This is a genomic window from Mariniflexile sp. HNIBRBA6329, from assembly GCF_043558645.1.
Taxonomy (GTDB): Bacteria; Bacteroidota; Bacteroidia; order Flavobacteriales; family Flavobacteriaceae; genus Mariniflexile.
Genome location: NZ_JBIFXS010000005.1, coordinates 173,014 through 217,379 on the forward strand (window position 1 = coordinate 173,014; position 44,366 = coordinate 217,379).

General features: G+C 34.4%; 42 protein-coding genes and 2 tRNA genes (1 of these 44 running past the window's edge). 30 read left to right on the forward strand and 14 right to left on the reverse strand.

Annotation, left to right across the window (positions count from 1 at the left end; all coding sequences use genetic code 11):
• From ACGK9U_RS08785 to lspA, 6 genes are all read left to right on the forward strand, one after another.
• On the forward strand, positions 1-1,053 hold the 3' portion of the coding sequence (locus ACGK9U_RS08785; protein WP_394465997.1) for an alpha/beta hydrolase. It extends 933 nt beyond the left edge of the window; 1,053 of the gene's 1,986 nt are visible here — the last part of the coding sequence; its start codon lies beyond the left edge, outside the window; the stop codon is at positions 1,051-1,053.
• 39 nt (positions 1,054-1,092) lie between these two features.
• Positions 1,093-3,333: a DUF6807 family protein gene (locus ACGK9U_RS08790; RefSeq protein WP_394465998.1), complete on the forward strand. Its 2,241-nt coding sequence runs from the start codon at positions 1,093-1,095 to the stop codon at positions 3,331-3,333.
• Positions 3,334-3,394: 61 nt separating this feature from the next.
• On the forward strand, positions 3,395-4,951 hold the full coding sequence (locus tag ACGK9U_RS08795) for an NAD(P)/FAD-dependent oxidoreductase (RefSeq protein WP_394465999.1): 1,557 nt from the start codon (positions 3,395-3,397) through the stop codon (positions 4,949-4,951).
• Between the two features lie 8 nt (positions 4,952-4,959).
• Entirely contained in the window at positions 4,960-5,520 is a 561-nt protein-coding gene (locus tag ACGK9U_RS08800) for a sugar O-acetyltransferase (protein WP_394466000.1), read from the forward strand.
• Between the two features lie 42 nt (positions 5,521-5,562).
• Positions 5,563-6,444, forward strand: coding sequence for an ACP S-malonyltransferase (gene fabD, locus ACGK9U_RS08805; RefSeq protein WP_394466001.1), 882 nt, complete (start codon positions 5,563-5,565; stop codon positions 6,442-6,444).
• The gene (gene lspA / locus ACGK9U_RS08810; protein WP_394466002.1) at positions 6,444-6,974 is read left to right on the forward strand and encodes a signal peptidase II; all 531 of its coding nucleotides are present in this window, start codon (positions 6,444-6,446) and stop codon (positions 6,972-6,974) included. The genes fabD and lspA overlap by 1 nt, the downstream gene beginning before the upstream one ends.
• Before the next feature lie 93 nt (positions 6,975-7,067).
• Here lspA and galE read toward each other — a convergent pair whose 3' ends face one another.
• Both galE and ACGK9U_RS08820 read right to left on the reverse strand, forming a co-directional pair.
• A complete protein-coding gene (gene galE, locus ACGK9U_RS08815) occupies positions 7,068-8,093 on the reverse strand; it encodes a UDP-glucose 4-epimerase GalE (RefSeq protein WP_394466003.1) in 1,026 nt (341 codons plus the stop codon).
• Positions 8,086-9,240 carry a DegT/DnrJ/EryC1/StrS family aminotransferase gene (locus ACGK9U_RS08820; RefSeq protein ID WP_394466004.1) on the reverse strand — a complete coding sequence of 385 codons (1,155 nt, stop codon included), beginning with the start codon at positions 9,238-9,240 and terminating at the stop codon, positions 8,086-8,088. The genes galE and ACGK9U_RS08820 overlap by 8 nt, the downstream gene beginning before the upstream one ends.
• 128 nt (positions 9,241-9,368) lie before the next feature.
• Between ACGK9U_RS08820 and ACGK9U_RS08825 the strand changes: the two genes are divergently transcribed.
• Positions 9,369-10,604, forward strand: a complete 1,236-nt coding sequence (locus tag ACGK9U_RS08825; protein ID WP_394466005.1) for a 3-deoxy-D-manno-octulosonic acid transferase — start codon at positions 9,369-9,371, stop codon at positions 10,602-10,604.
• 65 nt (positions 10,605-10,669) lie between these two features.
• Here ACGK9U_RS08825 and ACGK9U_RS08830 read toward each other — a convergent pair whose 3' ends face one another.
• The 6 genes from ACGK9U_RS08830 to ACGK9U_RS08855 all read right to left on the reverse strand — a co-directional run bounded on the left by ACGK9U_RS08830 (position 10,670) and on the right by ACGK9U_RS08855 (position 17,725).
• A complete protein-coding gene (locus ACGK9U_RS08830; RefSeq protein WP_394466006.1) occupies positions 10,670-12,340 on the reverse strand; it encodes a sodium:solute symporter in 1,671 nt (556 codons plus the stop codon).
• Positions 12,341-12,372: 32 nt separating this feature from the next.
• Positions 12,373-13,698 carry a xylose isomerase gene (gene xylA, locus ACGK9U_RS08835; protein ID WP_394466007.1) on the reverse strand — a complete coding sequence of 442 codons (1,326 nt, stop codon included), beginning with the start codon at positions 13,696-13,698 and terminating at the stop codon, positions 12,373-12,375.
• Between the two features lie 194 nt (positions 13,699-13,892).
• Entirely contained in the window at positions 13,893-15,380 is a 1,488-nt protein-coding gene (locus ACGK9U_RS08840) for a xylulokinase (RefSeq protein ID WP_394466008.1), read from the reverse strand.
• Between the two features lie 3 nt (positions 15,381-15,383).
• Positions 15,384-16,400, reverse strand: a complete 1,017-nt coding sequence (locus ACGK9U_RS08845) for a GntR family transcriptional regulator (protein WP_394466009.1) — start codon at positions 16,398-16,400, stop codon at positions 15,384-15,386.
• Between the two features lie 144 nt (positions 16,401-16,544).
• On the reverse strand, positions 16,545-16,841 hold the full coding sequence (locus ACGK9U_RS08850) for a chaperone modulator CbpM (protein ID WP_394466010.1): 297 nt from the start codon (positions 16,839-16,841) through the stop codon (positions 16,545-16,547).
• Positions 16,842-16,843: 2 nt separating this feature from the next.
• The gene (locus ACGK9U_RS08855; RefSeq protein WP_394466011.1) at positions 16,844-17,725 is read right to left on the reverse strand and encodes a DnaJ C-terminal domain-containing protein; all 882 of its coding nucleotides are present in this window, start codon (positions 17,723-17,725) and stop codon (positions 16,844-16,846) included.
• 289 nt (positions 17,726-18,014) lie between these two features.
• Between ACGK9U_RS08855 and ACGK9U_RS08860 the strand changes: the two genes are divergently transcribed.
• The 6 genes from ACGK9U_RS08860 (at position 18,015) to ACGK9U_RS08885 (ending at position 22,755) form a co-directional block, all read left to right on the forward strand.
• Complete coding sequence (locus tag ACGK9U_RS08860) at positions 18,015-18,863, forward strand: universal stress protein (protein WP_394466012.1); 849 nt, start codon at positions 18,015-18,017, stop codon at positions 18,861-18,863.
• Positions 18,864-18,889: 26 nt separating this feature from the next.
• A complete protein-coding gene (locus ACGK9U_RS08865) occupies positions 18,890-19,732 on the forward strand; it encodes a universal stress protein (protein WP_394466013.1) in 843 nt (280 codons plus the stop codon).
• Between the two features lie 12 nt (positions 19,733-19,744).
• A complete protein-coding gene (locus tag ACGK9U_RS08870) occupies positions 19,745-19,894 on the forward strand; it encodes a hypothetical protein (RefSeq protein ID WP_394466014.1) in 150 nt (49 codons plus the stop codon).
• A gap of 177 nt (positions 19,895-20,071) precedes the next feature.
• Complete coding sequence (locus ACGK9U_RS08875) at positions 20,072-20,914, forward strand: restriction endonuclease (protein ID WP_394466015.1); 843 nt, start codon at positions 20,072-20,074, stop codon at positions 20,912-20,914.
• A 5-nt stretch (positions 20,915-20,919) separates the two neighbouring features.
• Positions 20,920-22,293, forward strand: a complete 1,374-nt coding sequence (locus tag ACGK9U_RS08880) for an MBL fold metallo-hydrolase RNA specificity domain-containing protein (RefSeq protein WP_394466016.1) — start codon at positions 20,920-20,922, stop codon at positions 22,291-22,293.
• Positions 22,294-22,311: 18 nt separating this feature from the next.
• A complete protein-coding gene (locus ACGK9U_RS08885) occupies positions 22,312-22,755 on the forward strand; it encodes a hypothetical protein (protein ID WP_394466017.1) in 444 nt (147 codons plus the stop codon).
• A 133-nt stretch (positions 22,756-22,888) separates the two neighbouring features.
• Here the strand turns inward: ACGK9U_RS08885 and ACGK9U_RS08890 are convergent.
• The 3 genes from ACGK9U_RS08890 to mutS form a co-directional block, all read right to left on the reverse strand.
• Positions 22,889-22,972: transfer RNA gene (locus ACGK9U_RS08890), tRNA-Leu, on the reverse strand.
• 29 nt (positions 22,973-23,001) lie between these two features.
• Positions 23,002-23,073 (reverse strand) — tRNA-Gly (locus ACGK9U_RS08895).
• 95 nt (positions 23,074-23,168) lie between these two features.
• The gene (gene mutS / locus ACGK9U_RS08900) at positions 23,169-25,781 is read right to left on the reverse strand and encodes a DNA mismatch repair protein MutS (RefSeq protein WP_394466018.1); all 2,613 of its coding nucleotides are present in this window, start codon (positions 25,779-25,781) and stop codon (positions 23,169-23,171) included.
• Between the two features lie 193 nt (positions 25,782-25,974).
• Between mutS and ACGK9U_RS08905 the strand changes: the two genes are divergently transcribed.
• The 4 genes from ACGK9U_RS08905 (at position 25,975) to ACGK9U_RS08920 (ending at position 29,852) form a co-directional block, all read left to right on the forward strand.
• Positions 25,975-26,508, forward strand: coding sequence for an RNA methyltransferase (locus tag ACGK9U_RS08905; protein ID WP_394466019.1), 534 nt, complete (start codon positions 25,975-25,977; stop codon positions 26,506-26,508).
• Positions 26,509-26,510: 2 nt separating this feature from the next.
• Complete coding sequence (locus ACGK9U_RS08910; RefSeq protein ID WP_394466020.1) at positions 26,511-27,170, forward strand: class I SAM-dependent methyltransferase; 660 nt, start codon at positions 26,511-26,513, stop codon at positions 27,168-27,170.
• 114 nt (positions 27,171-27,284) lie between these two features.
• Positions 27,285-28,835, forward strand: a complete 1,551-nt coding sequence (locus ACGK9U_RS08915) for a glycosyl hydrolase family 28 protein (RefSeq protein ID WP_394466021.1) — start codon at positions 27,285-27,287, stop codon at positions 28,833-28,835.
• Positions 28,836-29,147: 312 nt separating this feature from the next.
• Entirely contained in the window at positions 29,148-29,852 is a 705-nt protein-coding gene (locus tag ACGK9U_RS08920; protein WP_394466022.1) for a hypothetical protein, read from the forward strand.
• 164 nt (positions 29,853-30,016) lie between these two features.
• Here ACGK9U_RS08920 and ACGK9U_RS08925 read toward each other — a convergent pair whose 3' ends face one another.
• Positions 30,017-30,187 (reverse strand): hypothetical protein, encoded by a 171-nt coding sequence (locus tag ACGK9U_RS08925; RefSeq protein WP_394466023.1) that lies wholly within the window; start codon positions 30,185-30,187, stop codon positions 30,017-30,019.
• 216 nt (positions 30,188-30,403) lie between these two features.
• On the opposite strand from ACGK9U_RS08925, the gene ACGK9U_RS08930 reads away from it, so the two are divergent.
• From ACGK9U_RS08930 to ACGK9U_RS08960, 7 genes are all read left to right on the forward strand, one after another.
• On the forward strand, positions 30,404-30,937 hold the full coding sequence (locus tag ACGK9U_RS08930) for a hypothetical protein (protein ID WP_394466024.1): 534 nt from the start codon (positions 30,404-30,406) through the stop codon (positions 30,935-30,937).
• Between the two features lie 165 nt (positions 30,938-31,102).
• The gene (locus ACGK9U_RS08935) at positions 31,103-31,633 is read left to right on the forward strand and encodes a hypothetical protein (RefSeq protein ID WP_394466025.1); all 531 of its coding nucleotides are present in this window, start codon (positions 31,103-31,105) and stop codon (positions 31,631-31,633) included.
• Positions 31,634-31,827: 194 nt separating this feature from the next.
• The gene (locus tag ACGK9U_RS08940) at positions 31,828-32,313 is read left to right on the forward strand and encodes a hypothetical protein (RefSeq protein ID WP_394466026.1); all 486 of its coding nucleotides are present in this window, start codon (positions 31,828-31,830) and stop codon (positions 32,311-32,313) included.
• Between the two features lie 249 nt (positions 32,314-32,562).
• A complete protein-coding gene (locus tag ACGK9U_RS08945; protein WP_394466027.1) occupies positions 32,563-33,309 on the forward strand; it encodes an SDR family NAD(P)-dependent oxidoreductase in 747 nt (248 codons plus the stop codon).
• Positions 33,310-33,367: 58 nt separating this feature from the next.
• Complete coding sequence (locus ACGK9U_RS08950; RefSeq protein WP_394466028.1) at positions 33,368-33,850, forward strand: hypothetical protein; 483 nt, start codon at positions 33,368-33,370, stop codon at positions 33,848-33,850.
• 15 nt (positions 33,851-33,865) lie between these two features.
• Entirely contained in the window at positions 33,866-34,660 is a 795-nt protein-coding gene (locus ACGK9U_RS08955) for a helix-turn-helix domain-containing protein (RefSeq protein ID WP_394466029.1), read from the forward strand.
• 158 nt (positions 34,661-34,818) lie between these two features.
• Entirely contained in the window at positions 34,819-35,211 is a 393-nt protein-coding gene (locus tag ACGK9U_RS08960) for a DUF1398 domain-containing protein (RefSeq protein ID WP_394466030.1), read from the forward strand.
• A 13-nt stretch (positions 35,212-35,224) separates the two neighbouring features.
• On the opposite strand, the gene folK is transcribed toward ACGK9U_RS08960, so the two are convergent.
• Positions 35,225-36,367: a 2-amino-4-hydroxy-6-hydroxymethyldihydropteridine diphosphokinase gene (folK, locus tag ACGK9U_RS08965; protein ID WP_394466031.1), complete on the reverse strand. Its 1,143-nt coding sequence runs from the start codon at positions 36,365-36,367 to the stop codon at positions 35,225-35,227.
• A 72-nt stretch (positions 36,368-36,439) separates the two neighbouring features.
• On the opposite strand from folK, the gene ACGK9U_RS08970 reads away from it, so the two are divergent.
• From ACGK9U_RS08970 to rpsU, 4 genes are all read left to right on the forward strand, one after another.
• Positions 36,440-37,144, forward strand: a complete 705-nt coding sequence (locus ACGK9U_RS08970) for a queuosine precursor transporter (protein WP_394466032.1) — start codon at positions 36,440-36,442, stop codon at positions 37,142-37,144.
• Positions 37,145-37,226: 82 nt separating this feature from the next.
• Positions 37,227-39,917 (forward strand): AsmA-like C-terminal region-containing protein, encoded by a 2,691-nt coding sequence (locus ACGK9U_RS08975; RefSeq protein WP_394466033.1) that lies wholly within the window; start codon positions 37,227-37,229, stop codon positions 39,915-39,917.
• 112 nt (positions 39,918-40,029) lie between these two features.
• On the forward strand, positions 40,030-40,893 hold the full coding sequence (locus tag ACGK9U_RS08980) for an RNA polymerase sigma factor RpoD/SigA (protein ID WP_209652167.1): 864 nt from the start codon (positions 40,030-40,032) through the stop codon (positions 40,891-40,893).
• 28 nt (positions 40,894-40,921) lie between these two features.
• Positions 40,922-41,116, forward strand: coding sequence for a 30S ribosomal protein S21 (rpsU, locus tag ACGK9U_RS08985; protein ID WP_209652169.1), 195 nt, complete (start codon positions 40,922-40,924; stop codon positions 41,114-41,116).
• Between the two features lie 236 nt (positions 41,117-41,352).
• Here rpsU and ACGK9U_RS08990 read toward each other — a convergent pair whose 3' ends face one another.
• Complete coding sequence (locus ACGK9U_RS08990) at positions 41,353-42,144, reverse strand: DUF2797 domain-containing protein (protein ID WP_394466034.1); 792 nt, start codon at positions 42,142-42,144, stop codon at positions 41,353-41,355.
• A gap of 42 nt (positions 42,145-42,186) precedes the next feature.
• Between ACGK9U_RS08990 and ACGK9U_RS08995 the strand changes: the two genes are divergently transcribed.
• The gene (locus tag ACGK9U_RS08995) at positions 42,187-43,698 is read left to right on the forward strand and encodes a GH3 auxin-responsive promoter family protein (RefSeq protein ID WP_394466035.1); all 1,512 of its coding nucleotides are present in this window, start codon (positions 42,187-42,189) and stop codon (positions 43,696-43,698) included.
• A gap of 376 nt (positions 43,699-44,074) precedes the next feature.
• Positions 44,075-44,366 (forward strand): transposase (locus tag ACGK9U_RS09000; protein ID WP_394466036.1); only part of this gene is annotated, 292 nt, incomplete at its 3' end.

Sequence of the window (44,366 nt, forward strand, 5' to 3'; positions counted from 1 at the left end):
TTTGTCGATTATTGGGGTGCTACACAAGCATTTAAAGGTCTTAAAAATGCTTATACCACTTTAGAAAGTCCTGAAAAAATAAGTATGTTTTCTGCAGAAAGTGGTCATGGGATGCCAAAACCTAAACGAGAAGCAATGGCTACTTGGTTTAAAAAATGGTTTTACAATGATGACACTCATGTAACTGAAAGCGATCATATCCAAATACCTTTAGATGCTTTACAATGCACCTCAACTGGGCAGGTTATAACTGCTATTCATGATAATGTGTCTATCCCAGAATATCACAAAGAGTTGTATAATAATTATAATAAAGAAAGAATCATATTTTTAAAAAATGAGGAAACTATTATTAAAAGTAAGGTTTTAGAATTGCTAGGAATTGAAATTCCAAAAGACGATATTCACATTCAAAAAACAGGTTCAAGTAGTTTAAGAAAATTTGATTTACACAAATATCAAATAAATAGAAACGGACAAATGCCTTTACCTTGCTTAGTTTTAATACCAGAAAATGTAAGCATAAAAAGCAATATCGTTTTATACTTAAATGAAAGTGGAAAAAACGATGTGTTTTCTAATGAAAGTCTTATTGATGATTATATAAACCAAGGCACAATTTTAATTCTTGCCGATTTACGTGGGTTTGGTGAAACTGCCGACCCATCAAATCTTAACGACTCTAAATATTGGAACTGGGAATACCGAAATGCCATGGCAAGCATGCATATTGGCAAACCTATTATGGGGCAACGGATAATTGATGTGATAACAATTCTCGATTTTATTAATAAAACACCAACTTTAAATAGTAAAGAAATCAAATTAATAGCAAATGGTTTGTATGGCCCAACTGCCATTCATGCTACGTATTTAGATAACCGAATTAACCAAACCGAAGTATCTAGGTCCATAAAATCTTTTTACAATTATCTAGAAAACCCATTACAAAAAGATATTTACACCAATGTTTTATATGGTGTAATAAAATATTATGACTTAAAAGATTTGATGCAACTTTCTGGTAAAAACAGGATTCGCTTTGTTGATTAATCAATAAATTTTAACTACGATTTTAATTAGCTTTGTAGCATGATGAAAATTTGGCATTTACAGTTTGTTTATTTGTTATTGACATTTGCAGTTACTAACTCTTGTGCATTAACAGGTAAATGGGCTAGTACAGTTACAGGTAAAAACATCACTTACAAAATAACTGAAGCAAAAAACCCTGTTAAAGACTACAAAGGCAATTACGCTACTATAGTATATCTTGAAAATTTAGGATTTGACAAACTTGGACAAAATAGCAATAAAGAAGATGTAAATTGGTTACTTTCAAAAGGTTATCGTGTTATCGAATTTGATTATAAAAAAAACAAAAACGCTTCAGCTACAACAATAAACAAAGATATTATAGCTATTAACAATCAATTAGCATCTGGTAATTTCTGTGGATTAAACAACTGCTCAACCAACAATTCATATATTTTATTTGAAGGTTATAGAATAGCTAAAAACATTCCTTATTTTAAAGATAATCCTAATATTTACAATACACCTGAAGCATATACCGAAGGCGACATGTTATACATGGATATCATTTATCCAGCCAATACAACTAAAACTGTCCCCATAGTTTTATCGTTTTCCTACAGCAACAGTTATGCAACTTTTGATAGCAAAACAGGCAAATTAACCAATGCAAATAAAGATTTACGAACGTTTCTACCTTACACATTTGCTGGCTTTAACGATTCCTTTTTAGAAGGTTTACCAGCACATAATATAGCTTGGGCAATTGCCGACCACCCAAAGTATTGTCCTTGGGGTAGTGGAAAACCCATTAATGGCAAAAACGATACTTATAAATCCTATCAAGTCAATCCAGATACAGCACAAAAAGTAAAATCTGCCATTCGTACGTTACGTTCCATGAGTGATGAATTAGGACTTTCAGGAAAAATTGGTATTTACGGATTTTCACGTGGCTCTACAGCTGGGTCTATGGCCATTGGCGATAAAATTGTTCCTGAATTTGAAAATACAGGTTTTAATATTGGTGTTTCTGATGATGTGCAAGCGGCAGCCCTTGGCCCAGGCGTTTTCGATTATACTCAAATTTATAATACATTAAATGATGGTGATGAAAATCTAGAAATCAGATGTCCGTGGGCTTGGGGAAGTTTAGAAGATAATTATAGTTTATGGGAAACTATGGGCGCTAGCTATTTAGTAGAATCTTCAAAAACCGCACCTGTTTTGTTTTTCTATAATACAGATGATGCACCGTATTATCATGATCAAATTTCAAATTTCAAAGCAAAATTAGATGCACATAAAGTACCTAATGCTTCTTTAATTAATTACGGAACTGGTCATGCTGTACCGCAAACTTCTAAAGCATTAAATACACTTTATTCTTTTTTTAAAAAATACTTAAACCCTTCAATAGTTACTGTTAGTATTAAAAAAGATGTTGTTTATTTCACTGAAAACAACGACTCCATTTTAAATTATCAAATTGCTGAAAAATCTTTAAATGGCACTTATAAAAGATCTAATTACATTCACCCACTTTACACATTAGACGGTGAGGTTTTAACCGAAGATTTCCCTGAAGACCACCTACACCATAGAGGCATTTTTTGGGCATGGCATCAATTATACATTGAAAATAAACGTATAGGTGATGGTTGGGAAATTGAAAATTTCAGTTGGGATGTTACTTCAGTTAAGGAAATTAAACAACCTGATAATTCCAAAGCTATACAAGCAAACGTTTTTTGGAAATCGAACCAATGGTTAGATGCTAATGGCAATGAAAAACCCGTAGTTAAAGAAACTACAACTATTCGTGTTTACCCAAAAGAAAAAAATTACCGAGAAATTGATATTGAAATTTCCATACTTGCTTTGGAAGAAAATATGCGAATAGGTGGTTCTGAAGACGCTAAAGGTTACGGTGGGTTTTCCCCAAGAATTAAACTAACAGATGACATTTTTTTTAAAAGTTCAGAAGGAGAAGTAACCCCTACAAATTTACCATTGGAAGCCGATAATTGGATGGATATTTCTGGAGCTTTAGGTAAAGATGGAAAACAAGCCGGACTTACCATATTGTGCCATCCCAATAATCCAGAGCCTTCAAACCAATGGATATTACGTACCAAACGCAGTATGCAAAATGCTGTGTATCCATATCCTGGGGCTATTTCTGTATCACTATCCACTATTCAACCTACCGTTTTACGTTATCGTTTGGTTGTCCACAATGGAGGTATTAACACCTTAGACATGCCTACTATTTATAAAAACTATACGAATCAATAATTATAAATAGCTTTCATTAGATATTGAATAAATCCAATAGTATTTTCACTAATTTTGCCCCATGGTAAAAGAACTTCAGCTTCGTATTTCACTTAAAGAAGAAGAGCGCAACGATATTTTGGCGCAAAAAGCGTCGCATATCCTTGATATTGATAAGGAAGATATTACAGGAATAAAAGTGCTCCGAAAATCTATTGATGCCCGAAAGCCAAAAATCTTTTTCAACTATAAAGTAGCTGTTTATATTCGTGAAGCATTACCTAAAACATCCGAATATCAATTTGATTATAAAGATGTTTCAAAAGAAAAACCCATCCACATCATTGGCTTTGGTCCCGCAGGTATGTATGCTGCATTGCGTTGTATTGAATTGGGTTTCAAGCCCATTGTTTTAGAACGTGGTAAAAACGTAAAAGACCGTCGTCGCGATTTAAGAGCCATCAACCAAGACCATTTTGTGAATGAAGATTCCAATTATTGTTTTGGTGAAGGTGGTGCCGGAACGTATTCAGACGGTAAACTATATACACGAAGTTTAAAACGTGGCGATGTACGCCGTATTTTTGAAAACCTCGTATTTCATGGTGCTACCGACCAAATTTTGGTAGATGCGCATCCACATATAGGCACCAACAAACTGCCTAAAGTAGTGCAGAATATTCGGGAAACGATTTTAAAATTTGGAGGCGAAATTCATTTTGAAACCCGCGTTACCGATTTCATTATAAAAAACAACAAAGTACAGGCTATTCAGTTAAACAATAGCGATGAAATGCCTGCCAACCGTGTTATTTTAGCAACGGGACATTCGGCTAGAGATATTTTCTATTTACTCCATAAAAAAGAAATTGCTTTAGAAGCCAAATCGTTTGCTATGGGCGTTCGGGTTGAACATCCGCAGCATATTATAGATGCAATCCAATACCATTGCAGTGGAGAACGTCATGAATTACTACCTGCTGCTTCCTACAGTTTGGTACAACAAGTAAACGAACGTGGTGTATATTCATTTTGTATGTGTCCGGGTGGATTTATAGTACCTGCAGCCACAGCCAATGGCGAAGTGGTGGTAAATGGTATGTCGCCTTCAAAACGCAATAACTTATTTGCCAATTCGGGCATTGTGGTTGAAATTGATGTACACAGAGATTTACCAAAATACGAGCAATTTGGCGCGTTAAAAGGTTTGGAATATCAAAAAACCCTAGAGCGTATGGCATTTACAGCAGGCGGACGCAGTCAAGTAGCGCCCGCACAACGACTAACCGATTTTGTAGAAGGACGCTTATCGGCAGATTTAAACCCTACCTCCTACCAGCCTGGATTAAATTCAGCACCATTACATTCGCTTTTACCTAAATTAATAGGTAGCAGATTGCGAAAAGGCTTTGAAGCATTCGGACAAAAAATGCGCGGTTATTATACTTCCGAAGCTAATATTGTTGGTGTAGAATCAAGAACCTCTTCGCCTGTTTGTATTCCTAGAAACGAACATTTAGAACATCCGCAAATTGAAGGTTTGTTTCCTTGTGGTGAAGGTGGCGGTTATGCAGGTGGCATCGTGTCGGCTGCTATGGATGGTGAACGTTGTGCCGAAGCTGCAACAAAAAATCTATAATGACTTTAATGACTGAAAAAGAGAAAATGCTGGCAGGGGCCATGTACAGTCCTTCTGACCCTGAATTGGTAAAAGCACGCCATCGGGTTCGCTTGTTGTTTCATAAATTCAATAGTTTAAGTGAAGAACATTTAGAAGAACGTCAAAAAATACTATATCAAATATTTGAAAATGCTGGTGAAAATTTATTTATAGAACCTCCTTTTCATTGCGATTATGGCAGCAATATTAAAGCAGGAAAAAATCTGTTTATGAATTTCAATTGCTGCATTTTAGATGTTGCCGAGGTAACCATTGGCGATAATTGCATGTTTGCGCCTCATGTTCAAATCTATACAGCAACGCACCCTTTAGAATTTAAAGCTAGAAATAGTGGTAAAGAGCTAGCGAAACCAGTAACCATAGGAAATAATGTTTGGATTGGTGGAAACGCTACCATTTGCCCAGGTGTTACTTTAGGGAACAATGTGGTGGTTGCCGCTGGTGCTGTTGTTACTAAAAGTTTTCCTGATGATGTTGTAATTGGCAGTAATCCGGCTAAAATTATTAAAACCATCAATAATCGCTAAAATTATAATTCTTATTTTTGCAGCACTTAAAAATTACCAACTATGAATGCATATATTTTCCCTGGACAAGGAGCACAATTTACAGGAATGGGTTTAGAACTATATAAAAACTCGCCATTAGCTCAAGAATTATTTGAACAAGCAAACGAGATTCTTGGCTTCAATATCACAGATATCATGTTTGAAGGAACTCCTGAAGCCTTAAAGGAAACAAAAGTAACACAACCCGCTATATTTTTACACTCAGTCATTTTAGCAAAAACTTTAGGCGCAAGCTTTAAACCAGATATGGTTGCTGGACATTCCCTTGGAGAATTTTCAGCATTAGTTGCCAATGGCGCATTAAACTTTGAAGACGGTTTAAAATTGGTATCGCAACGTGCTTTGGCTATGCAAAAAGCTTGCGAATTACAACCAAGCACCATGGCTGCCGTTTTAGGTTTAGATGATGCCATTGTAGAAAGCGTATGTGCTGCTACCGAAGGTGTTGTAGTAGCTGCAAATTATAACTGCCCTGGTCAATTAGTGATTTCTGGTGAAATTGATGCTATTAATAGAGCTTGTGAAGCTATGAAAGAAGCAGGTGCAAAACGCGCTTTGGTATTACCTGTTGGTGGCGCATTCCACTCGCCTTTAATGGAACCTGCCCGTGAAGAATTGGCAGCCGCTATTGAAAATACAACTTTTAGCAAACCAAATTGTCCTATTTACCAAAATGTAACCGCTAATGCTGTTATTGATGAAGCGGCCATAAAAGCCAATTTAATTTCACAATTAACAGCACCTGTGCGTTGGACACAATCTGTACAACAAATGGTTACAGATGGCGCTACTTTATTTACTGAAGTTGGTCCTGGTAATGTGTTACAAGGGTTAGTAAAAAAAATAAATAGAGACGCACAAACCGCTTCAGCTAGTTTATAATGAAATCAACCAAACGTACGGCATACATATTACTTGTAATTGTTATAACCATTGCCATAGACCAAATTTCAAAGGTTTTGGTTAGAACACACATTCAGCCTAGAACAGATTTACATCCTGGTGAACGCATATCAATTATTGGCGATGCCTTTATTATGATGAATGTTGAAAACACAGGTGCTTTTTTAGGTATGGGCAGCGATTTAAATCCGACACTAAGAATCATCTTATTACTTATATTACCTATTCTAGTTCTTGGCTTTGTTTTACGTCATATTCTAAAGGATAAAAGTATTGATAATTGGTCGCTTTTTGCATTCGCTAGTATTATTGGAGGTGGTATAGCCAATGTTTACGACCGCATTGTTTATGGCTCAGTTACCGATTTTTTCTTTATCGATTTAGGTGGTGTATTTAAAACAGGTATTTTTAATATGGCAGACCTATCGGTAACCACAGGTATGTTTATCTTATTATTTGTTAGTTTTGGGAAGAAAAAAGAAAGTGACGACATAGAAAAAACTGTTTAAAAGAATCCTTTCTAAACTTCATTTCATAAAAAACAAAAAGGCTGCAAAATTAATTTTGCAGCCTTTTTTTATATGTCCATTTTTCATGAAGAATTAATTGTTCCCTCTTACTTTCTGCTCCCATTTCCAAGCGGAACGCATCGCATCATCTAACGATAATTTTGTTTTCCAACCTAATTCATCATTCGCTTTTGTGGTATCGGCATAAGCTGAAATGATATCACCTTCTCTTCTGCCTACAATTTTATAATTCAACTTTTTACCAGAAACCTTCTCGAAAGATTTTACCACTTCCAATACAGAACTTCCTTTTCCTGTTCCTAAATTAAAGGTTTCGTAATTGGCTTTGTTCTTATTTTCCAAAAGACGTTTTAGTGCTATAACGTGTGCTTTAGCTAAATCGACCACATGAATATAATCACGAATACACGTTCCATCTGGCGTAGGATAATCATCACCAAAAATAGATAGTTGTTCCCTTAATCCAATAGCGGTTTGCGTAATAAAAGGCACCAAGTTTTGCGGTACACCTATGGGCAATTCACCAATATTAACGGACTCGTGTGCCCCAACTGGATTAAAATAACGCAAAGCAATTGCTTTCATATTTGGCGTTACTTTACACGTATCGCTTATAATTTCTTCCCCTATTTGCTTGGTGTTACCATAGGGCGATTCCGCTTGTTTCACTTGTGCATTTTCGGTAATTGGCAATTCGTCTGCTTGCCCATAAACCGTACACGAAGAACTGAATATAAAACTTGCTTCTGGCAGTTTTTTTAATTCTTTCAGAATATAAACCAAGGTACTTATATTGTTTTCATAATACAATAAAGGTTCTTGAACGCTTTCACCAACCGCTTTACTTGCCGCAAAATGAATAACACCTTTTATATCATTGTGTTTTGCAAAAAATGCTTCAACACCTGCTTTCTCTTTTAAATCAAGCTTTTCAAAAAGTGGCTTTTTCCCAGTAATGGCTGCAATACCATCTAATACATTAATTGATGAATTTGACAAATCGTCAATAACAACTACTTCGTAGCCTTCGTTTTGCAATTCTACAACGGTGTGCGAGCCTATAAAACCTAAACCACCGGTAACTAATATTTTATCCATTTATAAATTTTATGATTGTTGATGTAATGAATTCTATTTGTTCATCATCTAATTCTGTGTGCATTGGCAATGAAATAACATCTTTTACCAATTGATTGGTAACTGGAAAATCGGCTTCATTATATCTTGAATCTTCATATGCTTTTTGCTTATGAAGTGGTATTGGGTAATACACGCCACAAGGAATTCCTTTTTCATTCAAATGTTTTACTAAAGCGTCTCTATCAACTCCTAAAACTCGTAAAGTATATTGATGAAATACGTGACAATCACAAGTATCACAAATAGTTTTACACCCATTTGATACTTTGGGCGTTATTATTTTAGTTATACCTTCAAAAGCTTTATTATACTTTTGGGCTGCAATTTGTCTTGCTTTGTTGTATTTATTTAAATGTGGCAATTTCGCATCTAAAACAGCCGCTTGAATACTATCTAAACGAGAATTCACCCCCACTACATCATGGTGGTAACGCTCGTACATACCGTGGTTTACAATCCCTCGAATGGTATGCGCTAACGCATCATCATTTGTAAAAATAGCGCCGCCATCGCCATAACATCCTAAGTTTTTAGATGGAAAAAATGAGGTTGATGCCACATGACCTATCGTTCCTGCCTGTGCCTTTTTTCCGTTTTTAAAGGTGTAATTGGCACCAATAGCTTGGGCATTATCTTCAATTACAAATAAATTATGCGCTTTGGCCAGTTCCATAATAGCTTCCATATTGGCACATTGTCCAAATAAATGCACAGGTACAATGGCTTTGGTTTTTGGCGTAATGGCTTTTTTTATGGCTTCAATGTTAATATTAAAGTCATCTTCATTCACATCAACCAAAACAGGCGTTAACTGTAAAAGTGCTATCACCTCAACAGTGGCAGCAAATGTAAAATCGGCAGTAATAACCTCATCTCCTGGTTTCAAACCCAGACCCATCATCGCAATTTGCAACGCATCGGTGCCGTTAGCACATGGAATGACGTGTTTTACTCCTAAATATTGCTCTAAATTCTTTTGAAATTGGTGAACTTTTGGTCCGTTTATATAAGCGGTTGTTTCTAAAACTTCTTGGATTGAAGAATTAACAAGGTCTTTAATTCCATCATATTGACCTTTAAGATCAACCATTTGAATTTTTTTCATTTGAAAAATATAAGATTATAGATATAGAAAGCTCTATACTTTAATAAGTCACGAAATTACAAAATTAGTACACGGTAACCAATGAAATTATTTTAAAGAAATGTATTTTTACGCCAAACAATTAAGTTTTGGGTTTTATTTACAACATTGGTATGCATCTGGCACATTTTGGTTTAAAATGTGCATCGCCATTTAACGAAAAAATTAAGAGTGGGGTTCTTGGGAGACAAAACACCTTTAAAATCCTAAGAGAAAACTTAATGCCTCAGGACAAAACCCTTTGGTTTCATTGCGCATCCTTAGGCGAATATGAACAAGGGCTTCCTGTTTTTAAAGCATTGAGAGAACAATTTAAAACGCACAAAATTGTGCTTAGTTTTTTTTCACCCTCGGGTTATGAAATTAGAAAAAACTCACCCATTACAGATGTTGTAATTTATCTTCCTCTGGACACTAGAGCGAATGCTAAACGGTTTTTAGACCTGGTTAACCCCGAACTTACCGTTTTTGTTAAATATGATATTTGGCCTAATTTCTTAAATGAAGTAAAAAGAAGAAACCTAAAAGCCATTTTAATTTCGGCAGCGTTTCGGGAAAATCAATCCTTTTTTAAATTTTATGGGAATCAATTACGGAATGCCTTATTTGCTTTTGAACATATTTTCACCCAAAACAACACTTCAAAAAAACTGCTTGAATCTATAAATTACAATAAGGTAACTGTTTCGGGCGATACACGGTTTGATCGAGTTTCCAGTCAGTTAACTATCGATAACACGTTAGATTTTATTGAGACTTTCAAACAAGACAAACTTTGTGTTGTTGCTGGCAGCTCATGGCCAGAAGATGAAAGTTTGCTTATTAATTTTATTAATTCGGAAGCTTCAAAAGACGTGAAGTTTATTATTGCACCGCATAACATCAAACCTACACAAATAAAAAACATTCAAGAAAAACTGACTGTTGAAAGTGTTTTGTTTTCTGAGAAAAGCAACAAAAACCTTGAAACCACCCAAGTTTTTATCATAGATACTATTGGCATCCTTTCAAAAATTTACAGTTATGCCGATATCGCTTATGTTGGTGGTGCGATGGGCACAACGGGACTGCACAATACCTTAGAACCTGCTGTTTTTGGCGTTCCGATTATTATTGGATGCCACCATGAAAAATTTCCAGAGGCACAAGACATGATTGATAGAGGCGGTATGTTTTCTATTTCAAACCAAAAAGAATTTAACCGTATTTTGAGTGAACTGATTCAAAACAACCAAAAACGGTTACTTGCCGGAAAAAACAATTTGGAATACATAGAAACCAACAAAGGTGCCGTAAATAAAATATTGGCACACCTAAATTTATAAATTAAAAAAGGGTTGCTTATTAAATTGGCAACCCTTTTTTATGAAGTTTAAAAATCAATAATCTTCTATGTAAAGTAGGCTAAAACACCAATAACAATAACAACTAGCAACACCGACAGCACTACATCAATTGTGTCGTAACTACCTTTATTAGCTGCCTTTTGTTCCTCTGAAAGTGTTCCAAATGCCAATCCTTTTATAGTTTCATAATTAGGTGCTTGCGACATTATACTAACTGAAATACAAATAAACACCGAGAAAATAAACATGAATATTGCCATGTGTGCAAAATTGATGGTTGCAAAAGCATAGGCTATCCCTTCCACAGTTTCACCTGCAAGTATTTGTGGCTGGTAATATATTTCACTACTTAACCTTAAAACCAACAGCACCAATCCCGTTAACAAGGTAGTTATAGCTGCGGTGGAATTAACACGTTTCCATATAATCCCCAATAAAAATACAGCTGTTACCGGAGGCGCAATGTATGATTGTACATTTTGAAGGTACTGATACATAACACCACCACCTATTTTTTCCATAATGGGAATCCATATAATACCCAACACAACAATAAATCCGGTTGCTATTTTACCTGTATTTACCAAAACTTTCTCCGTTTTTTCTGGATGTAATTTTTTATAAATATCTATGGTGAAAATTGTTGAGCATGAGTTAAAAACCGATGCCAACGAACTCATTAAAGCTGCCATTAACCCTCCAGCTACCAATCCTTTTAAACCAACAGGCAATAAGGTTTTAACTAACATAGGGAATGCTCTATCAGCCTTTTCAACCGAAAACACTTCTGGGTTTTGGATAGATAATGCGAATGCAATAATACCCGGAACCAAGAAAATCAATATAGGAAGCAATTTTAAATAAGCTCCAAAAATAGCACCACGTCTACCAATTTTAATATTGTTTGCAGCTAATGTACGCTGTACAATATATTGGTCTGTACACCAATACCAAATACCAACAATGGTACCTCCTATTAACAGACCTGTCCATGGAAATTGCGGATCGTTCATAGGGCGCCACATATTAAAATGCTCCGGACTTACCGCAGTTACGGTCTCTCTCAATTGCGACCAACCACCTACTTCTTGCAAACCTAAATAGGTTATTACAACCGAACCAAATATCAGTATCACCGTTTGCAAGGTTTCGGTATAAATAACCGCTTTCATGCCTCCCACAACCGTATAAATTCCTGTAAAAACTACAATACCAATAGCACCGTACCAAAACGGGATTCCTAAAAGTTCAGACACCACAATACCACCGGCATAGATAGTTACAGATACTTTTGTAAGCACATAAGCTACCAATGAGAACAAGGACAAGAACCAACGTGAACGACTGTCAAAACGTTTTTCCAAGAACTCTGGCATGGTAAAAGCGCCACTTCTAATATAAAATGGCAAAAACAGCCATCCTAAAAGCAAAACTATCCACGCATGCAGTTCGTAATGAGCCATGGGCGTACCTGATTCAAAACCAGTTCCTGCAAGCCCTACAACATGTTCCGACCCGATATTGGAAGCGAAAATTGACGCTCCAATTACAAACCATCCTACGTTTCTACCTGCTAAAAAATAATCTTCGGTGTTTTTGTTTTTTTGAAGAACAACCCAAACGGCCACCGCAATAAGTGCAAGGAAATAAATTCCTAAAACTACCCAATCTAAGTTTTCTAAAACCGATTGCATAACTAAAAAATGATGTTTCATAAAATATTTAGTTTAGTTGGTAAAAATTAATATTAAATATATTGGTTAATTATATTTTCAAATAACTCTTGTTTCCCACTTGTTAATGGCAACTCGCCATTTTCTTGCGCTATTTTATATAAATCCTGTAAGCTCAACTTACCATTTTCAAAATCTTTTCCTTTACCAGAATCGAATGATGCATAACGTGCTGTTCTTAATTTTTCATAAGGTGAAGATGTGATGATTTTATCTGCAATTAACAACGCTCTAGCAAATGTATCTGCACCGCCAATATGTGCTAAAAACACATCTTCTAAATCGGTAGAATTTCTTCTGATTTTAGCATCAAAATTAACACCACCACCTTGTAAACCACCTGCTTTAAGAAACACCAACATCGCTTCGGTAGTTTCTTGGATGTTGTTAGGAAACTGGTCGGTATCCCATCCGTTTTGGTAATCGCCACGGTTGGCATCCAAACTTCCTAACATACCTGCTTTTGCTGCAGTTTCAATTTCATGCTGAAAAGTGTGTTGTGCTAATGTAGCGTGATTTACTTCAATATTTATTTTAAAGTCTTTATCTAAACCATATTCTTTTAAGAAACCGATTGCTGTAGCTGTATCAAAATCATATTGGTGTTTTGATGGTTCCATAGGTTTTGGTTCGATAAAGAAGTTTCCTTTAAACCCATTTGCACGTGCATAATCTCTACACATAGCTAAAAACTGTCCCATGTGGTCTAACTCACGACCCATATCGGTATTTAAAAGCGTCATATAACCTTCACGGCCACCCCAGAATACATAGTTTTCTCCGTTTAATGCCATTGTAGCATCTAACGCTAATTTTATTTGCCCTCCTGCTCTTGCAACCACATTAAAATCTGGATTGGTTGAAGCACCATTCATGTAGCGTGGGTTTGAAAAACAATTTGCTGTTCCCCAAAGTAATTTTACGCCCGAGTCTGCTTGTTTTTGCTTTAAATAGTCTGTAATGGTTGCTAATCTAGATTCTGATTCAGCAAATGTTGCACCTTCTCTTATCAAATCGAAATCATGGAAGCAGTAGTATCCAAATCCCATTTTTGTAATGAATTCGAACGCGGCATCGGCTTTGTCTTTTGCTGCTTGAACTGCGTCTGAAGATTTATCCCATTCAAAACTTTGAGTTCCTGGCCCAAATGGGTCACTTCCTTGTCCGCAGAACGTATGCCAATACGCTACCGAAAATTTAAACCATTCGCTCATGGTTTTACCTGCAACCACTTGGTCTGGGTTGTAGTATTTAAATGCTAATGGGTTGTCTGATTCTTTGCCTTCAAACTTGATCTCTCCAATACCTTTGTAGTATTCTTTGTTTCCTATTAATGCCATTGTTTTTATTTTTTGTTAATCTGTTTATTTGTTTATTTGGTGTTACTTTTTGCGTTAGGGATTGAGCAATTTGTTTGAGCTCTTTTTTGTTATAAAACGACCTTTCGACTGCGCTCAAGGCGACCTAACAAAAAAAGCGAGTTGCGAAAGCCCGACCCTTGTGGTAACGCCAAAATGTTTCTATTTTTTATTGATTATTTATTATTTAAAATGATTTCTAATTCGGTTTTCCAGTTGTTATAAGCTTCTTGATACGCTGTTTTGTCTTTAAAAGGCATGAAAGTCATCACATGATCGTTATCTATAATTGTCTTTCCAAAGCTTTCGAAATCGCCTTTATGCAAATTGGCGGCACGTGCTGCACCAATGGCTCCTGTGGTGTTGTAAATTTCAATTTCTTGCTCTATAAGGGTTGCCACGGTATTGGCGAATATTTCTGAACGGAACAAATTGTCGTTTCCTGCACGAATAACGGTAGGTTTGATGCCATCGGATTTCAATATTTCCATACCATACACAAACGAAAAAGCAATACCTTCTAAAGCAGCTCGACACATATGCCCTTTGTGGTGGTTGTTTAGATTGAGATTAACTATTCTAGTACCAATTTCTTTGTTGTTAAGCATGCGTTCGGCGCCATTTCCAAACGGAATTAAACAAACACCATCTGATCCAATAGGAATTTCTGAAGCCAATGCATTCATTTCTTCATAGGAACTAACCGCTAAATTATTGAGCAACCAACGGTATTGGATGCCTGCGCCGTTGATACATAACAGTTTTCCTATTCTTGCATCGGCTCCTTTGGTATAATTTACATGGGCAAAATTGTTTACACGCGCACTTTCCTTAGCCGATAAGCTATTGGTTACAGCATAAAACACGCCTGATGTACCACCTGTTGCGGCTACTTCACCTGGGTTAAACACGTTTAACGACAGCGCATTGTTTGGCTGGTCACCTGCTCTATAATAAATAGATGTTCCTGCCGCTACGCCACTTTCTTCTTCACCTTTTGCATCGACTACCGATTGTACGCCGAATGTATCCACAATATCAGGCACTAAGGCTTTATCGATACCGTAATGTTCTAAAAGGAAATCTGCAATATCATCTTTTTTGAAATCCCAAAAAATGCCTTCTGACAGTCCTGAAATGGTGGTGTTTATTTTGTTTGAAAATTTATAAGCAATATAATCGCCGGGGAGCATGAACTTATAAATGTTTTTATAAATATCCGGTTCGTTATCTTTTACCCATTTTAATTTTGAAGCCGTGAAATTGGCGGGAGAATTTAATAAGTTTGAAGCGCATTTGTCTTCTCCTATTTCTTGAAAAGCCTTATTCCCTGTCTCTACGGCTCTACTATCGCACCAAATAATACTTTTACGAAGTGGATTTCCATCTTTATCAACAATAACCAATCCGTGCATTTGGTACGAAATACCTATACCTTTTATTTGGGTTCTTGATATGTTATGCTGTTTTTTCAATTTGGCTATGGCTTTACAGGCATGTTGCCACCAATCGTTTGGCTTTTGTTCCGCCCATCCATTTTTTTGGGCGAACATGCTCATTTCTTGTTCGGGTTCTTGTACAACTCCCAAGCTTTTGCCTGATGCCACCTCAACAAGTGCTGCTTTTATAGAAGAACTTCCTATGTCTAATCCTAAATAGTACATGATTTATAATGATTCTCTTAATATTAATTTAGTTGGTATATATGTTTGTATTGACGTTTCTTGATTAATAAACTCTGCTGCTTTAGCACCCAGTGCTTTAAAATCGGTTGAAACTACCGAAATGCCTTTATAAATGAATTTTTTCATCGGGGTTTCGTTATAAGACAAGAAGCCTACATCGGTACCTGGTTCAAAATTGTTGGCTCTGCATTGTTCTAAAAAAGTTCCGAGTATTCTATCACTTACACTTATGTAGGCTTCTCCTTTTACAACATTAAAATCAGCAGGATCTGTGACGATTTTATATTTAAACTTTTTGGTTTCACAAAATTGTTTAAAGTAAGTAACCGATTCTGTTGGATGCTTGGTGAATGTCGGATATACAAAAACCAGTTTTTTATATTTTTTAAAAGGAACAACAGCTTCCTTTAAAGCATCATGGAATGCATTTCCAAAATCTTGAAAAACGTAATTGTTAGATTTTTTTGAGTGGACGTTCCAATCGATTAACAACAGCTTGTCGTTATCGAAATCAGACAAGACACTTGGCACTTCTTTATGGTCGAAAGTCATCACCACATATTTAAAATATTTCCCTTTGCTATTATTTAAAATAGTTTTGAAATTGTTGATGTTATAGTGGTGAAACTGCACATCTACAATCACTTTTTTAGGCAAATTATTTACAAACTCATGGTACAATACTTCTTTGTAAGCTTTAAAAGTATCTAAAACCAGAAGCACTTTTCGAGTATCATTAGCAACATAATATCCTTTATTTGGAACAGATTCAACTACCCCGTTTTCTTTTAAGATAGAATATGCTTTAAAAACGGTGTCTCTAGACAAATTGTATCCTTTACAAATAACATTCACAGAAGGCAAAGCATCTCCACTAGATAAGGTATTATTAGCCAATGCATCATTAACTGCATTAACTAATTGTTGGTACCTAGGCACTTCACTATTCGTATTAATATTAAAATTAGTCAAACCGTTCTGTTCTGTTCTGGTTTGCAAATATAAATATTATTTTTAATCTACAAATAATTATATTTTGAAATAGGAAGATATTTATTTTACAAACACAAAACCATGGTGTTAATCAGTTTATAAATTTAAAAATATAAGGCTTATGGTATAGTTGCTTTCATTTTAACTTATTTACAAGTCTTCGTAACGCCTTAATCTGTTATTAAGCACATTAATTTCTTGTTTTAACGATTCAACTTTTTTAAGTAGATTATAAATAACATCAACTCCTTCTATATTGATATCCAAATCGTAGTGTAATCGTATCATTTTTTCAACTTTTTTTATATGGTTTGTATGGATATAAAAGTTGTTCTCTTCATCTATAAGTTCCACCAGTTGAAATTCTTGCAATGTATTTATAAAAGAAATTGGAACATTATATTGATTGCAAATTAACTGTACTGATATTAAATTTTGTTTTTCCATTATTAACGTAGTTTTTGTAACTCTTTAATCAAGGTTTTTTCTTTTTCAGAAAGGTTGGTTGGTGTTTTTATTTGATAGGTAATGTATAAATCTCCAAACTGCCCTTCTTTTTTGTACTTAGGAAAACCTTTTCCTTTAAGATTTACTTGAGTTCCGTTTTGTGTTTCTGGTTTTATATTCAGTTTTACTTTCCCGTTAAATGTATCAACCATCAGTTCACCTCCTAATAAAGCTTTATACAAATCCAAATCTACAGTAGTGTAAAGATTGTCTTTATCTCTTTTGAATTTGGTATGATTTAAAATTGAAAACTGAATGTATAAATCACCATGGGGGCCGCCATTTACACCATGGCCTCCATGCCCTTTTACTTTAATTATTTGCCCATTTTCTACACCGGCAGGTATGGTTATCCTAATGCTTTTATTATTAACGGTTAAGGTACGTTTATGTGTTTCATAAACATCTTTCAGTTCTAGTTGTAATTCTGCATTATAATCCTGACCTCTAAATTTTACTTGTCTACCACTTCCAGATGCCCGCCCTCCAAACATACTTCCGAAAAAATCTGAAAAATCTTCTTCAGAATATCCAGCGGAAGCATCTTGATAGGCTTGTTTATGCTGATTTTGCTGCTTCGCTTTTTCATAGGCCTCGGCATGTTGCCAATGTTCGCCGTATTGGTCATATTTTTTTCTGTTCTCCTTGTCGCTTAAAACCTCATTAGCTTCATTAATTTCCTTAAATTTCTTTTCCGAAACTTTATCGTTCGGGTTTAAGTCTGGGTGGTATTTACGGGCCAGTTTTCGATACGCTTTTTTTATATCGGCTTCTGAAGCATTTTTTGAAACACCTAATATTTTATAATAATCTATATAAGCCATTTAGTTGTTTTTATGGGTTTTAAATAAGATGTTTAATACCTAAAATTAAGCTTTTTTAATATACTTTTTAGCTCTTAAGAATTAATATTTGGTCGATTTACATTTAGAATATTCATAGTTGATTGTTTTAAAAAACACTAGATGCATCTACTAAGGTTAAGCTTCAAATTGAATTTTCCATATAAATAATCACGAATTTAAAAATATGAAGAAAACACTACTGTATATATGACAAATATCATTGAATCAACTGGTTATAATTTGTAACTTTAGTGATAATACTTAAGTGATGAGGAAAATATTGATTCCTACCGATTTTTCTGAAAATGCTATGAATGCTATAAAATTTGCTTTAGACTTATTTAAGTTTCAAGTAAGTGAATTTTATATAATGCACGCATATCAAGATGATATTTATGCAGATGAATCTCTACTTGCCACTAGCAAGCTAGATGACATTAAAGAGGTTGTGAGCAAAAACTCAAAGAAACAATTAGAAAAAACACTAGAAAAAATTAAAAACATCGCTCCTAACCCAAAACACACTTTTAATATAATTTCGGCCAATAACTTATTGGTAGATGAGGCCGACCGGTTGGTTGATGAACATAATATAGATATTGTGGTAATGGGTACCAAAGGAAAAACCAACAATAAAAAAATAACTTTTGGCAGCCATACGCTTCAAGTTTTAAAATATGTACAATGCCCAGTGCTAGCAATTCCAGAAAATTATAAATACATGAAGCCTACCCACATTCTTTTTCCCACTAATTATATGATTCCCTACAAAAGAAGAGAACTAAAATTAATTTGTGAAATGGCATCTCCTTACAGAGCTAAAATAGATATGCTTTATATATCAAAAAGCGAACAACTATCTGTTAGGCAAAAAGACAATCAAGCCTTCATTAAAGAAGAATTGTGCAAAAACGAAATTGATTTTAAGGTAATTAAGAGCAAACATATTATAAACAGCATATTTAAATACATTAAAGAAAACCAAATAGACCTGTTGGTTATGGTAAACACAAGGCATTCCTTTTTAGAAAACATTTTATTTCAATCTACCACAATAGATGAATTGAGTTTAAATATTGACATCCCTTTTTTAGCACTGCAAAACATGAAACGTTAATAAGCATAAATTAAATTTTTAATATCATGAAAAACATTCTTTTACCTACCGATTTTTCTGAAAACTCCTGGAATGCCATTAAGTATGCATTACAGCTTTTTAAAAATGAAATTTGCCACTTCTATTTGCTAAATACCTACACTCCAATAATTTACCATGTACAATATGTTCTGGTAGAACCCGCACAATTTGGTATGCTAGATAGTATTAGAGAGACTGCTTTAAAAAATTTAGAGGATTTTAAAATACGCATAAACAAAGAATACAAAAACCCAAAACATACTATAGAAACCATGGGTGCCTTTAATATGCTAATTCCAGAAATAGCAGATGTGGTTGAAAACAAAGCCATAGATTATGTTGTAATGGGTACAAAGGGAGCCACTGGCGCTAAAGAAATTCTATTTGGATCGAACACGGTACATGTTATTAAAAATGTTAAATGCCCCATTCTAGCCATTCCTGATGGTTTTGAATTTGAAACGCCCCAAGAAGTTTTGTTCCCAACAGATTATCAAATTAAATACGAACCGCACCATTTAAAACCTATTACAAATGTTAGCGATCTACATCAAACCAGAATCAACATTTTGTACCTAACGTATGGGTACGATTTGTCTAAACAACAAGAAGAAAACAAAAAAATACTGGAAACTTACTTAAAAAAAACAGCATACCAGTTTCATGAGGTGAGCAACCAAACCGTAGAAGAAGGAATTACAAAATTTCAGTTAAAAAACCATGTTAGTTTGTTGGTTATGATCAATAACAAACATTCGTTTTTTGAAAACTTATTTTTCAAAAACACCATTAATAAAATTGGGTTTCATTTAAAGATTCCCTTTTTAGTTATCCCTGCTAGACCATAAAAACAAAAAATCATGCATCGAAAAATTTTATTGCCAACAGATTTTTCAAAAAACGAATGCCATGTCATTACTTATGCGTTGGAACTATATAAAAAAGACCCCTGTGATTTCTATATTTTAAACGTGTTTTCTACTACAAGCAATATTATTGATAGCCTATAAACATGGACCTAAGCAACGATTTATATGAAACTGCAAAACTCGATTCTGAAAATGGTTTAGCAAAAGTTTTAGATATGCTAGCTTTTAAAGAAAATGACAATCTATAAAAAAGTAAACATACTTTAAATGTTTCTATTTTTTACTGAAACAACCTGATTTAATTATATAATTTAAACTATGAAGACTGATACGATCCATATCATTAAATCATCAGGAAAAAAAACAAAATTTTCTTTGGATAAACTAAAAGCATCCTTAAACCGAAGCGGTGCCGATAAAGAAACCATTAACCAAATTATTGATAAGGTAATTGACGAACTTTATCAAGGTATTTCAACAAAAGAAATATACAATAGGGCCTATGCTTTACTTAAAAAAAAGAAAAGCTATTTAGCATCAAAGTACAAATTAAAAAAAGCCATTTACGAATTGGGACCAACTGGATATCCTTTCGAGCTTTTTGTAGGTGCCATATTAAAATATTCAGGATACAAAACCGAAGTCAACAAAATTCTGCAAGGCCAATGTGTAACACACGAAATTGATGTTCTTGCACATAAAGATGACCAAACTATTGTTGTTGAATGTAAATTCCATAGTGATGAAGGCCTTAATTGCAACGTAAAAATTCCGCTTTATATAAATTCACGCTATAACGATGTAAAAGCACATTGGAATGCCAACCCAAAAAACCAATCTAAACTTACCAAAGGTTGGGTAGTTACAAATACCCGTTTTACCCAAGATGCCATTCAATACGGCAACTGTGTCCATCTGTATTTATTAAGTTGGGATTATCCTAAAAATGATGGTCTAAAAGACAGGATAGACCGCTTGGGTTTGTATCCAATAACCGTATCTACCTTACTTACAAATAGAGAAAAACAGTTTTTATTAAGCAGGAACGTTGTGCTTTGTAGAGAATTAATTGGAGATGTTTTTTATTTGGACCATTTAGGTGTTTCAGAAATAAGAAAAGTGAAAATTTTAAATGAAATCAAAATGCTGTTCAATAACTAAAAGCCATGGAAAATTTTGCGAAAATAAACTTTTTAGGAGCTGCTGGCACCGTAACAGGCTCAAAATTCCTTATTGAAACTTCAGAAAAAAACATATTAATAGATTGCGGTATGTTTCAAGGTTTAAAAGAACTAAGAGAACTTAATTGGAACAATTTACCCATGAATGCGAAAAATATTGATGTGGTTTTGCTTACACATGGACATTTAGACCACGTTGGCTATTTACCCCGATTGGTAAAACAAGGATTTACAGGCAAAATTATGGGGACAGCGCCAACACTGGCCATTGCAGAAATTATTTTAAAAGATAGTGCCAAAATTCAAGAGGAGGAAGCAGAAAAAGCAAATAAAGAGGCGTACACAAAACACCATCCTGCATTACCGTTTTACACCATTTTTGAAGCTGAAAAAACCATAAAACAATTTCAGGTAGAAGTGCCAGATAAATGGATTGTTCTGTCTGAAAACATATCCTTTCGGTTTCAGTATAATGGACACATTATTGGCGCTACTTTTATTGAATTGGATATAAACGGAAAACGATTTGTGTTTTCAGGTGATATTGGCAGAGAAAATGACTATTTACTAAACAGCCCTAAAAAACCAGAATGGGCAGATTATTTATTTATTGAAAGCACCTATGGCGACAAATTACATCCTCAAGAGGATGTTGACACCATTTTATCTGATATCATAAAAGAAACCATTCACAATAAAGGAAATTTAATTATTCCCAGTTTTGCTGTAGAGCGTTTACAAACACTCATGTATTTACTTTACCAGCTTTACATAAAAAACAAAATACCCAACATCCCTATTTTTATAGACAGCCCCATGGGCAATAATGTTTTGGAAGTTTTTAAGCGTTATCCTAAATGGCATAAGTTATCCGACTCTGAATACAATGCCATGTGCAAACACATAAACATTGTACAATCATACAAGGAAACTTGGGAAACCATAGACGACAAGCGCCCTAAAATAATCATAGCAGGTAGTGGCATGGTTACCGGCGGGCGCGTACTTACTTATTTGCAACAATTTATTGATGAGCCTTCAACCACAGTTTTATTGGTAGGATATCAAGCGGAAGGAACAAGAGGAAGATTATTAAAAGAAGGGACGCACGAACTACGGTTTTTTGGAAAATACTATCCGGTTAAAGCAAAGATTAAAGCCATAGAAAGTCTTTCGGCTCATGCAGACCAAAACGATTTAATAAACTGGATGAGCCATATTAAAAATATCCCCGAAAAGGTTTTCTTAATCCATGGTGAACCAACCTCGTTGGATGCATTTCGTTTAAAAATTAAAGAGACATATCATTGGAATGTTACAATTCCAAAATTAACAGATATGGAAAAATTACAGGTATAAATGTTAAAAACAAATAAAATGAAAACAAAAGAAGTTAAAGCTAAACATGAAGCTTGGTTAAATGCAGAAACCATGCACAATAGCTCTCTTAAATGGCTATCTGAACTAAAATTCGCAAAAGACGAACAATTATTTTTTGATGACTTGGTTAAATATTACACAATACAACTTATCGCTTCAAAATATTTTAACAAGAGCAAAAAAATAGTTACCAAATTAAGTGATCTACAAGAAAAAACCGATTCGTTAATTAATACAATTATAGAACATGAAAAAGGTTTAAAAATTATGGTTGATACCATAAACCAACTTGATGAAGAGGAAATTCATAAAAAAGAACATAGAAAATTAATAATTACCGTAAGCTATTTTTTAGAAAAGTACCGAGCATTTAAAGCAGAGTTATTCTCTTTGGTAAAAGGCATTATAAAAGAAGGCAAGCAAAAACGCTTGCTTCAATAGTGCAAAACATATAGAAACAATACGTAGCACCTTAAATACACCAATTAGTACAAAAACTTCGCTAAGAGAATGGGAATACTGATTAAATGAAATAAAAAACCCTTGATAATCAATCGATTATCAAGGGTTTCAGTACTGAGGACGGGACTTGAACCCGTACAGCCTAATGGCCATTGGATTTTAAGTCCAACGTGTCTACCAATTCCACCACCTCAGCGTCTTGGTATATTTTCAAGAAAGTTTCAGAGCGAAAGACGGGATTTGAACCCGCGACCCTCACCTTGGCAAGGTGATGCTCTACCCCTGAGCTACTTTCGCAGTTTTTAAGAACGTGCAATATCGCTATTGCGGATGCAAATTTAAAATATTTCTTCTAAAACCAAAGCCTTTTATTAAAATAAATGAAATTATTTTTAAGCACGCTTTTTCTTTACCAACATACGCTTAATTTCATTCAGTTTCATAAGGGCTTCTACTGGCGTAAGTGTATCAATATCAATATGTAATATTTCGTCTTTTATATTTTCCAACAAAGGGTCGTCTAAATTAAAAAAACTTAATTGCATATCGTCTGCCAATGTTTTTACCTTATCGGTAAGCGCTTCACTCGAATGTGAGGTCTCCAACTTCTTCAAAATAGCGTTAGCGCGATGCAAAACCTGTTGGGGCATGCCCGCCATTTTCGCCACATGAATACCAAAACTATGCGCACTACCTCCTTCAACTAGCTTTCTTATAAAAAGCACATTATCTTTTAACTCCTTTACCGAAACATTGTAGTTTTTAATACGCACAAAGGTTTCAGTCATTTCATTAAGTTCGTGGTAATGGGTTGCAAATAATGTTTTTGGTTTTGCTGGATGCTCGTGTAAATATTCACTAATGGCCCAAGCTATCGAAATACCATCATACGTACTGGTACCACGCCCAATTTCATCTAAAAGCACCAAACTTCTATCGGAAATATTGTTCAAAATAGAAGCGGTTTCATTCATCTCGACCATGAAGGTTGATTCGCCCATTGAAATATTATCACTCGCACCTACCCTGGTGAAAATTTTATCAACCAAACCAATTCTAGCTTCCTTAGCTGGCACAAAACTTCCTATTTGGGCCAGCAACACAATTAAAGCCGTTTGACGCAAAATAGCCGATTTACCAGACATATTAGGTCCTGTAATCATGATGATTTGCTGGTTGGTTCTATCCAAAAACACATCGTTGGCTATATAAGCTTCACCAATAGGCAATTGTTTTTCTATAACGGGGTGGCGACCATCTTTTATTTCCAAATCGTGCGATTCATCAATAACGGGATATATATAGTTATTATCTTTTGCCAACTGAGCAAACCCACACAAACAATCCAATTGCCCAATTAAAAAAGCATTTTGCTGTACAGGTTTTATGTATTGGTTCATCCAACCTACCAACTCTGCAAACAATTGCTGTTCAATGGCCATTATTTTATCTTCAGCGCCTAAAATTTTCGCTTCGTATTCTTTAAGTTCTTCGGTAATGTAACGTTCAGCACTTACCAAAGTTTGTTTGCGTATCCAGGTTTCTGGTACTTTGTCTTTATGCGTGTTGCGTACTTCAATATAATACCCAAACACATTATTGGAATCTATTTTTAAGGATGTGATGCCTGTACGCTCGGTTTCGCGTTGTAGCATCTTATCGAGATAATCTTTCCCTGATTTTGACAACCCTCGCAATTCATCCAATTCTGAAGAAAACCCAGGAGCAATGGTATGCCCTTTTAAGACGTTAACTGGTGCGTCTTCATTGAGCATTTCTTTTATTTTCGCCCTTAACACATCGCAACCTTGAAGCGTATCGCCAATAATTTTAAGCGATTCATTATCACAATTTGTTGCCAATGCTTTTATAGGCACAATAGCTTCCAATGAGTTTTTAAGCTGAATAACCTCGCGCGGATTTACCTTTGCCGTTGCCACCTTGGAAATTAAGCGTTCTAAATCGCCAATATGCTTAATGTGATTTTGTATTTTTTGAAGCGTGCCGTTTTCATTTGATAAATAATGCACCACCTCATGGCGTTGTTTAATTTTATCAAGATTCTTTAAAGGCAATGCCAACCATCGTTTTAATAATCGCCCACCCATAGGCGAAATGGTTCTATCAATAATATTTAAAAGCGTTACCGCATTGTTGTTGGTAGAATTGTAAAGTTCTAAATTCCTGATGGTGAATTTATCCATCCACACATACGCATCTTCAGCAATTCTAGAAATGGAAGTGATATGCTGCAGTTTATTATGCTGCGTTTCACCTAAATAATGAAGAATGGAACCCGACGCAATGATACCTTCATACAAATCTTCAATACCAAAGCCTTTAAGTGTTTTGGTGTCGAAATGTTTGATAAGGGTTTCATAGGCATAATCGGTTTGATACACCCAATCTTCCATATAAAAGGTATGGAAATCTTTTCCAAAGGTTTCATTAAAAAGAGAACGTTTCTGTTTAGAAACCAACACCTCGCTCGGATTGAAATTTTGAAGTAACTTATCTATATATTCCGCATTTCCTTGTGAGGTTAAAAACTCACCCGTAGAAATATCCAAAAACGAAATACCAATATATTTTTTATCGAAATACACCGAACACAAAAAGTTATTGGATTTAGATACCAACACCTCATCATTAAGCGCAACCCCGGGCGTTACCAATTCGGTAACACCACGTTTCACAATATTCTTAGTTAATTTGGGATCTTCCAGTTGGTCGCAAATAGCAACGCGCTCTCCCGCTTTAACCAACTTGGGCAAGTACGTGTTTATGGAATGGTGCGGAAACCCTGCCAACTCAATTTCGCTCTCGCTACCAGCACCACGTTTGGTTAAAATAATCCCTAAAATACCGGCTGCCTTTACAGCATCTTCGCCAAAGGTTTCGTAAAAATCGCCCACACGAAACAGCAACAAAGCATCGGGGTATTTTGCTTTAATAGCGTTATACTGCTTCATTAACGGTGTTTCTTTTTTACTTTTAGCTGCCAAAGGATTTTGTTTTTTAGTAAGTTTGCTAATGTAACTATTTTTCCATTTTCTTTGAAGTGGTTACTTTAGAAGTTATTGATAATTATTCACAATCTATAATCGTCATTACAAAGGAAGCATGACTGAAATAATCTTTAAATTTGGACTAAAAACTAAGAGATTGCTTCGTTCCTCGCCATGACACAATAAAAATATGCGTAAACTAAAAAACAGCGAACTAGACCGATTAAGTGTTGAAGGCTTTAAAGAGGTAAAAAAAACGCCCCTAATCATCATTCTTGATAACATTAGAAGTTTGAATAATATTGGTTCGGTTTTTAGAACCAGTGATGCGTTTTTAGTTGAAAAAATTTACCTCTGCGGCATCACAGCTACACCACCACATAAAGACATACACAAAACCGCTTTGGGAAGTACCGATACCGTTGCTTGGGAATATGTGGAAGACACGCTTACTTTAGTTGAAAACTTGAAAGCTGAAGGTGTAAAAGTGGTTTCTATCGAGCAAGCTGAAAACGCCACCATGCTCAACAACTTTACGCCTAACACACAAACCACCTACGCCTTGGTTTTTGGAAACGAAGTAAAAGGTGTTGCACAAAAGGTTGTTTCGGCTAGTGATTTGGTGGTTGAAATTCCGCAATATGGCACCAAACATTCGTTAAATATTTCGGTGAGCTGCGGTGTTGTGGTTTGGGATTTGTTTAGTAAACTCTCCAAAAACTAGACGTGGACAAAAAACCAAAGCAACCATGGCCCACCAAAAAAGCCATGACCCAAATTTATGATCTGAAACTTTGGGGCGGAAACGACTTCGATTTTTATTCCGGAAGCGGTTCACATGACCTAGAGATAACAAAACCGTATTTAGATGCAATAATTACTTTTTTAGAAACACACAACAACGCTTTAACCATTTGCGATTTAGGTTGTGGTGATTTTAACATTGGAAAACACCTTACCAAATACACCAAAAAATATATGGCGGTTGATATTGTTGAAAGCCTAATTGCCAGAAACAAAAAACTTTTTAAGGAAGCCAACCTAGAATTTCAGTGTTTAGATATAGCAAAAGACGAACTGCCAACTGCCGACTGCATCATATTACGCCAAGTATTACAACATCTTTCTAATTTAGAAGTACAAAGCGTTGTTAAAAAACTAAAAGCTTATAAATACATCATTCTCACCGAGCATGTGCCTTTTGGAAACTTCATACCAAACAAAGATATTATTTCCGGACAAGGCATTCGCTTGAAACAAAATAGTGGCGTTAATTTGCTTGAAGCCCCTTTTCATTTTAAAATTAAAGAAGCAACCATTTTAAATGAGCATGTTTTAGAAAACAATAAAGGGCGCATTACAACAACTTTGTACAAAGTATTTTGATGCTTACTTTCTCTGAAACATTAAAATAAAACTTTTACAGAATAAACCGACGAACAAAACATACAGCCCTTTTTATATCTAAAAACTAGCTTTATAAGCTAAACCAAAAATTAAATGAGACCATTTTTAGCCATCGTATTTCTAGCACTAATCAGTTGTAACAAACAAACCAATTTAGGAGCAGACTACAGCAAGCTCGCAAACATACCTACCAAAGAACAAGTAGGACACTTGGTTTTACCAGACACCATTGCTCCCGTAGTGGCGCCGTTTGATATGCCTAACTTTGAAAAACCAACATTTCCTGATAGAACCATTAACATTCAAGAGCGTACTGAAAATGCTACCATCATAACATCCGTTGTTCAAAATGCTATTGATGAGTTAAGTGCATTAGGTGGCGGCAAAGTAATTATCCCAAAAGGCGAATGGCTTACAGGACGTATTTCATTAAAAAGCAACGTAAATCTTCATATTGCAGAAGGCGCCATTGTTAAGTTCAGTACCGATGTAAAAGAATACCAACCTGCTGTTTTTACCCGTGTTGAAAGCATGGAAGTGATGTCGTTAGCAGCATGTATTTACGCCAACAACCAAGAAAACATAGCTATTACCGGAAAAGGCAAACTCATAGGTCCTTTTGATGGCGAAATTAAAGAACGTTCGTACCACACCCCTATTGAAAGCTTGGTAGATTTAAGTAAACCCGCCAACGAACGTGTTCATGATGGTTCGGTAGAAGACTGGATATTTCCTCCAAAATTCATTTCACCCGTTAATTGCAAAAAAGTTTATATAGAAGGCGTTTCATTAGAAAACACAGCCTTTTGGAACATTGTTCCTGTGTATTGTGATAATGTAATTATTCGTGGTGTTTCAGTAAACTCCGTGGGCATTCCTCGTGGTGATGGTATCGATATTGAGTCGTCTAAAAATGTACTGATTGAATATTGCACCTTAAGTACCGGTGATGATGCCTTTACTATGAAATCTGGACGCGGTGAAGACGGACTTAATGTAAACCGTGCCACTGAAAACGTTGTGGTGCGCCATTGTTTAGCTTTAAAAGGGCATGGAGGCATTACTTGTGGAAGTGAAACTGCTGGTGGTATTAAAAATTTATATGTACACGATTGTGTGTTTGATGGTACAGGCGTAGGCATACGTTTTAAAACACGACGCCCAAGAGGTGGCGGTGGCGAAAATTTATATTACGACCGCATCCGTATGAATCTTGAAGCCACCTGCATAAAATGGGATATGTTAGGCACACGTGCTTATGTAGGCGAATTGGCCGACAGGTTACCTGCAAGGGAAGTTAACGACCTTACACCCTATTATAAAAACATATCTATATCAAACATTATTATTGAAAACGGCACGCACTTTTTAAAAGTTTACGGCATCCCAGAATCGCCACTTAGCAATTTAACTATTGATAATGTAGATGCCCATTGCAGTAATCTTATTTTTATTAACGATGCTAAAAATGTGACCATTAAAAACACAAATATAAAAACACCCGATTCGGTGGTTGATATACTTGGTGGCGAAAACATAAATTATGAAAACCTTGTTTTAAGCACTAAAAAAAGTGCATTAACCATGCCCAACGAACCCATTGAAACTAAAGGCATTCATTTTAGCAATGGTGAAGTAAAATAAGTCCAAAACAACTTTACTCTAAGTCTATTTACATTGACATAAATGGACTTAAATATGGCTTTTTCCCACATTCCTTCGAGGATTCTTCGAGATTCCTTCGTAAAATAAGGGTTTTACCGAAGAATCCTCGAAGGAATGTCGAACAAGACTCGAACAAAACCCTTTAAAAAATTTTATAAAAAATCGACAAACGGTAACTTTTGGCCAAAAAAAACAGTGCTTTTGTAAGTTATTATTTATTATGTTTGTGGATATAATGCGGATATAGACAATTGTCTATATCCACTTGTTGTGTGTAATTTGACCAAAACTATGGAGAAACCTTGGATGACAGGACCAAAAGAATTATTGGTTCACGGAATAAGTCACTTAAATCAATCTACCGATTTTGATATTAGGATGGGAATGATTTGCATTGACAATTCTGTCGAGTTAATGATTAAGACTTACCTGGGACTTCCAAAGCGTGTTACGAATATTAACAATTTAAGCAGAAATAAATACAATGAAATAGTTCAAAGTTTCCCAAAATTACTTGACGCATTAGAAGAATATTGTGCGGAAAAAATAATTGGAATTGATTTGGGAGATATAGAATGGTTTCACAGATTAAGAAATGAACTTTATCATAACGGTAATGGAATTACAGTTGAGAAAACTAAAGTTCTGATTTACGCAGAAATCGCAAAAAATCTATTTAGCAACTTATTTGAAATCCCGATTTTAGAAGAGGATGAAATAACCGATGAAAGTTTAGTTGGTCAATACATAACGAACTGGATAAAATTCGAAAAATTATTAAACTCTGAAAATGGAAGATTTGTTCCACCATTCAAAAAAATAAAAGAATTGTACGATAGTGGAAAAATTAATGAAAAGACTTATCAAGAATTTGCGGAATTAAATAAATTTAGAAACGATTTAGTTCACGGACAAAAAGAGCCTGAAAAGAAAAATTTAAAAATAATGACGGAAATTTTAAATAAATCCGTTGAAATTTTAACACACATTATATAAAAAACTACACACAACAATGTATAAAAATAATTGCGGTTTAGTGCTTAATCAAAGGTCGTTGCGTATTTGCTACGTCTGATTTTCCTGCGGAAAATCCTCGCACGCAAACCCGCAACTATTCTTATACGTAACCGTTAGGCTAGAATAGCCACAAGGGCACGTAACTACGTATTTAAAACCCATTCAATTTGCTCTTTAGCCATTCTAAACATATCTATTTGCATTTCCCAAGCATACACTTCTTTCTGAGGGGCTTTTTCTTGTTTACTTCGCAAATCAGCAATGTTCTTGTCTAATTGTTTTAGTCTTTTTTTAATTTGATGTTCTGTTTTCATCTGTTATGGTTTTAAATCCTACCGTTACTTATTCTAGCCTAACCCGCAAAGCATAGGCTATGCATCGACTAAGGCTATTGTTTATTAATTTAATTCATTTCTTAACTTGTGGCAACTGCTACCTAACATTGCATAAAGCTTATAGATGCACAGCCAACGGGTTTTATGTATATGCTGCGCATCTACAACCCTTATGCTTTGCGGGTTAGCATACATATGAGAACGAAACTTTTAATAATATTGTTCACTTTGTTTTTTATCCAATCTTACTCACAAGATTTTGGAGAAATTAAACTTGACTCAAAACTTCAAATTAAATATTCTGACTCTTTGAGAAATATTGGCGAAAGGTTAACTGGAAAATGGAAATATCTCGGAAAAAAAGAAAACGGATTTTTGAGAGATACATTATTTGTGAGTTTTAACAATAATCAAAAAACGACTGTAATCGTAGAAAACGGAAAAATATTTGAATTAATTAACGGGAAAAAAAAGGAAGCGGATTATTATTCTGAAACGACTTATGATTTTAAAAACGCAAACGGATTTTATTCAAGCGAAAAGAAATACTTAAATTCAGATATAGTCTCAATTACTACTTGCCAACCAATACCTGAATTGGTTTACTACAAAGAAAAATTTGGGATTCTTTTTATTGGAATGGCAGGACAAAATTTTGAGTCAATACGTGAATTAAATTCAAAAAAGCTGATTTTAGAAAACGGAGAGGAATATCAAAAAGTTGAATAAAATACGTATGCTAACACCGTGTAAAAATAATTGCTTGGTTCTTGCCTACTTGGAAAATCCTACGGATTTTCCTCTGGTTCGTTCCATTTTTAGTAAGTTAGTTGCTTAAACGCGCAACTATCCTTACACAAACACGTTACAAATAATACAAACTAAATGCGCAAAATGAAAAAACTCCTTACTTTATTATTAATGTTATGCTTTTTTATAACAAATGCACAATTTGAACAGGGTAAAATTTATTTAAATGATGGAAGTACAAAAACTGGGTTGATTAAAGAACGAGACTTAGGAGGGATAAAATATAAAGAAAAAGAAGAATCGGATGTTGAACTTTATGACCATACTAGTATCGATGGATATGACATAACTGAAAACGGAATTGTAAAATACAGATATAAAAAAACTGAAAACGGTTTTCCCCAAATTATGCAAATAGTGAGAGTGGGGAAAATAAATTTATACAGTATAAAGGTTGCAAATAGAGATATCACAACAGGAATAAGAGTTAATTATAGCTTTATCTATTTTATTGAAAAAGACAATGTTACAACTAGAGTTGGTAAAAAATTAAGCAAATCAGATTTAGAACTTTTTAATGACTGTCCTAGTTTAATTAAAAAAATCAAGAAAAAAGAATTTAAGAAAAATGATGTCTATCAAATTGTCAACTTTTATGACATGAATTGTGGTTGATATAATATCTATACGGTTAGAAATAATAAAAGTACTATTTATAACACCGTATAGAAAATTGCTAGTTTTAGCTAAACCAAAGTTAGTTGCTCGTTTGCTAGCTTCTGATTTTCCTTCGGAAAATCCTTGCACACAAACACGCAACTTTCCATATACCTAACGTTAGCATACATTTAAGAAAAACCGAACAGCGAATGAAAACAGGAATAATAATTGGAGTTTTAGTAATAATCGGAATTATATACTTCATTTCAAGAAACAAAAACGGAAATAATCCAACTTTACGAGTTGCCAAACAAATTCAACTTGCCGAATTGGAATCTGTTATGACCCAATTGTTAGATGGAAAATTGCAATATGATTTTTTCGGAATTACATCTGACGGAATTGATTGTATCTATTTTGCAGATAATAACGGAACAATAAACATTGAATTTGAGGTTATGACAAACGACCAAAAACCTTATGTCGAAAAAATTACAAGTTTTGCTAATAAAAATAATTATAATCTAGTCAAAACGACTTACGGAAATAAACCTCATTACTCTGATTTAAAAGAAGCGCCTGTTTATAAACTTGAATTAAATGCGGACAAATACAAAGCGACTGAAATTGGAAAAGAAATAATGACTAAAATATTCAACAAAAACGGAACAACAAAATTTGACGTAGTTCCATAAGGAATAAAAAACGTATGCTAACACCGTGTAAAAAACATTGCTTATTTTAGTTCTCCTCTTGTTTCCTAGTAAAAATAATAACTACTTTTTTTATAGGCATAAAGTAAAGATAAACGTTAGCTGTAATTAAAAAACACCTCGGAATTCAAGAACTACACGAAAAACATCTTTGAACTTTAGAGAAAAGTAGAAAGAACAAATCCTGTATAATTTTGTCCTGTAATCATTTAACAATTTAAACAATATAGAATGAACAAGACAGTAATTATCACAGGAGGAACTACAGGAATTGGTAGAGCAACAGCTTTACATTTTGCAAAAAACAGCTACAATGTAGTTGTAACAAGCAGAAATGCTAACAAAGAACAAGCAGTAATTGCAGACTTTAAACAAAATGGTGCAAACATTACATTCCTGCCTTTAGACGTAACAATCGAAGAACAAGTAAAATCAGTTATTGAAACAACCGTTACAAAGTTTGGTAAATTAGATTCTATTATCAACAACTCGGGGATTTCATTAGGAAATGCAGTATTAGGAGAAACAGAATCTAACGATTTAAAACAAATGCTTGAAACGAATGTAATGGGCGTTTATTATGGAATGAAATATGCAATCATAGAAATGCTGAAAACAGGTGGCGGAACAATTGTAAATTTAGCTTCCATAGCAGGATTAAATGGTTTGTATGCAACCGCACAATACAACGCATCAAAGCACGCAGTTGTAGGTTTAACAAAAGGCGCATCTATTGATTATGCACAACAAGGAATTCGTATTAATGCAGTTGCACCAGGAGCAATTAAAACAGATATTTTGAAAAACGCTATTGCTTCTGGAACCTATGATGTTTCAAGCATTGAAGCAATTCATCCAATGAATAGATTAGGCGAAGTTGAAGATATTGCAAAAGCAATTTACTTTTTAGCTTCTGACGAAAATACATTTATGACAGGAACTATTTTAAATATAGATGGCGGTTATAATGCAAAATAATTTCAAAAAAAGACTATCTTTTTACCAAGGTAGTCTTTTAAACTAAAATCTGAATATTATGGTAGAAAACACTTTAAATTGGTATAACGGTGAAATTTTTGAAGGTAAATTTATTCTCGGTTTTGGGATTTCTTTAATTATCATTGCCTTACTTTTTTATTTCCTAGGCAATACATCAGGAGCAAAAGCACTTTTGTTTCCTTTTTTGGTTACGGGTTTAATTTTTATAGGTATTGGTTCAGGTGGTATATACTCAAACAGTAAAAAAATTGCTAAAGTGGAACAAAATTACAACCAAGACAACCAAGCTTTTCTTAATGCCGAAATTAAACGAGTAGAAGATTTTCAATATCTGTATCCAATGTCAATAGGAATTAGTTTAGCCTGCTTTTTAGTAGCTTTAGGATTACTATATTTTGCAAAGAGTATTCATTGGCAAGCAATAGCAATGGCTTTAATTTTATTTGGTAGTGCTTTTGCTGTAATCGACTATTTTTCTAAAGAAAAAGCAACTATTTATTACGAAAAACTAACTTTTTAAGTTAAAACCTATAATATGCAACAGGACAGAACCAGAAATAATATTTTGTTTTCTTGCTTGGGTCAAGAAAAAAAAGACTTCCAACCATTTGTAGAAGACCACGCAGTTTCGTTTATTATTGATGGTTCAATGATTATCAATGATGGAAAAGAAGCTACAGAATACAACGAAAAAAAAGTTGGTTTTATATCAAAAAATCAATTGGTTAAAACGCAAAAAATTCCGAAAAATAACAAACCGTTTTTGAGTATTAGTATAATGCTTCCAAAAGAACTATTATTCCAATATTCAAAAGAAAACAACATAAAACCAAAAGGTGTTTTCATAGGAAAACCGAATTTTATTTTTCCATACGATTTATATTTAAAAACCTTTTTCGATTCGATGATTCCTTATTTTGAAAACCCACAAGCTTTAACTAATAAATTAGCTCAACTAAAAACTTTGGAACTTATAGAATTATTATTGAGAGATGACAGAATGCAAAACATACTGTTCAATTTTCAAGAAGATTTTAAATTAGACTTGGAAGCCTATATGAACAAGAATTATATGCATAATATACCTTTAGAACAATTTGCACAATTGACTGGACGTAGCATTTCAACATTCAAACGTGATTTTCAAAATATTTATAAAACAACACCGAATAAATGGCTCATAAAAAAACGTTTAGAATTAGCACATTATTTAATTTCAAAAAAAGACCAAAAGCCATCAGAAGTTTATTTTGATGTTGGCTTTGTAAACCTTTCTCATTTTTCAAGAAGTTTTAAATCTGAATTTGGAAAAAGTCCATCTGAAATATAAAAAACTACAGCTAACACCGTATAAAAAAAAATGCTAGTTTTAGCTAAACCAAAGTTAGTTGCTCGTTTGTTAGCTTCTGATTTTCCTTCGGAAAATCTTTGCTCATAAACATCTCAGCATTCATTATAACAACAAATCAAACTAAAAAAATACAAACAATGTTTACAGTAGAACAAATAGAGCTAGCACACGCAAAAGTAAAATCGGGAGCCGGTTTTCCAAAGTACATTAAAAACATTAAGGAACTAGGAGTTTCGGCATTCGAGACTTGGGTATTTGATAGTCATACCAACTATTTTGGAAATGATGGGTTTAAAACACAATCACAACCAAAATACGAGCCTTTAAACATTGCAGATTTTTGTGATAAAAATAGGTTTGAACAGTATTTAAGAATACACCAAAGAGGAGAAACAAATTACTTTACTTTTTGCAACCATTGTGCAGAAACGGGTATTGAAAAGTGGCATGTAAATCTTATAAAAATGACTTGTACGTATTACGATAAAGCTGGTAATGACATTTTGATAGAAATGGTACCTACCTTATAAAAAGCAAACAACTTTAGTCTTCTAAAGTACGCTCGCAAATTTCATTTAAAACCCACAAATAATCACTTCGGTTTTCTATAAAATCTTTATCAGAGATATCAATAATTTTTACGTTAAAGTCGGTTTGGGTTTTTAAAAACTCTAAATAGCCGGTGTTTATTTTTTCCAAATAATCGTCGGCAATGTTTTGTTCGTAATCGCGCCCACGCTTTTGTATGTTTTGTTGCAAGCGTTCAGTATTTTGGTGTAAATACACGTATAAATCGGGTTTTCGCAAGTCTTTATACATGAGATAAAAAAGCTTTCTATAGAGTTTAAACTCATCTTCTTGCAAAGTAATTTTCGAGAAAATAAGCGATTTAAACACATCATAATCGCTCACAATAAAATCTTTAAATAAATCGAGCTGCGCTAAATCGTCGCTAATTTGTTGGTAACGGTCTGCTAAAAACGACATTTCCAAAGGAAATGCATACCGCGACGCATCCTTATAAAATTTGGGCAAAAACGGATTGTCGGCAAAGCGTTCCAATACAAGTTTTGCATTAAAATCGTGCGCTATTTTGGTAGCTAAACTGGTTTTTCCTGCACCAATATTCCCTTCAATAGCTATATAACCATGTTTAGAAAAATCATAGTCTTTACTTGGGTTTTTCAACCAAATGTTGATGGGTTCTAAAACGCTGTCATCATCACATTCGCTTAACAAAACAGCCACTTCTTTATGCGATACTGAATGTTTTACATGAGGTGCAATATCGTTTAGAGGCAACAACACAAACCTCCGTTTTTGCATTTCCGGGTGCGGTACTTGTAAGGTTTTGCTATCTATAACAACATCTTCAACCAAAATAACATCCAAATCGATGCTTCGGGCTTCATACTTGTTTTGTTGCGTACGAACACGCCCTAAAACGGTTTCAATAGCCAATAATTCCTGAAGCACGGTTTCGGGCTCTAAACAGCTTTCCAAAACCAAACAAGCGTTTAAAAAGTCGTCGCTTTCAAAACCAAACGCAGGCGATTTGTACACTTTTGAAATACGGATAATCATACCGATTTTCTCATGAATTAAATCGATAGCGTCTTGTAGGTTTTTAAATTTATCACCTTTATTGCTACCTAATGCAATGTAAAACGTTGTGGGCTGTATCATAAGTATCGGCAAAATAAGTAAAACAAATTTTATTCCTTTATATTTACAAGACGTATTTATTCACAATTGCAAATGACTTTAAAAGACAAACTTGCTGCCCAACAAATTTATTTGCTTTTAGGGGCGCTTTTTATAACATCGTTAGTAGTTTCAAACCTTATTTTTCAAAAATTCTTTTATTGGTATCCGTTTGATGTGGAGGTTTTTGGAAGCAAACTGTTTGTTGTTTCCGTGGGCATTTTACCCTACCCCATTACCTTTTTAATAACCGATTTGATAAGTGAAATTTATGGAAAAAAACGTGCTAACCAAGTAGTTGTGGCTGGTATTTTTGCATCGTTATTCTCGGTTTTAATAGTTTATGTTGCTGATTTAGTTCCCGCCATTTCAAGTTCGCCCATTGATAACGGGATGTTCTCCCACGTTTTTGGACGCACCATTTTAGCTGTTGGTGCAAGCATGACGGCGTACTTATTTGCCCAATTTATCGATATTCAAATTTTTCATTTTTGGAAGCAACTTACAAAAGGCAAACACTTATGGTTACGCAATAATTTCTCAACCTTTTTGTCGCAATTTGTAGATACTTTTTCGGTGGTGTTTTTGTTGTGCTTTTTTGAAGTATTGCCTTGGAGCATGTTTAAAGGTCTATTAATTAGCGGATTTTTATTCAAGGTATTCATCGCTGTTTGCGATACACCTTTGTTATATTTAGGAGTGTTTCTATTCAAAAAACGCTTTAAAATGAAAGCACATGAAGAAATTCAACTGCTTTAAGAAACCTATAAATGGTTGTTAAATTTTGGCTCAACAACAACCTTTTAGCTACATTTGTTCGTATATTTTATAAAACTTGTTAATGAAAAAAGCTCTAAAAATTACCGGAATTTCCCTACTTATCATCATTATACTTCTAGTTGCAGCTCCTTTTATCTTTCAATCGCAAATAAAAGAGATGGTGAAACGCACTATCAATGAAAACCTAAATGCTCAAGTAGACTTTACCGATGTTGACTTAAGTTTTATAAAAAGTTTTCCAAAAGCACATGTGAACATTAGTGATTTGGCCATTACCAATTTTGAGCCATTTAAAGGAGATACCTTGGTTAGCGCAAAAAGCATTGCCCTCAACATGTCCATCAAAGAACTTTTTAAAAGTGCAGATGAGGCTATTATAGTAAATTCCATTTATGCCGATGGTGTGCTTTTGAATTTAAAAACCGATGCTTCTGGGGCTGCCAATTATGATATAACCAAAGAAAAAGAAAATGCTTCTACCGAGTCGAGCAGTTTTGCTTTCGATATACAAGATTATCAAATAAAGAATAGTACCATAAATTATATAAGCATTAGTGAAGATTCTAAAATGGTTGTAAAAATTTCTGAATTTAACCATGAAGGAAAAGGAACGTTTTCAGCAGAAAAATCGGAATTAGACACCAAAAGTGATGCTAAAATAAGTTTCACTATGGATGGTTCTAACTATTTAAACAACAACCCGGTAAAACTAGATGCTTTAATTGGGCTCGATTTAGAAAACAGCAAATACACATTTAAAGACAATAAAGGATTCATCAATCAATTGCCTATAGAATTTCACGGGTTTGTACAATTGCTTGAAGCGGGACAAGATGTTGATATTACATTTGAAAACCCAGAGTCGTCATTCAAAAACTTTTTAGCCGTCATCCCAGAAACCTATTCTAAAAACATAGAAAACGTTAAAACTACGGGCGATTTTAAGGTTAAAGGCATTATTAAGGGCATGGTTACCGATGAAACCATCCCAACGTTGGATATTAGCATTAAATCGAACAATGCCTCTTTTAAATATCCCAGCTTACCAAAAAGTGTCACTAATATTATTATAGATACCGAAATTAAAAACACAACAGGTAAAACCGAAGACACCTATGTCGCCATAAACACCTTAAATTTTAAGATTGACCAAGATGTTTTCAAATCGTCAGCTACCATAAAAAACATTACTGGCAATATGTTGGTAAATGCTGATATTGATGGCGTTCTCAATTTAGCAAACATCTCAAAAGTATATCCGGTAGATTTAGAAACACAACTAACCGGTATTTTAAAAGCCAAAGTAAATACGGCTTTTGACATGGAAGCCATAGAAAAAAATGCTTATGATCGTGTAAAAGCTAGTGGTAACATGAGTTTAAGTAATTTTAAATATGCTTCAGATGGGTTTAAAAATCCGCTTCAAATTTCAGATGCTGCCGTTACATTCAATCCAGCTACCGTTTCTTTAAACAGCTTTAAAGCCCAAACTGGTAAAACCGATTTGAATGCCACAGGAACTATTGAAAACTTGTTAGGTTTTATGTTTAGCAACAAAACCTTAAAAGGAAACTTTAACCTAAGCTCGAACACGTTTGCAGTAAATGATTTTATGAGCGATGATGCTCCAACAACTACAAACAAAACCGAAGGCAATAAAACAACCGCTAAAAAAGAATCTTTAAAAATTCCTGCCTTTTTAGATTGTACCATAAACGCACAAGCCAATACCGTTATTTACGATAATTTACAACTTAAAAATGCTAAAGGCGCTTTAATTATTAAAGATGAACAAGTACAGTTGGAAAATTTTACAACCAGCCTTTTTGATGGGCAATTAGCTGTTTCTGGGCTTGTCTCAACAAAAAGTGACACTCCTACATTCAACATGAATCTAGGCATTAACAGTTTTGATATTGCCAAATCGTTCCAAGGCATGGAACTGTTCCAAAAACTAGCACCTTTAATGAAAGTGGTACAAGGAAAATTGAACACTACTTTAAACCTAAAAGGTAATTTAACCGATGATTTTACACCTAATTTCAACTCGCTGTCGGGTAATGCCTTAGCAGAACTTTTATCTTCTACGGTAAATCCATCCAATGCTGAAGTATTGAATAAATTAGGCAACTCATTAAATTTTATCGACTTTAAAAAATTGAATTTAAACGACCTAAAAACCCAATTTGCATTTAATGATGGTAAAGTGAGCGTAAAACCATTTCATATAAAATATCAAGACATCGATATTGAAATAGCCGGATCGCATGGGTTTGATAAAACCATGGCTTACAATGCCGTTTTTAATGTACCAGCAAAATATTTGGGTACCGAGGTTACAAATCTTATTGCAAAAATTGATGATGCTTCGGCAAAAAACATCACCATCCCCATTACAGCAAACATTGGAGGCACTTACACAAGCCCAACGGTAAAAACCGATTTAACCAGTGGTGTTAGCAATTTAACCAAACAATTGGTTGAAATCCAAAAGCAAAAACTTCTTAATCAGGGTAAAGACAAAGTAAGTGGTATACTTGGTGATTTAATTTCGGGCAATAAAGCTAAAAAAGATTCTACTTCAACTGCGCAAAGCAATTCGGTTAAAGATGCACTAAGTGGTATTGTAGGTGGCAGTAAAACCACAACCGATTCTACCAAAACAACAACTACACCAACAACTAAAGATGCTGTTAAAAATGTTTTAGGCGGATTATTGAACAAGAAAAAACAAAAAGATACCGTTAAATAACCTTTTTCGTTTCCTTTTGGGCTTTTCACCAAGAAAGTCCTGTAATTATTAGGTTTTCTCAATAAAAAAGTTAAGTTGTAGATAGTATAATTCTATAACTTAAAAATAATATATGAGGCAATTAAAAATTACGAAACAAGTTACCAACCGAGAATCGAAGTCGCTTGATAAATACCTACAAGACATTAGCAAAATTCAATTAATAACCGCTGATGAAGAGGTAGAGCTAGCACAACGCATCCGACAAGGAGACCAAAAGGCTTTAGATAAACTCACCACTGCTAACTTACGCTTTGTAGTTTCAGTCTCAAAACAATATCAAAACCAAGGTTTAACCCTGCCCGATTTAATAAACGAAGGCAATGCAGGTTTGGTTAAAGCCGCCAAACGTTTTGATGAAACCAGGGGTTTTAAATTCATTTCGTATGCCGTTTGGTGGATTCGTCAAGCAATTCTTCAAGCTTTAGCAGAACAATCTCGAATAGTTAGATTACCTTTGAACAAAATTGGTTCTATAAACAAAATAAACAAAGCGTATTCGTTTTTAGAACAAACCCACGAAAGACCACCAAGTCCCGAAGAAATTGCAAGCAATTTAGACCTTACCCTTAGCGACGTTAAGCAATCTATGAAAATTTCGGGCAGACATGTATCTATGGATGCACCCTTAAAAGAAGGCGAAACCTCAACACTTTATGATGTTGTAAATTCGAACGAGTCTCCCAGACCCGATATGGGCTTGATGAAAGATTCGCTAAATATTGAAATTAACCGTGCGTTAGACATGCTATCAGACAAAGAAGCCGAAGTGATTCGGAATTATTACGGCATAAGCAACGCACAACCCATGAGTTTGGAAGAAATAGGCGAAGCATTTGGTTTAACCCGTGAACGCGTAAGACAGATAAAAGAAAAAGGTATTCGCAGATTGCGACATACCTCTAAAAGCAAAGTATTAAAAACGTATTTAGGATAATCCTAAAGCAAACAATTAAAAACAATTTATGTTAAAAATTATTATCAAAGAAGGTGAAAACATAGAACGTGCCTTAAAACGTTATAAACGAAAACACCGAAATATTAAAGTGATGCAAAATTTAAGAGAGGCTCAATTTTTTACAAAACCATCGGTAAAAAGAAGACGCCAAGTACAAAAAGCATCTTATATTCAAAATTTAAGAGATCAGGAAGATATTTAGACGTTAGACTAAAATAGAAAGTCCCATTTACAATGTGTTGTTAGTGGGATTTTTTTTGGGCGTTACCCAAGGGTCGCGTTAGTAGTTTATCCTGAGCGCAGACGAAGGGCTATATCTTTTTAAAAGGTCATTGCGAAAAGTAAACCACGAGGCATCCTGTTGGCTTAATTCTTAAATATAAGTTTGTTTTTACCAAGTTTTAAAAAGGATGCCGCTTCAACCGCTAACGCAAACGCTTATAAACTAATAGCAACCACCAAACCTTCATTAGCACGCACATTAAACACTGTATCATCCTCAAAAATAAGATATTGCCCTTTTATACCCGTAAGCTTACCGGTGTAAGCTTGGGTTTTAATCAGGTTTAAACTTTTTGGGGTTGTCGGGTATTTTTCAACCGGAAAATCTAAATTGGTTTCGTTATTGGTTTCAATAAAATAATCCTTGGCTTCATCTGGAATGTATGGTTTCAACTTGTCGCGCCATTGCACTAAATCTTCATCTACAACATCGTTTTTAAGCATGGTGCGCCAATTGGTTTTATCGCCTACATGGTCTTTCAAAGCTACTTCAGTAATACCTGCTAAATACCGGTTTGGCACTTCTACAATCTCAATAGCTTCATGCGCACCTTGGTCTATCCAACGGGTTGGCACTTGGGTCTTTCTGGTTACACCCACTTTTATATTGCTGGAATTTGCCAAATATACAATGTGTGGTTGCAGCTGTACTTTCTTTTCGTATTCCAAATCGCGGTCTTCTTTATCTAAATGCGCAGTGCTTAACTCAGGTCGCATAATCCAATCGGCAGCTTGTGGTATTTCAAAAAAACAACTCTTGCAAAACCCTTGTCGGTATATAGGTTTATCCATACCGCAATTCAAACACTGGTACTTAACAAATTGAATGGTAATGGTTTTGCCCAATAACTGATTCATATTTAAAAAATCGTTTTCAAACACCAAATAGTATTCAATAGGACTTGAAAATTCTGTTTCCATTTTTGTTAAAACACCTTGATAAGTCATAAAAAAAAGTATTATTTTTAAGAACTTAAATATAAAACAAATATGCCAATCACTATAGTAAATTCCATTGCTTCTTGGTTCTTAAAAAAGCGTTTCCATCAAATTGAATTGTTTTTAAAATACCCCAACGAAGTCCAAAACGAATTACTATTGGAACTTATAGATATAGCAAAAGATACCCAAATTGGCAAAGAATACGATTTTGCTTCCATAAAAAACTACCGAACATTTGCAGAACGCATTCCCATAAAAAATTATGATGGGTGGCAAGATGTAATTGAACGCTCCATGAAAGGTGAAACCAATTTGTTTTGGCCAACACCCATAAAATGGTTTGCAAAATCCAGTGGCACTACCCGTGCCAAAAGTAAATTTATTCCCGTAAGTGAAGAATCGCTTGAAGATTGCCATTATGCCGCCAGCAAAGATTTATTGTGCATGTACCTTAACAACAACGAAGAATCGCAATTATTTACAGGCAAAAGTTTACGCTTAGGCGGAAGCAAGCAGTTATATAAAGAAAACGGCACCGTGTTTGGCGATTTGTCGGCTATTTTAATTGACAATATGCCTTTTTGGGCAGAATTTAGTAGCACACCAAGCAACAAAGTGTCGTTAATGAGCGATTGGGAACATAAAATGCAAGCCATTGTAAATGAAACCATGAACGAAAACGTTACGAGTCTTGCCGGTGTTCCATCGTGGATGTTGGTATTGCTTAACAACGTTCTAGAAACTACAGGCAAACAAAACCTCCATGATGTTTGGCCAAATCTGGAAGTTTATTTTCATGGTGGTGTGAGTTTCACGCCTTATAAAGACCAATACAAAAAATTGCTGCCTAAAAAAGACTTTAGATATTATGAAATTTACAATGCTTCGGAAGGGTTTTTCGCCATTCAAGATCAAAATAATTCAAACGAATTACTATTAATGTTAGATTATGGTATTTTTTACGAGTTTATCCCAATGGATATTTATGCTACCGAAGCCGAAAAAGCCATTCCTTTAAGCGAAGTTAAACTAAACCAAAATTACGCCGTTATTATAACTACCAATGCTGGTTTGTGGCGTTATAAAATTGGGGATACCATAAAATTCACCTCTTTAAATCCTTATAGAATTAAGATTTCGGGAAGAACCAAACATCATATAAATGTTTTTGGAGAAGAACTTATTATTGAAAATGCCGAAGAAGCCCTTAGAAAAGTGTGTAAAAAAACAAAGTCGGAAATTATAGATTATACCGCTGCACCTATTTTTATGGAAGGCAAAGAAAAAGGTGCCCACGAATGGTTGATTGAGTTTAAAACCCCACCAAAAGACATTCATTATTTTAACGAACTGCTCGATAATGCTTTAAAAGCCTTAAACTCTGATTACGAAGCAAAGCGTTATAATAACATTACACTAAACAAACCTAAAATAAATATCGCAAGAAAAAATTTATTCTACGACTGGCTAAAACAAAACAATAAATTAGGTGGGCAACATAAGATCCCAAGACTATCTAACACACGCGACTATATTGATGATTTAATGAGATTAAATTAATAACCGTTTCATTTTTTTTCAAAAGACATTGCAAAAACAATCTACTTCTCAAAACCCTATAGAAACTAACCTCTATTTGGATTTTAAAAGCAATTAAAAATACACACATTAATTAAGCTCCGATTAAATACATTGCCAAATGGTACTTTAAACGAGTATTTTGCCTAATCATCTAAAAGCAACTAAAAGAGTATTGTGAGGAAATAAAATAACTATACTTTTAACTAAGTTTTTAAAAACAATATGAAAATCCCCATAATGTCCTTTATTAATTAACATCCATAAAAAAATAAAAAACCACGCTAAATTAGCGTGGTTTTTTTATGATATTATCTTGTCCCGTCCTGAAATAGCGATACACTAAAACCTTAGTGTAATGAAAACACCAGAAAACAGTGGGTATGTAAAGCGTACTCAAAAAGATTATTCGATTTCTTTTAAGCTTCAGGTTGTTCAAGAAATAGAATCAGGTCAACTCGATAGGTCGGACGCTTGCCATAAGTACGGCATCCAAGCTAGGTCTACCATCACTCAATGGTTAAGGAAATATGGTACCTTTGATTGGGAGAATCCAACAAAAGAAACCGTGGACAAGACACCTGAACAAAGAATCCTCGAACTAGAGGCAAAAGTAAAATTGCTTGAAAAGCAAAAGGCTAGAGCTGAGC

Bases quoted from the DNA above. Each gene is read 5' to 3' on its own strand.
- ACGK9U_RS08800 (WP_394466000.1), top strand. From the start codon at position 4,960: ATGACTGAAAAAGAGAAAATGCTGGCAGGGGCCATGTACAGTCCTTCT.
- ACGK9U_RS08850 (WP_394466010.1), bottom strand. From the start codon at position 16,841: ATGGAAAAACAAAATTTAATATCAGTACAGTTAATTTGCAATCAATAT.
- ACGK9U_RS08960 (WP_394466030.1), top strand. From the start codon at position 34,819: ATGTTTACAGTAGAACAAATAGAGCTAGCACACGCAAAAGTAAAATCG.
- ACGK9U_RS08795 (WP_394465999.1), top strand. From the start codon at position 3,395: ATGGTAAAAGAACTTCAGCTTCGTATTTCACTTAAAGAAGAAGAGCGC.
- ACGK9U_RS08950 (WP_394466028.1), top strand. From the start codon at position 33,368: ATGGTAGAAAACACTTTAAATTGGTATAACGGTGAAATTTTTGAAGGT.
- ACGK9U_RS08975 (WP_394466033.1), top strand. From the start codon at position 37,227: ATGAAAAAAGCTCTAAAAATTACCGGAATTTCCCTACTTATCATCATT.
- ACGK9U_RS08970 (WP_394466032.1), top strand. From the start codon at position 36,440: ATGACTTTAAAAGACAAACTTGCTGCCCAACAAATTTATTTGCTTTTA.
- ACGK9U_RS08930 (WP_394466024.1), top strand. From the start codon at position 30,404: ATGAGAACGAAACTTTTAATAATATTGTTCACTTTGTTTTTTATCCAA.
- ACGK9U_RS08880 (WP_394466016.1), top strand. From the start codon at position 20,920: ATGGAAAATTTTGCGAAAATAAACTTTTTAGGAGCTGCTGGCACCGTA.
- ACGK9U_RS08790 (WP_394465998.1), top strand. From the start codon at position 1,093: ATGATGAAAATTTGGCATTTACAGTTTGTTTATTTGTTATTGACATTT.
- ACGK9U_RS08820 (WP_394466004.1), bottom strand. From the start codon at position 9,240: ATGAAAAAAATTCAAATGGTTGATCTTAAAGGTCAATATGATGGAATT.
- ACGK9U_RS08865 (WP_394466013.1), top strand. From the start codon at position 18,890: ATGAAAAACATTCTTTTACCTACCGATTTTTCTGAAAACTCCTGGAAT.
- ACGK9U_RS08830 (WP_394466006.1), bottom strand. From the start codon at position 12,340: ATGAAACATCATTTTTTAGTTATGCAATCGGTTTTAGAAAACTTAGAT.
- galE (WP_394466003.1), bottom strand. From the start codon at position 8,093: ATGGATAAAATATTAGTTACCGGTGGTTTAGGTTTTATAGGCTCGCAC.
- ACGK9U_RS08875 (WP_394466015.1), top strand. From the start codon at position 20,072: ATGAAGACTGATACGATCCATATCATTAAATCATCAGGAAAAAAAACA.
- ACGK9U_RS08870 (WP_394466014.1), top strand. From the start codon at position 19,745: ATGCATCGAAAAATTTTATTGCCAACAGATTTTTCAAAAAACGAATGC.
- xylA (WP_394466007.1), bottom strand. From the start codon at position 13,698: ATGGCATTAATAGGAAACAAAGAATACTACAAAGGTATTGGAGAGATC.
- ACGK9U_RS08860 (WP_394466012.1), top strand. From the start codon at position 18,015: ATGAGGAAAATATTGATTCCTACCGATTTTTCTGAAAATGCTATGAAT.
- ACGK9U_RS08945 (WP_394466027.1), top strand. From the start codon at position 32,563: ATGAACAAGACAGTAATTATCACAGGAGGAACTACAGGAATTGGTAGA.
- ACGK9U_RS08995 (WP_394466035.1), top strand. From the start codon at position 42,187: ATGCCAATCACTATAGTAAATTCCATTGCTTCTTGGTTCTTAAAAAAG.
- lspA (WP_394466002.1), top strand. From the start codon at position 6,444: ATGAAATCAACCAAACGTACGGCATACATATTACTTGTAATTGTTATA.
- ACGK9U_RS08955 (WP_394466029.1), top strand. From the start codon at position 33,866: ATGCAACAGGACAGAACCAGAAATAATATTTTGTTTTCTTGCTTGGGT.
- ACGK9U_RS08980 (WP_209652167.1), top strand. From the start codon at position 40,030: ATGAGGCAATTAAAAATTACGAAACAAGTTACCAACCGAGAATCGAAG.
- folK (WP_394466031.1), bottom strand. From the start codon at position 36,367: ATGATACAGCCCACAACGTTTTACATTGCATTAGGTAGCAATAAAGGT.
- ACGK9U_RS08920 (WP_394466022.1), top strand. From the start codon at position 29,148: ATGGAGAAACCTTGGATGACAGGACCAAAAGAATTATTGGTTCACGGA.
- ACGK9U_RS08925 (WP_394466023.1), bottom strand. From the start codon at position 30,187: ATGAAAACAGAACATCAAATTAAAAAAAGACTAAAACAATTAGACAAG.
- ACGK9U_RS08940 (WP_394466026.1), top strand. From the start codon at position 31,828: ATGAAAACAGGAATAATAATTGGAGTTTTAGTAATAATCGGAATTATA.
- ACGK9U_RS08935 (WP_394466025.1), top strand. From the start codon at position 31,103: ATGAAAAAACTCCTTACTTTATTATTAATGTTATGCTTTTTTATAACA.
- ACGK9U_RS08840 (WP_394466008.1), bottom strand. From the start codon at position 15,380: ATGTACTATTTAGGATTAGACATAGGAAGTTCTTCTATAAAAGCAGCA.
- ACGK9U_RS08990 (WP_394466034.1), bottom strand. From the start codon at position 42,144: ATGACTTATCAAGGTGTTTTAACAAAAATGGAAACAGAATTTTCAAGT.
- ACGK9U_RS08905 (WP_394466019.1), top strand. From the start codon at position 25,975: ATGCGTAAACTAAAAAACAGCGAACTAGACCGATTAAGTGTTGAAGGC.
- ACGK9U_RS08885 (WP_394466017.1), top strand. From the start codon at position 22,312: ATGAAAACAAAAGAAGTTAAAGCTAAACATGAAGCTTGGTTAAATGCA.
- ACGK9U_RS08855 (WP_394466011.1), bottom strand. From the start codon at position 17,725: ATGGCTTATATAGATTATTATAAAATATTAGGTGTTTCAAAAAATGCT.
- fabD (WP_394466001.1), top strand. From the start codon at position 5,563: ATGAATGCATATATTTTCCCTGGACAAGGAGCACAATTTACAGGAATG.
- rpsU (WP_209652169.1), top strand. From the start codon at position 40,922: ATGTTAAAAATTATTATCAAAGAAGGTGAAAACATAGAACGTGCCTTA.
- ACGK9U_RS08915 (WP_394466021.1), top strand. From the start codon at position 27,285: ATGAGACCATTTTTAGCCATCGTATTTCTAGCACTAATCAGTTGTAAC.